Annotated in this window: 49 protein-coding genes, 1 tRNA gene and 1 pseudogene (1 of these 51 cut by a window edge); 23 read left to right on the top strand and 28 right to left on the bottom strand. The window is 72.2% G+C overall.

The window, feature by feature from the left end; all coding sequences use genetic code 11:
- On the bottom strand, nt 1-945 hold the 5' portion of the coding sequence (pdhA, locus tag ACL02U_RS21195) for a pyruvate dehydrogenase (acetyl-transferring) E1 component subunit alpha (protein ID WP_412792445.1). It extends 192 nt beyond the left edge of the window; the window shows 945 of its 1,137 coding nt (coding positions 1-945); it begins with the start codon at nt 943-945; its stop codon lies beyond the left edge, outside the window.
- A 188-nt stretch (nt 946-1,133) separates the two neighbouring features.
- On the opposite strand from pdhA, the gene ACL02U_RS21190 reads away from it, so the two are divergent.
- Nucleotides 1,134-1,619 carry an Lrp/AsnC family transcriptional regulator gene (locus ACL02U_RS21190; RefSeq protein ID WP_412792457.1) on the top strand — a complete coding sequence of 162 codons (486 nt, stop codon included), beginning with the start codon at nt 1,134-1,136 and terminating at the stop codon, nt 1,617-1,619.
- Nucleotides 1,620-1,645: 26 nt separating this feature from the next.
- Here ACL02U_RS21190 and ACL02U_RS21185 read toward each other — a convergent pair whose 3' ends face one another.
- Both ACL02U_RS21185 and ACL02U_RS21180 read right to left on the bottom strand, forming a co-directional pair.
- Nucleotides 1,646-2,233, bottom strand: a complete 588-nt coding sequence (locus tag ACL02U_RS21185) for a TetR/AcrR family transcriptional regulator (RefSeq protein WP_412792444.1) — start codon at nt 2,231-2,233, stop codon at nt 1,646-1,648.
- Entirely contained in the window at nt 2,230-3,756 is a 1,527-nt protein-coding gene (locus ACL02U_RS21180; RefSeq protein WP_412792443.1) for a 3-hydroxyacyl-CoA dehydrogenase, read from the bottom strand. The genes ACL02U_RS21185 and ACL02U_RS21180 overlap by 4 nt, the downstream gene beginning before the upstream one ends.
- 213 nt (nt 3,757-3,969) lie before the next feature.
- On the opposite strand from ACL02U_RS21180, the gene paaN reads away from it, so the two are divergent.
- Nucleotides 3,970-5,661, top strand: coding sequence for a phenylacetic acid degradation protein PaaN (gene paaN / locus ACL02U_RS21175; RefSeq protein WP_412792442.1), 1,692 nt, complete (start codon nt 3,970-3,972; stop codon nt 5,659-5,661).
- Nucleotides 5,662-5,677: 16 nt separating this feature from the next.
- On the opposite strand, the gene ACL02U_RS21170 is transcribed toward paaN, so the two are convergent.
- The 3 genes from ACL02U_RS21170 to ACL02U_RS21160 are packed head-to-tail and all read right to left on the bottom strand — an operon-like array spanning nt 5,678 to nt 8,261.
- Nucleotides 5,678-6,421 carry a TrmH family RNA methyltransferase gene (locus ACL02U_RS21170; protein ID WP_412792441.1) on the bottom strand — a complete coding sequence of 248 codons (744 nt, stop codon included), beginning with the start codon at nt 6,419-6,421 and terminating at the stop codon, nt 5,678-5,680.
- Nucleotides 6,418-7,635 (bottom strand): HTTM domain-containing protein, encoded by a 1,218-nt coding sequence (locus ACL02U_RS21165; RefSeq protein ID WP_412792440.1) that lies wholly within the window; start codon nt 7,633-7,635, stop codon nt 6,418-6,420. Before ACL02U_RS21165 ends, ACL02U_RS21170 begins: the two co-directional genes overlap by 4 nt.
- Nucleotides 7,632-8,261: a DUF5819 family protein gene (locus ACL02U_RS21160; RefSeq protein WP_412792439.1), complete on the bottom strand. Its 630-nt coding sequence runs from the start codon at nt 8,259-8,261 to the stop codon at nt 7,632-7,634. Before ACL02U_RS21160 ends, ACL02U_RS21165 begins: the two co-directional genes overlap by 4 nt.
- Nucleotides 8,262-9,081: 820 nt before the next feature.
- On the opposite strand from ACL02U_RS21160, the gene paaA reads away from it, so the two are divergent.
- From paaA to ACL02U_RS21135, 5 genes are read left to right on the top strand one after another with little or no spacing between them, the layout of a single operon-like run.
- Nucleotides 9,082-10,131, top strand: coding sequence for a 1,2-phenylacetyl-CoA epoxidase subunit PaaA (gene paaA / locus ACL02U_RS21155; RefSeq protein ID WP_412792438.1), 1,050 nt, complete (start codon nt 9,082-9,084; stop codon nt 10,129-10,131).
- On the top strand, nt 10,128-10,415 hold the full coding sequence (paaB, locus tag ACL02U_RS21150; protein WP_412792437.1) for a 1,2-phenylacetyl-CoA epoxidase subunit PaaB: 288 nt from the start codon (nt 10,128-10,130) through the stop codon (nt 10,413-10,415). Before paaA ends, paaB begins: the two co-directional genes overlap by 4 nt.
- Entirely contained in the window at nt 10,412-11,143 is a 732-nt protein-coding gene (gene paaC / locus ACL02U_RS21145; protein WP_412792436.1) for a 1,2-phenylacetyl-CoA epoxidase subunit PaaC, read from the top strand. Before paaB ends, paaC begins: the two co-directional genes overlap by 4 nt.
- Nucleotides 11,137-11,679: a 1,2-phenylacetyl-CoA epoxidase subunit PaaD gene (gene paaD / locus ACL02U_RS21140; protein ID WP_412792435.1), complete on the top strand. Its 543-nt coding sequence runs from the start codon at nt 11,137-11,139 to the stop codon at nt 11,677-11,679. Before paaC ends, paaD begins: the two co-directional genes overlap by 7 nt.
- Nucleotides 11,679-12,740 (top strand): 2Fe-2S iron-sulfur cluster-binding protein, encoded by a 1,062-nt coding sequence (locus ACL02U_RS21135; RefSeq protein WP_412792434.1) that lies wholly within the window; start codon nt 11,679-11,681, stop codon nt 12,738-12,740. Before paaD ends, ACL02U_RS21135 begins: the two co-directional genes overlap by 1 nt.
- A gap of 146 nt (nt 12,741-12,886) precedes the next feature.
- Here ACL02U_RS21135 and ACL02U_RS21130 read toward each other — a convergent pair whose 3' ends face one another.
- The 6 genes and pseudogenes from ACL02U_RS21130 to ACL02U_RS21105 form a co-directional block, all read right to left on the bottom strand.
- Nucleotides 12,887-13,216: a rhodanese-like domain-containing protein gene (locus ACL02U_RS21130; RefSeq protein ID WP_412792456.1), complete on the bottom strand. Its 330-nt coding sequence runs from the start codon at nt 13,214-13,216 to the stop codon at nt 12,887-12,889.
- A 148-nt stretch (nt 13,217-13,364) separates the two neighbouring features.
- Nucleotides 13,365-14,168, bottom strand: coding sequence for a hypothetical protein (locus ACL02U_RS21125; protein ID WP_412792433.1), 804 nt, complete (start codon nt 14,166-14,168; stop codon nt 13,365-13,367).
- Nucleotides 14,169-14,455: 287 nt separating this feature from the next.
- Entirely contained in the window at nt 14,456-16,087 is a 1,632-nt protein-coding gene (locus ACL02U_RS21120; protein WP_412792432.1) for a DUF2252 domain-containing protein, read from the bottom strand.
- Between the two features lie 166 nt (nt 16,088-16,253).
- Nucleotides 16,254-16,466 (bottom strand): annotated as a pseudogene (locus tag ACL02U_RS21115) (LLM class flavin-dependent oxidoreductase); the annotation flags it as partial.
- 141 nt (nt 16,467-16,607) lie between these two features.
- Nucleotides 16,608-18,206 (bottom strand): MFS transporter, encoded by a 1,599-nt coding sequence (locus ACL02U_RS21110; RefSeq protein ID WP_412792431.1) that lies wholly within the window; start codon nt 18,204-18,206, stop codon nt 16,608-16,610.
- 199 nt (nt 18,207-18,405) lie between these two features.
- Nucleotides 18,406-18,780 (bottom strand): cupin domain-containing protein, encoded by a 375-nt coding sequence (locus ACL02U_RS21105; protein ID WP_412792430.1) that lies wholly within the window; start codon nt 18,778-18,780, stop codon nt 18,406-18,408.
- 74 nt (nt 18,781-18,854) lie between these two features.
- Between ACL02U_RS21105 and ACL02U_RS21100 the strand changes: the two genes are divergently transcribed.
- Together ACL02U_RS21100 and ACL02U_RS21095 are read left to right on the top strand one after the other, a co-directional pair.
- Nucleotides 18,855-19,331 carry a MarR family winged helix-turn-helix transcriptional regulator gene (locus ACL02U_RS21100; protein ID WP_412792429.1) on the top strand — a complete coding sequence of 159 codons (477 nt, stop codon included), beginning with the start codon at nt 18,855-18,857 and terminating at the stop codon, nt 19,329-19,331.
- A 161-nt stretch (nt 19,332-19,492) separates the two neighbouring features.
- Nucleotides 19,493-20,335 carry a hypothetical protein gene (locus ACL02U_RS21095; RefSeq protein ID WP_412792428.1) on the top strand — a complete coding sequence of 281 codons (843 nt, stop codon included), beginning with the start codon at nt 19,493-19,495 and terminating at the stop codon, nt 20,333-20,335.
- Between the two features lie 88 nt (nt 20,336-20,423).
- Here the strand turns inward: ACL02U_RS21095 and ACL02U_RS21090 are convergent, their stop codons facing one another.
- Nucleotides 20,424-20,636, bottom strand: coding sequence for a hypothetical protein (locus ACL02U_RS21090; RefSeq protein WP_412792427.1), 213 nt, complete (start codon nt 20,634-20,636; stop codon nt 20,424-20,426).
- Between the two features lie 518 nt (nt 20,637-21,154).
- On the opposite strand from ACL02U_RS21090, the gene ACL02U_RS21085 reads away from it, so the two are divergent.
- On the top strand, nt 21,155-21,418 hold the full coding sequence (locus ACL02U_RS21085; RefSeq protein ID WP_412792426.1) for a GntR family transcriptional regulator: 264 nt from the start codon (nt 21,155-21,157) through the stop codon (nt 21,416-21,418).
- A gap of 399 nt (nt 21,419-21,817) precedes the next feature.
- A complete protein-coding gene (locus ACL02U_RS21080; protein ID WP_412792425.1) occupies nt 21,818-22,165 on the top strand; it encodes a hypothetical protein in 348 nt (115 codons plus the stop codon).
- A 300-nt stretch (nt 22,166-22,465) separates the two neighbouring features.
- On the opposite strand, the gene ACL02U_RS21075 is transcribed toward ACL02U_RS21080, so the two are convergent.
- A tRNA-Leu gene (locus ACL02U_RS21075) sits at nt 22,466-22,549 on the bottom strand.
- A 919-nt stretch (nt 22,550-23,468) separates the two neighbouring features.
- On the opposite strand from ACL02U_RS21075, the gene ACL02U_RS21070 reads away from it, so the two are divergent.
- From ACL02U_RS21070 to pknB, 6 genes are all read left to right on the top strand, one after another.
- Nucleotides 23,469-24,356, top strand: coding sequence for an FhaA domain-containing protein (locus tag ACL02U_RS21070; RefSeq protein ID WP_412792424.1), 888 nt, complete (start codon nt 23,469-23,471; stop codon nt 24,354-24,356).
- Between the two features lie 10 nt (nt 24,357-24,366).
- Nucleotides 24,367-24,876: an FHA domain-containing protein gene (locus ACL02U_RS21065; RefSeq protein WP_412792423.1), complete on the top strand. Its 510-nt coding sequence runs from the start codon at nt 24,367-24,369 to the stop codon at nt 24,874-24,876.
- Nucleotides 24,877-24,974: 98 nt separating this feature from the next.
- Nucleotides 24,975-26,540, top strand: coding sequence for a Stp1/IreP family PP2C-type Ser/Thr phosphatase (locus tag ACL02U_RS21060; protein ID WP_412792455.1), 1,566 nt, complete (start codon nt 24,975-24,977; stop codon nt 26,538-26,540).
- 27 nt (nt 26,541-26,567) lie between these two features.
- Entirely contained in the window at nt 26,568-28,004 is a 1,437-nt protein-coding gene (locus ACL02U_RS21055) for an FtsW/RodA/SpoVE family cell cycle protein (protein ID WP_412792422.1), read from the top strand.
- Complete coding sequence (locus tag ACL02U_RS21050; protein WP_412792421.1) at nt 28,001-29,485, top strand: peptidoglycan D,D-transpeptidase FtsI family protein; 1,485 nt, start codon at nt 28,001-28,003, stop codon at nt 29,483-29,485. The genes ACL02U_RS21055 and ACL02U_RS21050 overlap by 4 nt, the downstream gene beginning before the upstream one ends.
- A gap of 169 nt (nt 29,486-29,654) precedes the next feature.
- Nucleotides 29,655-31,637, top strand: coding sequence for a Stk1 family PASTA domain-containing Ser/Thr kinase (gene pknB, locus ACL02U_RS21045; RefSeq protein ID WP_412792420.1), 1,983 nt, complete (start codon nt 29,655-29,657; stop codon nt 31,635-31,637).
- A gap of 242 nt (nt 31,638-31,879) precedes the next feature.
- On the opposite strand, the gene ACL02U_RS21040 is transcribed toward pknB, so the two are convergent.
- The 5 genes from ACL02U_RS21040 to ACL02U_RS21020 all read right to left on the bottom strand — a co-directional run bounded on the left by ACL02U_RS21040 (nt 31,880) and on the right by ACL02U_RS21020 (nt 36,085).
- On the bottom strand, nt 31,880-32,683 hold the full coding sequence (locus ACL02U_RS21040) for a class E sortase (protein ID WP_412792419.1): 804 nt from the start codon (nt 32,681-32,683) through the stop codon (nt 31,880-31,882).
- A gap of 21 nt (nt 32,684-32,704) precedes the next feature.
- On the bottom strand, nt 32,705-33,961 hold the full coding sequence (locus ACL02U_RS21035; protein ID WP_412792418.1) for a class E sortase: 1,257 nt from the start codon (nt 33,959-33,961) through the stop codon (nt 32,705-32,707).
- Complete coding sequence (locus ACL02U_RS21030) at nt 33,958-34,596, bottom strand: aminodeoxychorismate/anthranilate synthase component II (protein WP_412792417.1); 639 nt, start codon at nt 34,594-34,596, stop codon at nt 33,958-33,960. The genes ACL02U_RS21035 and ACL02U_RS21030 overlap by 4 nt, the downstream gene beginning before the upstream one ends.
- Entirely contained in the window at nt 34,593-34,775 is a 183-nt protein-coding gene (locus ACL02U_RS21025) for a hypothetical protein (protein WP_412792458.1), read from the bottom strand. The genes ACL02U_RS21030 and ACL02U_RS21025 overlap by 4 nt, the downstream gene beginning before the upstream one ends.
- Nucleotides 34,776-35,293: 518 nt before the next feature.
- Entirely contained in the window at nt 35,294-36,085 is a 792-nt protein-coding gene (locus ACL02U_RS21020; protein ID WP_412792416.1) for a DUF881 domain-containing protein, read from the bottom strand.
- Nucleotides 36,086-36,237: 152 nt separating this feature from the next.
- On the opposite strand from ACL02U_RS21020, the gene crgA reads away from it, so the two are divergent.
- Complete coding sequence (gene crgA / locus ACL02U_RS21015; protein WP_412792415.1) at nt 36,238-36,492, top strand: cell division protein CrgA; 255 nt, start codon at nt 36,238-36,240, stop codon at nt 36,490-36,492.
- A 269-nt stretch (nt 36,493-36,761) separates the two neighbouring features.
- Here the strand turns inward: crgA and ACL02U_RS21010 are convergent, their stop codons facing one another.
- Both ACL02U_RS21010 and ACL02U_RS21005 read right to left on the bottom strand, forming a co-directional pair.
- Entirely contained in the window at nt 36,762-37,649 is an 888-nt protein-coding gene (locus ACL02U_RS21010; protein ID WP_412792414.1) for a rhomboid family intramembrane serine protease, read from the bottom strand.
- A gap of 141 nt (nt 37,650-37,790) precedes the next feature.
- Nucleotides 37,791-38,321, bottom strand: a complete 531-nt coding sequence (locus ACL02U_RS21005) for a peptidylprolyl isomerase (protein WP_412792413.1) — start codon at nt 38,319-38,321, stop codon at nt 37,791-37,793.
- 333 nt (nt 38,322-38,654) lie between these two features.
- Between ACL02U_RS21005 and ACL02U_RS21000 the strand changes: the two genes are divergently transcribed.
- Nucleotides 38,655-39,377, top strand: a complete 723-nt coding sequence (locus ACL02U_RS21000; RefSeq protein ID WP_412792412.1) for a DUF5324 family protein — start codon at nt 38,655-38,657, stop codon at nt 39,375-39,377.
- A 160-nt stretch (nt 39,378-39,537) separates the two neighbouring features.
- On the opposite strand, the gene ACL02U_RS20995 is transcribed toward ACL02U_RS21000, so the two are convergent.
- From ACL02U_RS20995 to ACL02U_RS20975, 5 genes are all read right to left on the bottom strand, one after another.
- Nucleotides 39,538-40,380, bottom strand: a complete 843-nt coding sequence (locus ACL02U_RS20995) for an SDR family NAD(P)-dependent oxidoreductase (RefSeq protein WP_412792411.1) — start codon at nt 40,378-40,380, stop codon at nt 39,538-39,540.
- Between the two features lie 166 nt (nt 40,381-40,546).
- Nucleotides 40,547-41,107, bottom strand: a complete 561-nt coding sequence (locus tag ACL02U_RS20990) for a flavin reductase family protein (RefSeq protein WP_412792410.1) — start codon at nt 41,105-41,107, stop codon at nt 40,547-40,549.
- A gap of 6 nt (nt 41,108-41,113) precedes the next feature.
- A complete protein-coding gene (locus tag ACL02U_RS20985) occupies nt 41,114-41,626 on the bottom strand; it encodes an acyl-CoA thioesterase (RefSeq protein WP_412792409.1) in 513 nt (170 codons plus the stop codon).
- Entirely contained in the window at nt 41,623-47,475 is a 5,853-nt protein-coding gene (locus tag ACL02U_RS20980; RefSeq protein ID WP_412792408.1) for an SDR family NAD(P)-dependent oxidoreductase, read from the bottom strand. The genes ACL02U_RS20985 and ACL02U_RS20980 overlap by 4 nt, the downstream gene beginning before the upstream one ends.
- 188 nt (nt 47,476-47,663) lie before the next feature.
- Nucleotides 47,664-49,553, bottom strand: a complete 1,890-nt coding sequence (locus tag ACL02U_RS20975) for an NAD(P)/FAD-dependent oxidoreductase (protein WP_412792407.1) — start codon at nt 49,551-49,553, stop codon at nt 47,664-47,666.
- A 294-nt stretch (nt 49,554-49,847) separates the two neighbouring features.
- On the opposite strand from ACL02U_RS20975, the gene ACL02U_RS20970 reads away from it, so the two are divergent.
- Together ACL02U_RS20970 and ACL02U_RS20965 are read left to right on the top strand one after the other, a co-directional pair.
- Nucleotides 49,848-51,467 carry an MFS transporter gene (locus ACL02U_RS20970; RefSeq protein ID WP_412792406.1) on the top strand — a complete coding sequence of 540 codons (1,620 nt, stop codon included), beginning with the start codon at nt 49,848-49,850 and terminating at the stop codon, nt 51,465-51,467.
- Nucleotides 51,468-51,723: 256 nt separating this feature from the next.
- A complete protein-coding gene (locus tag ACL02U_RS20965) occupies nt 51,724-52,425 on the top strand; it encodes a maleylpyruvate isomerase family mycothiol-dependent enzyme (RefSeq protein ID WP_412792405.1) in 702 nt (233 codons plus the stop codon).
- A 69-nt stretch (nt 52,426-52,494) separates the two neighbouring features.
- Here the strand turns inward: ACL02U_RS20965 and ACL02U_RS20960 are convergent, their stop codons facing one another.
- Entirely contained in the window at nt 52,495-53,214 is a 720-nt protein-coding gene (locus ACL02U_RS20960) for a helix-turn-helix transcriptional regulator (protein ID WP_412792404.1), read from the bottom strand.
- 560 nt (nt 53,215-53,774) lie between these two features.
- Between ACL02U_RS20960 and ACL02U_RS20955 the strand changes: the two genes are divergently transcribed.
- Nucleotides 53,775-54,182: an SgcJ/EcaC family oxidoreductase gene (locus ACL02U_RS20955; RefSeq protein WP_412792403.1), complete on the top strand. Its 408-nt coding sequence runs from the start codon at nt 53,775-53,777 to the stop codon at nt 54,180-54,182.
- A 234-nt stretch (nt 54,183-54,416) separates the two neighbouring features.
- Here ACL02U_RS20955 and ACL02U_RS20950 read toward each other — a convergent pair whose 3' ends face one another.
- Nucleotides 54,417-55,952 (bottom strand): GMC family oxidoreductase, encoded by a 1,536-nt coding sequence (locus ACL02U_RS20950; protein ID WP_412792402.1) that lies wholly within the window; start codon nt 55,950-55,952, stop codon nt 54,417-54,419.
- Between the two features lie 148 nt (nt 55,953-56,100).
- On the opposite strand from ACL02U_RS20950, the gene ACL02U_RS20945 reads away from it, so the two are divergent.
- The gene (locus ACL02U_RS20945; protein WP_412792401.1) at nt 56,101-57,156 is read left to right on the top strand and encodes an LLM class flavin-dependent oxidoreductase; all 1,056 of its coding nucleotides are present in this window, start codon (nt 56,101-56,103) and stop codon (nt 57,154-57,156) included.
- Nucleotides 57,157-57,160 lie beyond the last annotated feature (4 nt).

The following is a 57,160-nucleotide window of genomic DNA, read 5'->3' as shown; positions in this document are numbered from 1 at the left end:
GTCCTCGTCGATCAGTCCGCGCTCGGTCAGCTCCCGCTCCAGCAGCACGACCGGATCGTGGTCCCGCCAGGCCTCCACCTCGGCCTCGCCCCGGTAGCGGGTGGCGTCGTCGGCGTTGGTGTGCGCGTCGACGCGGTAGGTGATCGCCTCCACCAGGGTGGGACCGCCGCCCTCGCGTGCGTGCCGTACCGCGTCGGAGAGGACCTCGTGCACCGCGGCGGCGTCGTTTCCGTCGACCAGCCGGCCGGGCATGCCGTATCCGACGGCCTTGTGGGCCAGGGAGGGGGCTGCGGTCTGCTTGGCGAGCGGAACCGAGATGGCGAAGCCGTTGTTCTGGACCAGGAAGACGACCGGGGCCTGCCAGACGGCGGCGAAGTTGAGCGCTTCGTGGAAGTCGCCCTCGCTGGTGCCGCCGTCGCCGACCATGGCGAGCGCGACCACGTCGTCGCCCTTCAGCCGGGCGGCGTGGGCGAGGCCCACGGCGTGCGGCAACTGGGTGGCGAGCGGGGTGCTGAGGGGGGCGACGCGGTGCGCCCGGGGGTCGTAGCCGGTGTGCCAGTCGCCGCGCAGCAGGGTGAGCGCGTCGACGGGGTCCACTCCGCGGGCCACGGCGGCCAGGGTGTCGCGGTAGCTGGGGAAGAGCCAGTCCTGCTCCCGGAGTGCGAGCGCGGCCGCGACCTCGCAGGCCTCCTGGCCGGTGCTGGAGGGGTAGACGGCGAGGCGGCCCTGCTTGGTGAGCGCGGTGGCCTGCACGTTGTACCGGCGACCTCGCACCAGCTCGGCGTAGAGGCTGCGCAGCAGCGCGGGGTCGGCCTTGGCGGCCGCCTCGGTGCCGAGGACGCGGTAGGGCTCGGCGTCCGGCAGCAGGGGTGCGGGATCCGTGCGGGGCTGCCAGGCGGGCGGCGGGGAGGGCTGATAAGCGCCCCGCTGCTCCATGACCGTCATGACGGCACCTCCTGTGGGAGCGGCTGTGCAGGCGCGGCGTCTGTGACGCGCCTCACCTACCGATTGTTCGGTCGCCGGCACATTTTGGCTACAGGTGGCCCCAGGCTGTGGACAAACGGTTCTCCACAACCTGAGATGAATGCAGGACGTCCACGGCGGAGAGGCGGGGGGACATGGCTTCTGAACAAATGGCCGACGGTCCGGACGGCGGGCCCCTCCTGCCTCCCCCGCGGCCGCTCGACGCCATCGACCAGGACATCCTGAGAATGCTGCAGGTGGACGGCCGGGCCTCGATACGGTCGGTGGCCGAACGGGTGCACGTCTCCCGCGCCAACGCCTACGCGCGCATCAACCGCCTCGTCGAGGACGGCGTCATCCGCGGTTTCGGGGCCCGCGTCGACCATGAGCGGGCCGGCCACGGGACTTCCGCGTACATCACGCTGAGGATCGTGCAGAACTCCTGGCGCACGGTGCGCGAGCAGTTGCGGCGGCTGCCCGGCGCCGCGCACATCGCGCTGGTGGGAGGGGACTTCGACGTGCTGCTGCTCGTCCACACCCCCGACAACAGGGCGCTGCGCGAGGTGGTGCTGACCCGGCTCCAGGCCATCCCCGAGGTGCTCGGCACCCGCACGCTGCTGGTGTTCGAGGAGGAGGACCTGGAACCGCAGGGCTGACCCCGCGGGCCGGCCGCCCCGGAGGTTCAGCCGCCGCGCAGCCCGGTGAACACCAGACGCACCACGGCGTCCCCCACTTCCCGCTCGCCGGCGCCCCTGCCGTCCGGCCGGTACCACTCGACCACCGAGTTGATCATCCCGAAGACCAGCCTGGTGGCGAGCCGCACCTCGACGTCCGCGCGGACGTCGCCGTCGTCGGCGGCCGCCCGCAGCAGCCCGGCGACCCGGTGGTCGAACTCCCGGCGCCGCTCCAGCGCCCACCGCTCGGTCGCGGTGTTGCCCCGCACCCGCAGCAGCAGCGTCACGTAGGGGAGCTCGCGGATCAGCACCTCGACCATGCGCCGCACCACGTACTCCAGCCGTTCGGCGGCGCGCCCGGCAAGCGCGGGCTCCTCCTCCAGAATTCCGAAGAGCCCGTCCAGGGCGCGGCTGACGGCGCGGCGCAGCAGCTCCTCCTTGCCGGAGACGTGATGGTAGATCGACGACTTGGAGATGCCGGCGGCCTTGGACAGGTGCTCCATGGAGGTGCCGTCGTAGCCGCGCTCGTTGAAGACCCGCACGGCGACCGAGAGCAGCGACTGCGGGGTGTACGTGTCACGCTTGGCGGTGGTCATGGGGTGGTGCCCTCCCGCTTGTCCGAGGCGTGCGCGTGCCGGTAGAGCGCGAGGGAGGGCGCGTAGCGCCCCGACGGGTCACGCAGGTGGAGGTCGTCCAGGAGGGCGTAGGCCCACTCGCGGCCCAGTCGCCGACTCCACTCGAAGGGTCCCAGCGGGTAGTTGACGCCCAGGCGCATCGCGGTGTCGATGTCGCCCTCGGTGGCCACGCCCTTGGCGACGGCGTCGTACGCCAGGTCGATGATCCGCGCGACCGTACGGGCCACGATCATGCCGGGTACGTCGCCGATCACGCTGACGTCCTTGCCCAGCGCCTGGAAGAGGCCGACGGCCTCGGCGAGGGTCCGCGGGGAGGTGTCCTGGGAGGCGGACAGGGCGATGCGGGTGGCCGCGCGGTAGTCGAGCGCCAGGTCGAAATAGACCACATCGCGGAACTCCACCGAGGTCTGCCCGTCGGCGAGCGCGAGCTGCCCGCCCCCGGGCAGCACCAGGCGGGTGCCGTTGTCCTCGTCCTCCTCGCGGACCTCGATGCCCGCCTCGCGGATCAGCGCGAGCAGCGCCGCCGCAGGGCCGAGGTCCCCCTCGGCGACCACGTGGGCGGGCGGCTGCCGCCGCTCCGCAGTGTGCGGCTCGGGCACCTCGGCGCCCTGTTCCCCCTCGCGGTAGTCGTACCAGCCCTGTCCGCTCTTGCGGCCCAGCCGCCCGGCCTCGACCAGGCGCCGCTGCGCGAGCGAGGGGGTGAAGCGGACGTCCTGGAAGAAGGACTGCCACACCGAGTGGGTGACCGACTCGTTGACGTCCTGCCCGATCAGGTCGGTCAGTTCGAAGGCGCCCATCCGGAAGCCCCCGCACTCGCGCAGCACCGCGTCCACGGTGGCCGGGTCGGCGCCCTGCGCCTCGTGGACGGCGAAGGCCTCGGCGTAGAAGGGTCGGGCGATGCGGTTGACGATGAATCCGGGCGTGTCGGCGCAGGCGACCGGGGTCTTGCCCCAGGCGCGGGCGGTCTCGTACGCGCGGGTGGCCGAAGTGACGTCGGTGGCGGACCCGGAGACGACCTCCACCAGCGGCAGCAGCGGCGCCGGGTTGAAGAAGTGCAGTCCGACGAAGCGGCCCGGTGCGCGCAGGGCACCGCCGATGGCCGCGATCGACAGGGAGGAGGTGTTGGTGGCGAGCAGGCAGTCCTCGGCGACGACGTCCTCCAGCGCGCGGAAGAGGTCCTGCTTGACGTCCAGCCGCTCCAGGACGGCCTCGACGACCAGTCCGCAGCCGGCGAGTTCGGCGAGGCTGTCGGCGGCCGTCAGCCGGGCGCGTGCCGCGTCCCGGTCCGCGCCGCTCAGCCGGCCCTTCTCGACGAGCCGGTCGAGACGTGCGCCGATCGCGTCGGCCGCTTCCCGGGCCCGCCCTGCCGCGGCGTCGTACAGCCGCACGGGATGGCCGGCGACCAGTGCGACCTGGGCGATGCCCTGGCCCATGGTGCCGGTGCCGACGACGGCCACGGGGCTGCTGAGGTCGAGTGCTGTCATGAGCGCGATCCTCCCGCACGGGGTTTTCCACAGATGCGGCAGGCCCCCTTGTCCCGACCGATCGTTCGGTTACTCTAACTCTGGCTGGCCCGTACGTCAGCCCGTCCGCAGCCGGGACGAGGCGCCTCGCGCCGCCCGCCCGACCGCCCTGCCCCTGTACCGCCGAGGTCATGAGCTCGACGAAGAGTTCTTGAAACGAGGAGTTGGTCCCGCATGGCCGCCGAACTCACCGCGCACGAGCTGATCGCCAAGCACCGGCCCACGCTCGACCAGGCACTCGAAGCGATCCGCACCCGCGCGTACTGGTCCCCGCACCCCGAACACCCCAAGGCCTACGGGGAGCACGGCAGCCTGGACGCGGCGGCCGGCAAGGCGGCGTTCGACGCCCTCCTGGGTACCCGCCTCGACCTCGGCCAGCCCGGTACCGACGACTGGGTGGGCGGCGAGGTCTCGCCCTACGGCGTGGAGCTCGGCGTCACCTACCCGCACGCCGACCTCGACGTCCTGCTGCCCGCCATGGACGCGGCCCGGCGCTCCTGGCGCGACGCGGGCGCGGAGGTCCGCGCCCTGGTGTGCGTGGAGATCCTCAAGCGGATCAGCGACCGCACGCACGAGTTCGCGCACGCGGTCATGCACACCTCCGGACAGGCCTTCATGATGGCCCTCCAGGCCGGCGGCCCCCATGCCCAGGACCGCGGCCTGGAGGCCGTGGCGTACGCGTACGCGGAGCAGGTCCGCACCCCCGACACCGCGGAGTGGACCAAGCCGCAGGGCAAGCGGGAGCCGCTCGCGCTGACCAAGCAGTTCACCCCGGTCGCGCGCGGCATCGGCCTGGTGATCGGCTGCAACACCTTCCCCACCTGGAACGGCTACCCGGGCCTGTTCGCCTCCCTGGCCACCGGCAACGCGGTCCTGGTCAAGCCGCACCCGCGCGCGGTGCTGCCGCTGGCGCTCACCGTGCAGATCGCGCGGCAGGTGCTCGCCGAGGCGGGCTTCGACGCCGACCTCGTCGCCCTGGCCGCCGAGCGGCCCGGCGAGGGCATCGCCAAGACCCTCGCCACCCGGCCCGAGATCCGCATCATCGACTACACCGGCTCGACCGCCTTCGGCGACTGGCTGGAGGCCAACGCCCGCCAGGCCCAGGTCTACACCGAGAAGGCCGGCGTCAACACCGTCGTGGTGGAGTCGACGGACGACTACCGGGGCATGCTGTCCAACCTGGCGTTCTCGCTGTCGCTGTACAGCGGCCAGATGTGCACCACCCCGCAGAACCTGCTGATCCCCCGGGACGGCATCCGCACCGACGCGGGACCGAAGAGCTTCGACGAGGTCGTGGCCGATCTGGCGAAGGCCGTCGACGGTCTGCTCGGCGACGACGCACGCGCCAACGCCCTGCTCGGCGCCCTCGTCAACCCGGACGTGAAGACCCGCCTGGAGGCAGCCTCCGGCCTGGGCGAGGTCGCCCTCGCCTCCCGCAGCGTCACCCACCCCGAATTCCCCGACGCGGTCGTGCGCACGCCCGTGATCGTCAAGCTGGACGGCGCCAAACCGGACACCGAGGCCGCCTACCTGAGCGAGTGCTTCGGACCGGTCTCCTTCGCCGTCGCCATGGACTCCACCGCCGACGCGCTGGACCTGCTGCGGCGCACGATCCGCGAGAAGGGCGCCATGACCGTCGGCGCCTACACCACCGACGGAGAGGTCGAGCAGGCAATCCAGGAGGTCTGCCTGGACGAGGCCGCCCAGCTCTCCCTCAACCTCACCGGCGGGGTGTACGTCAACCAGACCGCCGCCTTCTCCGACTTCCACGGCTCCGGCGGCAACCCGGCGGCCAACGCGGCCCTGTGCGACGGCGCGTTCGTGGCGAACCGCTTCCGCGTCGTCGAGGTCCGCCGGGAGCAGTAGAGCGGGGGCAGCCGGCTCAGGCGCCCCCGCCGGCGCTCCAGTGGTACAGCGTCATGGCCACGCTGGTGGCCAGGTTGTAGCTGGAGACCTGGGGGCGCATGGGCAGCGCCAGCAGGTGGTCGGCCCGTGCGCGCACGCCGTCCGAGAGCCCGCTGCGCTCCGAGCCGAACGCGAGGACGGCGCCGTCCGGCAGCTTCACCCCGCGGATGTCCTCGCCCCCCGGGTCCAGCGCGTACAGCGGCCCGGGCGGCAGCTCGCCGATGTCCAGCCGCTCCACGGCGGTCGCGAAGTGCAGCCCCGCACCGCCGCGCACCACGGTGGGATGCCACGGGTCGAGCGTGCCGGTGGTGACCACCCCGGTCGCACCGAAGCCGGCCGCCAGCCGGATCACGGCACCGGCGTTGCCGAGATTGCGCGGCTGGTCCAGGAGCACGACGGGAGCGCTGCGCGGGGTCTGCCCGAGCCGTGCCAGATTCGCCTCGCGCGGCGGCCGCACCGCCAGTGCGGCCACCCCGGTCGGATGAGGCCGCGACACCAGTGAGGCGTACACCGCCTCGGGGACCTCGGTCAGCAGCGCCGCCAGCTCGTCCCGTACGTCGGGCGCCAGTTCGTCGGCGAGGGCGAGCGCCGCCGCCCGGTCGACGGCGACCGCCACCGGCACCTCGGCGCGGAACCGCACGGCGTGCTTGAGTGCGTGGAAGCCGTCGAGCAGGACGGCCGCACCGGCGAGCGAGCGCCAGCCGGCTACGGGGTCGGTCATGCGGTGAAGCCTACGCGCGCCTCCTCGGCGCTCTCGGGAGCGCGCTGCTCGGGCGGCGCCGCACCGGCGCCGCGGGGGAGCATCCGTGCTCGCCCGCGTGCCGTCCAGCGCCCGAGCCTCCTCAGGAACGACGTCGGCAGGAAGACCGCATCCGCGGCGATCATGGCCAGGGAGAAGAACGGCAGCCCGAGGACGACGGCGATCACCGCGTGCTCGGTCATCATGGCCACCAGCAGCACGTTCTTGACCCGTCGGTTGAACAGCGTGAACGGGAAGGCCACCTGCACGATGACCGTCCCGTAGGTCACCAGCATCACCATCACCCCGCTGTCGCTCAGCAGATGCGCGAGCGCCGGCCAGGGCGTGAAGTAGTCCAGGTGGAGCGGGTAGTAGACGGCGGTGCCGTCCTGCCACCGCGAGCCCTGGATCTTGTACCAGCCGGCCGTCGCGTAGATGAGGCAGGCCTCGGCCATGATCACCAGCAGTGCCGCGTTGTGCACGATGGTGGCGACCACGTCGAGCAGGGCCCGGGGCTCCCCACCGCCGTCCGCGCGCCGGCCGACCGACCACCACAGGGCCTGCGCCGCCCAGGCGCCCCAGAGCAGTGCCGGCACGAACACCTCCGTACCGGCGAAGCGGCCGGTCGCTGTCACCGCGACCAGAGCCAGCCCGCACACCGTCCAGAGCAGCGGCCCCACCCGGTCGCCCACCCGCACGCCGGTCGCCTCCGCCACCCGCTCCCGCCGCTCCCGCCGTGCGTCCAGGGACCACACCCGGCCGCAGCGGGTGAACACCAGGTACACCGACATCAGGTGCAGGACGTTGTCGCCGCCGTCGCCCACGAAGACGCTGCGGTTCTGCAGCGACAGCACCCCCACCATGAACAGCACCGACGCGGTACGGGTGCGCCAGCCCACCAGGAGCAGCACGCTCGACAGCACGGCGAGCCCGTACACCGCCTCGAACCAGCCCCGTCCGTCCGACCACATCAGGGCGGTGAAGGCGTGGTTGGTGGCGACGAGCTGCCGGGCCAGATCCCAGCTCCAGGGGCCGTCCGGACCGTACAGCTCGGCGCGGTGGGGGAACTCGCGCAGCAGGAACAGCAGCCAGGTCGCCGAGAACCCGATACGGATCACCGCCGACTGGTACGGGCCGAGGGGCGCTCCGGTGGCGCGGGCGATCGCCTTGGACAAGGCCAGGGAGAAGCGGTTCACCGGATCCCTCCCGCGGCCTCGTCCGCCGGCACGGTCCACCAGGACAGCGTGCGGTAGACGGGATCCTGCGACACCTGCTCCCCGCTCCAGGGCGGCGGTGCCACGTTGACGGTGCGGGACCGGAACTGGACCATCTGCAGGGCACCGTCCCGGTCGGCGACGCCGGTGCGCTCCAGCCGAAGTACCCCGATCCGGCGCAGATACGTCTCGGCAAGTGTGCCGCGCAGCCCCTTCGCCCGGTTGTCCTCGGTGTGCGTGGCGGAGTAGAGGTCCCAGGCCCGGCGGAGCTCGTTCTGCCGGGTGTGGCTCGGCAGCGGGTTGCCGTCGATGGCCCGGCCGTCCTGTGCGGACAGGTCGAGCCAGTCCGTCGTCCGCAGGGCACCGCCCTCCGTCTCCACTTGGGCGCGCACCTCGACGGAGATGTTCTGCTGAAGCGGATTCGGCGCGAACAGCTTCCAGTTCTGCTCGAACTCCGGGTAGACCCATTCGTCGACGGCGTCGCCGTGCTGCCGGGTGACCGTGTTGGACGGCGCGATGTGCAGGAACACCATGCCGAGATGCACGCAGACGGCGACCGCGACGACGGCCAGCGCCACGGCCGCACCGACCTGGTAGCGCGGAGACAAGGAGTCGACGCCGGCAGGGGGCGGGTCCTCCCGCACGGCGGGGGGCGGGCCGTCCCCGGCGGGGGACGGGGCCTCCCCGGCGGGGCGCGGGACTGGTGCGACGGAGGCGGAGTCGTGGCCGCCGGGGGACGCGCGCCCGGCTGCGACGGGCGGGCTGCCGCCGTCCCCGGCGGCCTCCGGGGCCGCGCCGGCCGGCCCCGAGGCTCCCCGGTCGGCGCGCCGCGCACCGGCGCCGTCGCGGACCGGGGTTCCACCGGGGCGGGCCCCCGGGACGGCACCGGACGGTCCGCCGCGGGCTCCGTCCGCTCCGGAGGCGCCGCCGGGGGCCCCGGTGTCCTCCCGGCCGTCCGCGCGATCCGCGGACGTCGGGGCGTCCGCGGCACGGCGCCGGGGCGGCCCCGCGCCGTCCTCGTGCGCGGGCCGACCCGCACCGTCGCCGTGCGGAGCGTCCGCGGCCCCGTCGTACGCCCTCATCCCGCCCCGTCCCACGCTCGGTCATGGCTCCGCGCCCCCGGCTCCCGGGGCCGTCGTTGCACCGCGCCGGGCCCGGCCGGGCGGGCGCTCGGACGGAACGGTACTCATGGCCGCCCGCCCGGCACAGCCCCCGTTCGCGACTCGTCCGCCCGGGTGTCCCGCACAGCCTCGGCGGGCGCGGCCCCGGCAGTCGTCCACAGGGGTCTCCCGTGTTGTCCACAGCGGTTGACACCTCAGGGCGCCCACCGCACCATGGAATCCCACGAACCGAACGAACGGTCGGTAGACGATCCGGCCGAGTCCACGGTCGGATCCGGGCACAGCCCACGGTCGAGGAGACAGCCTCATGGCGACAGCAGCCGCCCACGGGACGGGCCGCACACAGACGGACAGCACATCGGCGCCGCCGGAGCCCGAGGTGGCCGAGACGTACCAGCGCGCCTTCGACGCAGCCGTAGCAGCCGACGAGCGCATCGAGCCACGCGACTGGATGCCGGAGGCCTACCGCGCGACGCTGGTCCGGCAGATCGCCCAGCACGCCCACTCCGAGATCATCGGCATGCAGCCGGAGGCCAACTGGATCACCCGCGCCCCCTCTCTGCGCCGCAAGGCCATCCTGATGGCCAAGGTCCAGGACGAGGCGGGCCACGGCCTGTACCTCTACAGCGCCGCCGAAACCCTCGGCGCCAGCCGCGAAGAGCTGCTCGACAAGCTGCACTCGGGCCGCCAGAAGTACTCCTCGATCTTCAACTACCCCACCCTGACCTGGGCCGACGTGGGCGCGATTGGCTGGCTGGTGGACGGCGCCGCGATCACCAACCAGGTCCCCCTGTGCCGCTGCTCCTACGGCCCGTACGCGCGCGCCATGGTCCGCGTGTGCAAGGAGGAGTCCTTCCACCAGCGCCAGGGCTACGAGCTGCTGCTCGCCCTCAGCCGCGGCACCGCGGAGCAGCACGCGATGGCGCAGGACGCGGTGGACCGCTGGTGGTGGCCGTCCCTGATGATGTTCGGCCCGCCGGACGACGAGTCGGCGCACTCCGCACAGTCGATGGACTGGAAGATCAAGCGCCACTCCAACGACGAGCTGCGCCAGCGCTTCGTCGACATCTGCGTCCCCCAGGCGGAATCCCTCGGCCTGACGCTCCCGGACCCGGAGCTGAAGTGGAACGAGGAGCGGGGACACCACGACTTCGGCCCGATCGACTGGACCGAGTTCCGCGAGGTCCTCAAGGGCAACGGCCCCTGCAACGAGCAGCGGATCACCCAGCGCCGGCGCGCGCACGACGAGGGCGCCTGGGTCAGAGAGGCAGCCGCGGTGTACGCGGCCAAGCACGACGGCCGGGAGACCGGCACCGGCGCCGGTCTGACCGGCAGGACGGGAGCGACACGAGCATGACGACCACCGACTGGCCTCTGTGGGAGGTCTTCGTCCGCTCCCGCCGCGGACTCGCCCACACCCACGCCGGCAGCCTGCACGCCCCGGACGCCGAGATCGCCCTGCGCAACGCGCGCGACCTGTACACCCGCCGCGGCGAAGGCGTCTCCCTGTGGGTCGTCCCCTCCTCCGCGATCACCGCTTCCTCCCCGGACGAGAAGGACCCGTTCTTCGAGCCGGCCGCCGACAAGCCGTACCGGCACCCCACCTTCTACGAGATCCCGGAAGGGGTGAAGCACCTGTGACCGCCACCGTTCCGCCTGCCGCCGCCACGGCGGCCGCACTCGCCCTCGGCGACGACGCCCTGGTGCTCTCCCACCGGCTGGGCGAGTGGATGGGCCATGCTCCGGTGCTGGAGGAGGAGGTCGCCCTCGCCAACATCGCGCTGGACCTGCTGGGCCAGGCCCGCATACTGCTGTCGCTGGCCGGCGACGAGGACGAGCTGGCGTACCTGCGCGAGGAGCGCGCCTTCACCAACCTCCAGCTCGTCGAGCAGCCGAACGGCGACTTCGCCCACACCATCGCCCGCCAGCTGTACTTCTCGACGTACCAGCACCTGCTCTACGCCGAACTGGCCACCGGCGACGGTCCGTTCGCGGCGCTCGCCGCGAAGGCCGTCAACGAGGTGGCGTACCACCGCGACCACGCCGAGCAGTGGACCCTCCGCCTCGGCGACGGCACCGACACCAGCCACGAGCGGATGCAGCACGCCTGTACGGCGCTGTGGCGGTTCACCGGCGAGATGTTCCGGCCCGTCGCGGGTCTGGACGTCGACTGGGCGGCCCTGGAGGCCCGCTGGCTGGAGTCCGTCGGGCAGGTGCTGGACCGGGCCGCCCTCGCCCTTCCCGACGGGCCGCGCACCGGTGCGTGGACGGCCGGTGCGGGACGGGAAGGGCTGCACACCGAGCCCTTCGGGCGGATGATCGCCGAGATGCAGCACCTGCACCGCAGCCACCCGGGGGCCTCATGGTGACGACCACACCGCTGGAGGCGGAGCTGCTGGCGATCGCCGGCTCGGTGCCCGACCCCGAGCTGCCGGTGCTAACTCTCCAGGAGCTGGGCGTCGTGCGCGCCGTCCACGCCCACGGCAGAGACGCGGTCGAGGTCGAACTCACCCCGACCTACACCGCCTGCCCTGCCCTGGAGGCGATGAGCAGCGACATCGAGCGGGCGCTGCGCGAGCACGGCGTACGCGAGGTCACCGTCCGCACCGTGCTCACCCCGCCCTGGTCGACCGACGACATCAGCGCGGAAGGCCGCCGGAAACTCCGGGAGTTCGGCATCGCGCCGCCGCGGACGCGCAGCGCGGCGGGCCCGGTGGCGCTGAGCCTGGGCCCCACGCGCACGCACGCAGGCTCCCCGGCCGCCGCCGAGCACGCCCCGGTCCCCTGCCCGCACTGCGGCTCCGACGACACCGAGTTGCTCAGCCGTTTCTCCTCCACGGCCTGCAAGGCACTGCGCCGCTGCCGGTCCTGCCGTGAACCGTTCGACCACTTCAAGGAGGTGTGATGGCCCGCTTCCACCGGCTTCCCGTGGCCGCTGTCGACCGGCTCACCGAGGATTCCGTCGCGCTCACCCTCGCCGTCCCGGAAGAACTGCGCGCGGACTACCGGCACGCACCCGGGCAGCATCTCGCGCTGCGGCGGGTCGCGGACGGCGCGGAGATACGGCGCACCTACTCGATCTGCTCCCCGGCGCCGGAAGCGGGTTCCGACGGCCCGAGCACACTGCGGGTCGGCGTGCGGCTGGTCGACGGCGGAAGCTTCTCCACGTACGCGCTCAAGGAACTGGCCGCCGGTGACGAGCTGGAGGTGATGACTCCGGCGGGGCGCTTCACCCTCGAGCCGGCGCCCGGACTGTTCGCGGCGGTAGTCGGCGGCAGCGGCATCACCCCCGTGCTGTCGATCATCGCCACACTGCTGGCGCGCGAGCCGAAAGCGCGCTTCTGCCTGATCCGCAGCGACCGGACGGCCGCGTCCACGATGTTTCTGGAGGAGGTCGCCGATCTGAAGGACCGCTACCCGGAACGTCTCCAGCTGGTGACGGTCCTCTCGCGGGAGGAGCAGCAGGCGGGGCTGCCGTCCGGGCGGCTCGACGAGGAGCGGCTGACCGGTCTGCTGCCGGCGCTGCTTCCGGTGGGCGAGGTCACCGGATGGTTCCTGTGCGGGCCGTTCGGGCTGGTGCAGCAGGCCGAACAGGCCCTGAGAGGTCTGGGAGTGGCCCGGTCCCGGATCCACGAGGAGGTCTTCCACGTCGACGCGGCTCCACCCGCGCCCGCGCCCGCCGCGGTGGCGCACAGTGCCGTCACCGCCCGTCTCGACGGCCGCGGCGGCACCTGGCCCGTGCAGGACGGCGAGACGCTTCTGGAGACGGTGCTGCGCAACCGGCCCGACGCGCCCTACGCGTGCAAGGGAGGGGTGTGCGGGACCTGCCGGGCCTTCCTGGTGTCGGGCGAGGTGCGCATGGACCGCAACTTCGCGCTGGAACCGGAGGAGACGGAGGCGGGGTACGTGCTCGCCTGCCAGTCGCATCCGGCGACGGAGACGGTGGAACTGGACTTCGACCGCTAAGCCCCGGCGGGCACCCGCCGGGCATCGACCGGGTGCCCGGCGAAGTCGAGCCCGGCGCCGCCGGAGGCCTGCCGAGATCACGACAGGGCCGTGGTCCGGTCGTGCTCCGCGCGTCCCGCCCGGGTGCGCGCGGAGCCCCGGACAGGTCAGACCACGGTGCCCGGCTGCCCGTCGTCGGTCACCACGGGACGGCCCGAGGCCTGCCATGTCTGCATGCCGCCGTCGACGTTCACCGCGTCGACCCCCTGCTGCACCAGGTACATCGTGACCTGGGCCGAACGACCGCCGGAGCGGCAGATCACATGGACCCGCCCGTCCTGCGGCGCGGCCTCGGTCAGCTCCCCGTACCGGGCCGCGAAGTCGCTCATGGGAATGTGCAGCGCGCCGTCGGCGTGACCCGCCTGCCACTCCTCGTTCTCACGGACGTCCAGCAGGAAGTCGTCGTCCTTGAGGTCGCCGACTCCGACGGTGGGCACACCAGCTCCGAAAACCATGCCCCCGACGCTACCCGACGCCCCGCCGCATCTCCCGCTCCGCCCGCCCCGCGGTCACCCCGGCCCGCACCACCGGAGCCCCTGCTGTCGCGTCGCCCCTACTGCCGTGTCGCCCCTACAGCTGTGTGCCCTACTGCTGCGCGAGCAGGTCGGCGAGCTCCCTCTCGCGTTCGGCGACGTCGGCCAGCAGCTTCTCCGCGATCTCCTCCAGCAGAGCGTCGGGGTCGTCCGGGGCCAGCAGCAGCATGGCGCCGATCGCCCCCTCCTCCAGCTCCCGCTGCAGCGACGTGATCAGGCCTTTGCGCTGGTCCAGCCACTCCAGCCGGGCGTACAGCTCCTCGCCGCGGCTGGGACCCGCCGCCGCCGGCGCCGGCCCGGCGGCCCACTCCTCGGCCAGCGTGCGCAGCTCGTCCTCGTCGCCGCGGGCGTAGGCGGTGTTGACGCGTGTCATGAACTCCGCGCGCCGCTTGCACTCGTCCTCTTCCTGCACGAGGTCGGGGTGGGCCTTGCGGACGAGTTCCCGGTAGAGCCGGCGGGCCTCCTCGCTGGGGCGGACCCGCTGCGGCGGGCGCACCGGCTGATCGGTGAGCATCGCGGAGGCCTCCGGGAACAGGCCGCCTCCGTCCATCCAGCCGTGGAAGAGTTCCTCGACCTCCGGCATCGGCAGCAGCCGGGCCCGCAGCTCCCGAGCCCGTTCCAGATCCTCGGGGTCACCGCTGCGGGCTGCCCTCGCCTCGGCGATCTCCGCGTCCAGCTCCTCGAGCCGGGCGTACATCGGGCCCAGTTTCTGGTGGTGCAGCCGGGAGAAGTTCTCGACCTCGACGCGGAAGGTCTCCACCGCGATCTCGTACTCGATCAGCGCCTGCTCGGCAGCGCGCACGGCCCGTTCGAGCCGCTCCTCGGGTCTGGGCTGCTCAGTCTCCGGGGTCGTCACCCGTCCAGCCTAGGCCACGGCAGGAAGCCCGCCGAGTCCAACCACTCCGCCCGCCGCCCGCCGCCCGCCGCCCGCCGTACCGACCGAAGCGCCGTCCACGGCATCACCCGGGGCACCCCACCCGCCGCACCGTATGCGCCACGCCGCAAGCACCACGCCGCAAGCCCGCGCCGCAAGCGCCGCGCCGCAAGCGCCGCGCCGTAGCCCGCCCCGCCCGGTGCGGGCCCGCGCGGGGCCCGCACCGCGATCCCGCGCGCACCGGGCTCGGAGCACGCGCGGGCCCGGGCTCACACCCCCGTTTCGGCAGGGATCCTCCCCGCGCGCACCGCCGCCAGCAGGTCGGCGTGGTCGGCTTCGGTGCGGTCTGCGTAGGCCACGGCGAAGGACGCCACCGCCTCGTCCAGTTCCTCGTTCTTTCCGCAGTAGCCGGCGATGAGCCGCGGATCGGCACTGTGGGCGTGGGCGCGCGCCAGCAGCGCGCCGGTCATTCGGCCGTAGTCGTCGAGCTGGTCCGCGGCGAGAGCGGCCGGGTCGACACTGCCCTTGCGGTTGCGGAACTGCCGGACCTGGTAGGGGCGGCCGTCGACCGTCGTCCAGCCGAGCAGTATGTCGCTGACGACCTGGATGCGCCGCTGACCCAGCACCACCCGGCGCCCCTCGTGGACGATCTGCGGGATGTCGAAGCCCGCGGTCGCCAGATGCGGCACCAGCGCCGACTTCCGTGCCTCCTTCACCTGGAGCACCAGCGGCTCACCCCGGTGGTCCAGCAGCAGCACGACATAGGACCGGGTGCCCACGCTGCCGGTACCGACGACGCGGAAGGCGACATCGTGCACCGCGTGCCTGGCGAGCAGCGGCAGCATGTCCTCGGAGAGCGTGTCGGCGTAGTCGCCCAGTGCGGCTGCGACGGCCGCGGCCTCCTCGTCGGCCACCCTGCGCAGCACGGGCGGCGCGTCGACGAAGTGCCGCCCGCCGTCCTCGGACGACTCGGTCGACTTGGCCGCGAAACGACCGCTGGTGTTGGCCCGGGCCTTCTCCGACACCCGCTCCAGAGTGCCCAGCAGGTCGTGGGCGTCGGTGTGCGAGACGAGTTCCTCGTCCGCGATCGCGTTCCAGGCGTCCAGCACCGGAAGCCTGGCCAGCAGGCGCATGGTGCGCCGGTACGCTCCGGCGGCGTCCTGCGCGGCCTCCCGGCAGGTGTCCTCGTCGGCGCCGATCTCGCGCCCCGCGAGTACCAGCGAGGCGGCCAGCCGCTTCAGGTCCCATTCCCACGGGCCTGGGACCGTCTCGTCGAAGTCGTTCAGGTCGATGACCAGACCGCCGCGGGCATCGCCGTACAGGCCGAAGTTCGCGGCATGCGCGTCCCCGCAGAGCTGCGCCCGGATCCGGGTCATGGGCGTGCGCGCCAGGTCGAACGCCATCAGTCCGGCCGAGCCGCGCAGGAACGCGAAGGGCGAGGCGGCCATCCGGCCCACCCGTATCGGGGTGAGCGCGGCTATCCGGCCCTGGTTGGACTCCTCCACCGCCGCGGCCGCGTCCGGCCGGGAAGGGTCCGTCTCCAGCTCTGCGTGGGCGCTGCGCGGCACCTGGTGGCGCAGTGCCTTCCCCTCGGCCTTGGGCGAGCCGTCGGCGGGCCACGCGGCGAACCCGCGCACCTGGGGCACGCGAGGCACTCGGGGCATCGCGGGCACGTCACCCGAGCCGTCCCGCACCGCGCTTCCGGACGCGTCGCCACCCACCCGGGACCGTGGTTTCGGCACCGCGGCCCCCGCAGCCCCCACGGCGCCCGAGTCCGCCACGGCCCCCGCGGCCCCCGCTTCCTCCACGGTCTCCCGCCCCGCCGCTTCCGCACCGGCCTCGGTCACACCGACCGCCTCCCCCTCGCCGCTGTACGCGGACTCGCCCGAACTTCCGAACATCAACTCGTGCCGACCGTACAACCGGTCGCGACCCGCCGTCAGACCCTGTGGACAAGTCGCGCCGCGCCCGCAGCGAGCTCCTGCCGTCGGTTGATCGGCCGCGCCGAAACCCCTGTCCGTGGCCGGCTCGCCGGCCACAGACAGGCAGGGTGTGCTCGCCGACCGGGATGCGGCGGGTCCGTTCGGCCGCGGCGGCCGGGAAGACCTCCGGCGAGCTGACGGTGGACCAGCCGCAGGAGTGGTGCTCGCCCACCCACGCCTCGTCCGTGCCGAGAACGTCCGGCCATTCGACGAGGTCCGGGTCGCGCCGGAAAGCGGTGGTCGGGTCCTCGTCGGGGGAGGGGGGAAGCGGGATGAACGCGCCGAAGTGAAGAGGCATCGCCGGCTTCCCGAACGGTTCCACCAGCGACCGTCCGGTGGGCCGGGCGAGCTCCCGGTCGCTCGCAGGCAAGCCGATGCCCGCCGGGAGGTGTCCCGGCGGGCATCGGGTGTTCGGGATCGGGATGGGGACGCGAACCGGTCAGGCGCGCGCTCCGGACGCCCCGGCGGCTGCCCCGCCCTCGGAAGCCCCACCCTCGGCAGCGGGCTTCGGGGCGGGCGGGGCCGGCGGCCTCGGCGCCGTCTTCGGCAGCCACCGCAGCGCCACCGCGGCCGACAGCAGCGCGACGCCGGCGGCGACCAGCATGGTGACCTCCATGCCGGACAGGTAGGCGTCGACGGCCTTGTCGACCAGCGCGGGGGCCTGGTCGCCGAGGTTCGCGGCGTTCACCGCGCGCAGGGTGCCGCCGATCGAGCCGGCGGCCTCTTCACGCAGCTCCGCGGGGAGCACACCGACGGAGCCCTCCATGTCCGAGCGGTACACGACGCCGAGGATGCTGCCGATGACCGCGACGCCCAACGCGCCGGCCAGCTGGCGGACGGTCTGGGACACGGCCTGGCCCGCACCGGCCTTGACCGGCGGCACCACGGACATCAGGGAGGCCGTGGCCGGCGCCATAATGCATCCCCAGCCCAGACCGAAGATCAGCTGCGCGACGACCAGCAGCCGGACGGGCGGGTCCGCGGAGAGCCGGCTGGAGATGACGAAGGACACCGCCATGCCGAGCGAACCGGCGGCGACCACGGCGCGCGGCCCGAACCGGATCATCAGCTCGGGGCTCCGCGCCGACATGACCACCGAGCCGATGCCCATGGGCAGCATCAGCAGACCGGCCCTCAACGGGGAGTAGCCCAGCACCGCCTGGAAATAGAACTGAAGGATGAAGATCGCCCCGATGAGGGCGAAGAAGCAGAGCGCAATGGAACCGGAACCGGCGGCGAAGCGGGCGCTGCGCAGCAGGCTGACGTCCAGCGACGGCGCCGCCATCCGCGCCTCCATCACCACCAGCAGCACCATCAGCACGACACCGCCGACGAGCGGGCCGAGGGTGGCTGCGCTCAGCCACTCGTTCTCCTCGCCGCCCTTCACGATGCCGTAGACCAGCAGACCGACCGCGACGACGGACAGCAGCACGCCGAGCGGATCGAACCTGGCCGGCGCGGGGTTCTTCGACTCGGGGACGAGCCATCCCATCAGCACCAGGCCGACGACCACCAGCGGGGCGTTGATCAGGAAGATCGACCCCCACCAGAACCTGTCCAGGAGCAGTCCGCCGAGCACCGGGCCCACGGCGAAGGCGACACCGGCCGCCGCCGCCCACGCGGCGATGGCCTTCGGACGTTCCATGGGTGGGAAGGCGTTCACGATGACGGCCAGCGTCACGGTCGGCACGACCGCGGCGCCCACGCCCATGATGCTGCGCCAGACGATGAGTTCGGTGATGCTGCCCGCGTACGCCCCGAGCACCGAAGTGACACCGAACACCAGCAGCCCGAGCATCAGGGTCTTCTTCCGCCCGAACCGGTCCGCGCACACGCCGCCGGTGAACAGGAAGGCCGCGAAGGTGATCAGGTAGGAGTCGAGGGACCACTGGAGCTCGGCGTTGGAGGCGTCCAGGCTCTGCTGGATCGGGTTGAGCGCCACGTTGATGATCGTCAGGTCCATGACCACGATCAGTACGGTGATGGCGAGCAGGGCCAGAATCGCCCGGCGGCGCCCGCTGCCCAATTCGGGATTCATACCTGTTCCTCAATCGGGTTCGAATCGGGTTCGAATCGGGTTCGGATCGGGTTCGGGTGGGGTTCGCATCGGCCTGCGGCAGAAGTGCGACGCCCCGGCTTCGCGGTCGCGCGCGGGCACACGGAAGGCGCCGGAGAACGAACAGCCCGACCGGTTCCGTCGAGGAGTGGGACTGGTCGGGCCGTTCACTGAGGAAACGTCACTCGGCCCACGGGAGCGGGATCTTGTCCTCGCTGCCCGGCATCATGGCCTTGCCGCCCACGACCATGGCGACCAGCGCTTGGGCGGGGCCGCCGACCGTCTTCAGCCGCCGCACGGCACCGCCGGGGACGATGATCGCCTGACCGGCCTCGGCATGCCGGGTCCTGCCCTCGACCTCGACCTCGAACTCGCCCGACAGCAGCGTCCAGATCTGCTCGCGGTCGATGATGTGCACCGGCGTGGCCGAGTCTGCGCCGAGTTCCACCCGCCAGGTGCTGACCTCGGTGCTGCCCTGGCTGGGAGCCGCCAGGCCGAACATCGAACCCGCGGGGGTCACGGTCGTCCGCTGCTCGCTCTCGCTGACCACCTGCATGTCACCCTCCTATGTAAAGCATCTTTACTCGTAGCGAGTAAAGTGCCTTTATTCAGGTGTGTCAAGATGAAACGATGGAGACACCTGGCGACCCTCTCGAGCACACCGAGCTCACCTTCCTTCTCGGGATGTCCTTCCAGCTGGTCCTCTCCGAGTTCGTGCGCCGCCTCGATGCCGCCGGGTACGCCGATCTGCGCCCGATGCACGGTCTGGTCTTCCAGGTACTGCACGGCTCCGGCGCGACGAGCAGCGAACTGGCCGAGGAGCTGGGGGTCACCAAGCAGGCCGCCGGCCAGATCATCGACGACCTGGAGAAGCGCGGATACGTCGAGCGCCGGCCGCACCCCGCGGGCGGTCGGCGCAAGCTCGTCGTCCTCACCGACAAGGCGCTCAGGCACCTCTCGGTGGCCGGGCGGATCCTGCACGAACTGGAGGCGCAGCTCGCCAAGCAGCTTCACGAACTCGGGCTGCAACTGCCGCGCGCCGAACTCGCCGCGGTCATCCGCACCCTGGCCGGCGACACGGTCCCTCCGCTGCGCCCCGTCTGGTGACGCTCCCGCCGGCGGTCGCGGGGGAACGGCCGACCGACGCCCCTCCCGGCGCGGCCTCGGCCGGTGCAAGAATGCGGCCCTCGGGCGGAGAAAGTGCAGCGGCTCGGTGTGCCCGGCGTGCTCCGGTGTGCGCACCGACGCTGCGGAGACAGGGGGTAGCCGTGGCCTTGGCCATGTGTCCGTTCTGCTGCGGCGACGAGGACATCGAGGAGGTCCGCACCCTCGACGACGGGCGCCGGCTCATGCGGCACCGGTGCGGCGAGGAGTGGCAGACCGCCGCGCCCCCGGCCCCGGCCCCCGAGCGGCCCCGCACCCGCACCCGCGCCCACGTCGTCCGCACGACCCGGCTGCCGACGGCCGACGACGTCACGCCCGAGTGGCGCAAGCACGCGGACCGGCTGAAGGAGCGCTACCTGGCCCGCCATCCCGGCCTCGCCCCCGGCGTGGCGGAGTACTGGGCGGAGTACCAGCAGGTCTTCTCCCCGGAGGGGCTGCGCACCTGCGACCCCGCGCTCCTCAAGGACTTCGCCAACTCCGTCATCGGAGCACACCCGGGCAACCAGGCCGTGTTCAACTCCGAGTGGAACCGCATGGGCGAGGCCGCGGCAGCGGAGGCAACCCGCAGGACCGTCGGCTACCTCCTGGACGACTCGACCGGCCTGCCTCTCGAGGACCGGCTCCATCATCTGCTGGAAGGCGAAAAGCCGTTCGCCATGAAGGGCTACAAGGAAGCCCTCCTCACCAGGACGCTCTGCATCGTGTACCCCGACCGTTTCCTGGCGATCCTCAAGTACACGACCCCGGCGTACGGCAAGCGCGAGATCGCGCGAGCGGTCTACGGACTGGAACTCCCGGCCCCCGAGTCGGTCGACCGGACCCGCGGTCGGCTCGCCGTCTGGAGCAACGACCTGCTGCGCACCCTCGTCGGCGACGGCTTCGTCGACATGCGGCACGCCGCCGCGTTCCTGTGGTGGGCCAAGGACCTGGCCGGCGCGGACCGGTAGGAGACAGGTCCGGCCCGCACCCCCCGCCCGCGCGGACGCGGGCGCCCGGCCCCGCGGCCGGGCGCCCCCACTCCCTCACCTCACCCGCTCACTCCCCTCTCGCTCCCTCTTCCCCCTCCGCCGCCAGGATGCCGACGCACTCGGCGAGCGCCCGGTGCAACGGGCTGACGAGAGCGGCGAGTTCGGCGTCCGACGCCTTCCCCGCCTCCAGCACGGCACCGACGACCGACAGCAGCACGGCGGCCGACCCCAGGGCGTGCGCGTCGGCGAGCGCCTCCAGCAGACCTCCGGAACGTGCCACCACGAAGGCCTCCTTGCCGGTGGCCGGGTCGACACCGATGCTGCGGGGGACGGCGCGCGCTCATACGGCGGCCCGCCACGGGACGTGGTCCCGGCCCGAAGTGGCCGGCGCCGCCGCCCGGCGCCGCACGCACCGGAGGCGCCGGCGCTCCCGCTCCCGCTCCCGCTCCCACAGGACGACGTACGGCCGGACCACGGGATGACCGTCCGCGGCTGCGATGACGTCCCCCGCGAACGAGCGGGCCGGAGGTGCGGAGGCGGGACCGCACACGGGGACGGGCGCGGGTGGACGAGGAGTGCGAGACGGCGCTGCAGCGGCGCGGTGCACTCCTCGGGAGGGCAGGAAGAGGCTCAGGATCGCGGCCAGTAGGCTGCGCACAGGTCGACTCCCACACAGTCGGCTGAGGCCCCGATGAGGAAGTTGCCGCTTCCTGCCGGGGCCGTTCTGTTGTCGTGGCCCTGCATACCGTGGATAACCCCACGGATGCACGAAAACCCGCGGTCACCCACGCTGAAGCCATGGACCTTGATCGCACGCGTCCGCTGTGGAAGCAGATCGCGGCGGAGATCATCCGACGCATCCAGGCCGGCGTGTACCCGCCGGGCAGCCGGGTGCCGTCCACGCTGGAGATCGCCCAGGAGTTCGGCGTCGTGAACGCGACGGCGGCCAAGGCCATGCGGTACGTGCGGGAAGAGGGTTGGACGCGCGGCGAGGTCGGGCTCGGGACCTTCGTCTCCGATCCCCTGCCACCGTCCGCCGGGGCTCCCGCCCCTCCCGCGTAACCACCGACGGAGGTCTCCCCTCCGGCTCACTCCTGCCGCGTGCGCGGCACTCCGCGGCCCGACCGACGCGCCGGCCCGGTGCGGGCACCGCCCCGGACGCGGGTCCGCCGGACCGCGCCAGGCCGAGCATCTCGGCGCGCAGCCCCGGGACCGTGCCACCACCACCTGAGAGAGTCACCACCACCTGAGAGAGTCATCACACTCCCCCCGCGGGCCCGGACTCCCGCCCCGGCCCTTCGGCAAGGGACCGGTGCTCACTTCCGGCATCGCCCGCTGGATCGCTCGCAGAGCTGCCCGGAGCCCCGGTTGGACCGCGGGCCGGAAACCGAGTACCCGAGCGGATGCGGCCTGAGTATCCCCACGGGTGCGGTGCCCGGCCCGACCGCCTATTTTCCGGCCATGACAGACCGCCCGTCGCCCCCTGCCCGCCGACGACGCGCAACCTCGATCACCCTCCGGGTGCTCGGCGGGATCGCCGTCACGCTGCTGGCTGTCGCAGCGGCGTTCAGCGGGCTCGTCATGCGCCTCGACGGCACCCACTGCGAGATCGTCCTGATGTTCACCTCCCGGTGCGACGCCCTCACGCACCGGACGATTCAACTCCAGTTCGTGGTGACCCTCATCGCCTGGGCCGCGGCCGTCAGCGGGCTCCACCTGCCGCCCGCGCGCGCCACACGCCGCTGCGGGTACGCCACGGCGGCACTGCTCGCGGGCTGGCTGACGGCCCACCTGATCGCCTACCGCTGACACGCGGGCCCTCGCCGACACGGGTGTGGCCCGCCGGCGCGGAACTCCGCACCCGGCTGCGGCCGGCGGAGGAGTTCCGCATCCATGAACTGCGTCACACACGTCCATGAGCTGCGTCACAGTCGAACGGCCCGCGCCCCCGCCCCGGGAGGCGGTACGGAGCCCCGTCGAAGTGTCCGCGCCGGTCCGCCACCACTTGCCCGGACCCCGGCATGTGCGGACGCCGACACGTGGTCGCGCGCGGACGCGACCGACTCGGAAAAACAGAAGACCCCTGTTCAACAGGGGTCTCTGTGAGAGTGCGCGAGGGGGGAGTTGAACCCCCACGCCCTTGCGGGCACTGGAACCTGAATCCAGCGCGTCTGCCTATTCCGCCACCCGCGCATTGGGTGCGTCCTCCGGCTCCGCCCCTTGGGCGCGGCGCCTTCCGACATCCAGAACATTAGCACGCCGGACGGGGTGGGTTCACATCACTTCTTCCCGGCCCGCACCGCCAGACCCGGACCGGCGGACGGTCGGCGCACCACCCGCCCGCCACCGCCCCGCGACGGGTATCCGGCCTGGTCCGCGCCCCGCCACCGCACCCGCCACCGCACCCGCCGCCGCACCCGCCACCGCACCCGCCACCCCCCGGGCCGAGGCTCCCGGCCCTCACGGCGGCACCCCGGCCCGCGCCCCCGGCCTGGCCGCCGCGACAGCCCCGGCCCGGACCCGCGGCACCCTCGCCCGGCCGTTCCCGCCGGGACAGGGCACCCCCGCACGACGCCCCGCCCGAACAGGCCGCGCGCCGGCCCCGCAGCGGCCCCGCACAGGCGCCGCACAGACCGCGACCGGACGGCCCGACCACCACCCCACCACCGCCCCGGCGCCCGCCCCGGCGCCCGCCCCGGCCGCTCCGCGAGCGGGCCCCCGCCGCCCCACCCGCCCCGGCTGTCACACCGTGACAGCACCGCCCCTTCCGCGTATCAACCTCGTACCGGTCCGGCCCCTCCGACCAGCGCGGGGCCCGGTACCCGGGTCAGGTGCGGGACACTGGTCGACAGCCGCCTCTACGATCCATGGCGGAACCGTGTCCCACCGGAACACGGAGGGGAGAATCCGAGGATGCCTCCGCAGGAGAAGCGGGCAGGGGTATCCGAGGAAGACCCGGCAGGTGGCGGCCCGCGTCGACACCGGTCGGGCGGTCCGACAGGGGGAACCAGCCGATTCACCCGCGCGTGGATACGATCAGTAAGCAGTACCAGGCAAGGCAGTGCCCGCAGAGCGGGAAGCAGGGCGGCAGCAACGACGGAGGAGGTGCCCCATGGGAGTCCTGAAGAAGTTCGAGCAGCGTCTCGAAGGCCTGGTCAACGGCACCTTCGCCAAGGTCTTCAAGTCCGAGGTCCAGCCCGTGGAGATCGCCGGAGCGCTCCAGCGGGAGTGCGACAACAACGCCACCATCTGGAACCGCGACCGCACCGTCGTGCCCAACGACTTCATCGTCGAGCTGAGCGCGCCGGACTTCGAGCGCCTCAGCCCGTACTCGGGACAGCTCGGCGACGAACTGGCCGCCATGGTGCGCGACTACGCCAAGCAGCAGCGCTACACCTTCATGGGCTCGATCAAGGTCAACCTGGAGAAGGCGGACGACCTCGACACCGGCCTGTACCGCGTACGCAGCCGCACCCTGGCCTCCTCCAGCAGCCAGCAGGGCCCCGGCGCCCCCGCCGCCCCCGCCGCCGGTCCTCCCCCCGCAGCCGGCGGCCAGCGGCCCGGAGGCTACGGCTACCCGCAGTCCGCGGCGCCCTCCGGAGCGCCCCCCATGCCGTCCGCGCCGCCGCCCGGCTCCCGCCCCGGCGGATACGGCTACCCGCAGCCCACCGCCGGGGGGCGCCCCGCGCCCGCTCCGTCCGCCCCCACCGCGGGCGGGCACACCCGCCACTGGATCGAGATCAACGGCACCCGCCACCAGATCTCCCGCGCGACGCTCGTGCTGGGCCGCAGCACCGAGGCCGACGTGCGGATCGACGACCCCGGCGTCTCCCGCCGGCACTGCGAGATCCGGACCGGAACGCCCTCGACGATCCAGGATCTCGGCTCCACCAACGGCATCGTGGTGGACGGACAGCACACCACCCGCGCTACGCTCCGCGACGGCTCGCGGATCGTCGTGGGCAGCACCACCGTTATCTATAGGCAAGCCGAAGGGTGAAGCGGGGGCAATGTCAGAGCTGACCCTCACGGTCATGCGGCTGGGTTTCCTGGCCGTACTGTGGCTGTTCGTGATCGTGGCCGTGCAGGTCATCCGCAGCGACCTGTTCGGCACGCGGGTCACGCAGCGCGGGGCGCGGCGGGAGGCCGGACGGCAGCAGCAGGCCGGACGCCAGGCGCCACCGCAGCAGCGCCAGCAGTCCGGCGGCGGCCGGCAGCGCCGCAACGCGCCCACCAAGCTCGTCGTGACCGAGGGCACACTGACCGGCACCACCGTCGCCCTCCAGGGGCAGACCATCACCCTGGGCCGGGCGCACGACAGCACGATCGTGCTGGACGACGACTACGCGTCCAGCCGGCACGCCAGGATCTACCCTGACCGGGACGGTCAGTGGATCGTCGAGGACCTCGGCTCCACCAACGGCACCTACCTCGACCGATCGCGCCTGACGGCCCCGCTGCCGATTCCGCCGGGTGCGCCGATCCGCATCGGCAAGACCGTCATCGAGCTGCGGAAGTAGTGCTGCATCATGTGTAGGAGCGAGCGGAGCGAGCACGCAGCGGCGGTCCCCACCGCGGGCCCCGGCGCGCTCCCGACCGGAGGGTGGGCACCGTGCGGATGTACCCGGAGCCGACGGGCGAGGTGCGCATGAGTCTGTCACTGCGCTTCGCCGCCGGATCGCACAAGGGCATGATCCGGGAGGGCAACGAGGACTCCGGGTACGCCGGTCCGCGGCTCCTCGCGATCGCCGACGGCATGGGCGGGCAGGCGGCCGGCGAGGTCGCCTCCTCCGAGGTGATCTCCACCATCGTCGCCCTCGACGACGACGTACCCGGCTCGGACATCCTCACCGCGCTCGGCACGGCCGTGCAGCGCGCCAACGACCAGTTGCGGCAGATGGTCGAGGAGGACCCCTCGCTGGAGGGCATGGGCACCACGCTCACCGCCCTGCTGTGGACCGGTCAGCGGCTCGGCATGGTCCACGTCGGCGACTCCCGCGCCTACCTGCTGCGCGACGGCGTGCTCACCCAGATCACCCAGGACCACACCTGGGTGCAGCGGCTCGTCGACGAGGGCCGCATCACCGAGGAAGAGGCCACCACCCACCCGCAGCGCTCCCTGCTGATGCGCGCCCTCGGCAGCAGCGAACACGTCGAACCCGACCTGTCGATCCGCGAGGTCAGGGCCGGCGACCGCTACCTGATCTGCTCCGACGGCCTGTCCGGCGTCGTCTCCCACCAGACCATGGAGGAGACCCTCGCCAGCTACCAGGGCCCCCAGGAGACCGTGCAGGAGCTGATCCAGCTCGCGCTGCGCGGCGGCGGCCCGGACAACATCACCGTCATCGTCGCCGACGTCCTCGACCTCGACGCCGGGGACACCCTGGCCGCGCAGCTCTCCGACACCCCCGTGGTGGTCGGCGCGGTCGCCGAGAGCCAGCACCAGCCGCACGACCACGGCATCATGCAGACCCCGGCCGGCCGCGCCGCCGGGCTCGGCCGCCAGGTGCCCGGACAGGGCGGCGGGGGCGAGTTCGGCCCGCCCGGTTCCGGCGACACCACCGGCTACGTCCCGGGCGGAAGCTTCGGGGACTACACGGACGAGGACTTCGTCAAGCCCCGCAAGGGCCGCAAGTGGTTCAAGAGAGCGCTCTACACCGCGCTCGCGCTGGCCGTCCTCGGCGGCGGACTGTACGGCGGCTACCGCTGGACGCAGACCCAGTACTACGTCGGCGCCAACGACGACCACGTCGCGCTCTACCGCGGCATCAGCCAGGACCTGGCGTGGCTGTCGCTGTCGAAGGTGCAGAAGGACCACCCCGAGATCGAACTCAAGTACCTGCCGCCCTACCAGCAGACGCAGGTGAAGAACACGATCCCGGCGAACGACCTCGCGGGCGCCCGGAAGAAGGTCGAGGCGCTGTCCGTGCAGGCGTCCGCCTGCCGCAAGGAGGACGAGCGCCTCAAGGCCGAGAACGAGCAGAACGCCCAGACGGGCCAGGACCAGTCCACGAGCGCCGCGGGAACCTCTTCCGCCGCTGTGACGTCCAAGGCATCACCGAGCCCTTCCGCCACAGCGCAGACCCCGACCGCGACACCGTCCCCGACTGCCACCCCCCAGGCCGGCCCCACCCTCTCCGAGGAGGAGCAGAAGGTGGTCTCGCTGTGCGGTAAGCAGCAGTAGGCAAGCCGTGAGAGGCCCTGTCACACGATGAGCAGCACTACGAACCCGCCGACGCACCACACGTCCACGATCGGTGCCATCGGCGCGCCGAGCCGCCGCAACACCGAGCTGGCACTGCTGGTGTTCGCCGTCGCCATCCCGGTCTTCGCCTACGCCAACGTCGGGCTCGCCATCAACGACGAGGTGCCTCCCGGGCTGCTCGGCTACGGACTCGGCCTCGGTCTCCTGGCCGGCGTCGCCCACCTGGTCGTCCGCAAGTTCGCGCCGTACGCCGACCCGCTGCTGCTGCCGCTGGCCACCCTCCTCAACGGCCTCGGCCTGGTCGTCATCTGGCGCCTCGACCAGTCGAAGCTGCTCCAGGCCATCAAGCAGGCCGGCACCGCAGCACCGCGCCAGCTGATGTACACCGCGATGGGCATCGCCCTGTTCATCGTCGTGCTGATCTTCCTCAAGGACCACCGCGTCCTGCAGCGCTACACCTACATCTCCATGCTCGGCGCGCTGTTCCTGCTACTGCTGCCGCTCGTCCCGGGCCTGGGCCAGAACATCTACGGCGCCAAGATCTGGATCTCCGTCGCCGGTTTCTCCATCCAGCCGGGCGAGTTCGCCAAGATCGTGCTCGCGGTGTTCTTCGCCGGCTACCTGATGGTCAAGCGGGACGCGCTCGCGCTCGCCAGCCGCCGTTTCATGGGCCTGTACCTGCCGCGCGGCCGGGACCTGGGACCGATCCTGGTCGTCTGGTTCATGTCGATCCTCATCCTCGTCTTCGAGACCGACCTCGGCACCTCCCTGCTGTTCTTCGGCATGTTCGTGATCATGCTGTACGTGGCGACCGAGCGGACCAGCTGGATCGTCTTCGGCCTGCTGATGTCGGCGGCCGGCGCGGTCGGCGTCGCCAGCTTCGAACCGCACGTCCAGCAGCGCGTCCAGGCCTGGCTCGACCCCATGCACGAGTACCTGCTCAGCCGGAAGGGCGTGGGGGGCCACTCCGAGCAGGCCATGCAGGCGCTGTGGGCGTTCGGCTCCGGCGGCACCCTCGGCTCCGGCCTCGGCCAGGGCCACTCCGACCTCATCCGGTTCGCCGCCAACTCCGACTTCATCCTCGCCACCTTCGGCGAGGAGCTCGGCCTGGCCGGCATCATGGCGCTGCTGCTGATCTACGGGCTGATCGTGGAACGCGGCGTGCGCACCGCCCTCGCCGCCCGCGACCCGTTCGGCAAGCTGCTCGCCGCCGGCCTCTCCGGCGCGTTCGCCCTCCAGGTCTTCGTCGTCGCCGGCGGTGTGATGGGACTCATCCCGCTCACCGGCATGACGATGCCGTTCCTCGCCTACGGCGGCTCCTCCGTGATCGCGAACTGGGCCCTGATCGGCATCCTGATCCGGATCAGCGACACCGCGCGCCGCCCGGCCCCCGCCCCCGCATCCAACCCCGACGCCGAGATGACCCAGGTGGTCCGCCCGTGAACAAGCCCCTGCGCCGGATCGCGATCTTCTGCGGGCTCCTCGTCCTGACCCTGCTGCTGCGCGACAACTGGCTCCAGTACGCCAAGGCCGACTCGCTGGCCACCGACGACCACAACCGCCGCGTCACCATCGCCCGCTACTCCACCCCGCGCGGCAACATCATCGTGGACGGCAAGCCGATCACCGGGTCCACCAAGACCAGTGACAGCGGGCTCAACGACCTCGAGTACAAGCGCACCTACGCCAACGGCCCCATGTGGGCGCCGGTCACCGGCTTCGCCTCGCAGGCCTTCGGCGCCAACCAGCTCGAGAAGATCGACGACGGCATCCTCACCGGCAACGACGACCGGCTGTTCTTCCGCAACACCCTCAACATGGTCACCGGCAAGGAGAAGCAGGGCGGCAACGTCGTCACCACGCTCAGCTCCGCCGCCCAGAAGGCCGCCTACGACGGACTGAAGAAGCAGGGCGGCAAGGGCGCCGTCGTCGCCCTCGACCCGTCCACCGGAAAGATCCTCGCGCTGGCGTCGTACCCGTCGTACGACCCGTCCTCGTTCGCCGGCACCTCCAACGCCGACTCCAAGGCCTGGAACAGCCTCCTGAAGGAGAACAACCCCAAGGACCCGATGCTGAACCGGGCCCTGCGCGAGACGTACCCGCCCGGCTCCACCTTCAAGGTGGTCACCGCCGCGGCGGCGCTGGAGAACGACCTCTACCCGGACGCCGACACCAAGACCGACTCGCCCCAGCCGTGGATCATGCCCGGAACCACCACCGAGCTGAAGAACGAGGGCAGCATCCGCTGCAAGAACGTCGACATGCGCGAGGCGCTGCGGATCTCCTGCAACACCGTCTTCGGCAAGATGGGCGCCCAGCTCGGCCAGGACAAGATGCGCGCGGAGGCGGAGAAGTTCGGCTTCAACGCCGAGCAGTTCACCCCGGTCCGCTCCAGCGCCTCGGTGTTCTCCAAGGACCTCAACCCCTCGCAGACCGCGCTGTCCTCCATCGGCCAGTACAACACCGCCGCCACCCCGCTGCAGATGGCCATGGTCGCCTCGGCGGTCGCCAACGACGGCAAGCTGATGAAGCCGTACATGGTCGACACGCTGCAGTCCCCCGGTCTCGACCCGGTCGCCAAGACCGAGCCGGAGGAGCTGAGCCGGCCGATGTCGCCGAGGAACGCGCAGATCCTCCAGTCGATGATGGAGACCGTCGTCAAGGAGGGCACCGGAACCAACGCGCAGATCCCCGGCGTCAAGGTGGGTGGCAAGACGGGCACCGCCCAGCACGGCATCAAGAACAGCGAGAACCCCTACGCCTGGTTCATCTCCTACGCGAAGCTCCCCGACGGCAGCTCGCCGGTCGCGGTCGCGGTGGTCATCGAGGACGAGAACGCCAACCGCGACGACATCTCCGGCGGCGGCCTCGCGGCGCCGATCGCCAAGAGCGTGATGGAGGCGGTCATCAAGACCAAGAAGTGACCATCGTCACGTCACCTACACATCACCGCACGTTGCGGTACCGGTCCTGTATCGGGTGACGGGCTCGGCCAGGTCACAACAGCGGAGCCGGGTACGGTATGCCCGGACAGCAGCCTCCGGCCGCACCAGCGTGCCGGTCGGGACCGATGGAGAGGGCTGGTAGGTAGCTATGGAGGAGCCGCGTCGCCTCGGCGGCCGGTACGAGCTGGGCCAGGTGCTCGGCCGTGGTGGCATGGCCGAGGTGTACCTCGCCCACGACACCCGGCTCGGCCGCACCGTGGCGGTGAAGACGCTGCGCGCGGATCTCGCACGCGACCCCACCTTCCAGGCCCGGTTCCGCCGGGAGGCCCAGTCGGCCGCCTCGCTCAACCACCCCGCGATCGTCGCGGTCTACGACACGGGCGAGGACTACATCGACGGGGTCTCGATCCCGTACATCGTCATGGAGTACGTCGACGGCTCCACGCTGCGCGAGCTGCTGCACTCGGGCCGCAAGCTGCTGCCCGAGCGCGCCATGGAGATGACCGTCGGCATCCTCCAGGGCCTGGAGTACGCGCACCGCAACGGCATCGTGCACCGCGACATCAAGCCGGCCAACGTCATGCTCACCCGCAACGGCCAGGTCAAGGTGATGGACTTCGGCATCGCCCGCGCCATGGGCGACTCCGGTATGACGATGACGCAGACCGCGGCCGTCATCGGCACCGCCCAGTACCTCTCCCCCGAGCAGGCCAAGGGCGAGCAGGTGGACGCCCGCTCGGACCTGTACTCCACGGGCTGCCTGCTCTACGAGCTGCTGACGGTCCGCCCGCCGTTCGTCGGCGACTCCCCGGTCGCGGTCGCCTACCAGCACGTCCGCGAGGACCCGCAGCCGCCGAGCGTCTTCGACCCGGAGATCACGCCCGGGATGGACGCGATCGTGCTGCGGGCGCTGGTGAAGGACCCGAACTACCGCTACCAGTCGGCCGACGAGATGCGCGCCGACATCGAGGCCTGCCTCGACGGCCAGCCGGTCGGCGCCACCGCGGCGATGGGCTCGGTCGGCTACGGCGGCGGCTACCCCGACGACCAGCCGACCACCGCGCTGCGCTCCGAGCCCGGAGCGGGCGCCACCACCATGCTGCCGCCGATGAACCCGGACGACGGCGGCTACGGCTACGACGACCGCCCCGACCGGCGCCGCCAGCGGAAGAACAACACCTCGACGATCCTGCTGGCCGTCGCGGCCGTGCTGGTCCTGATCGGCGCGATCCTGATCGGGAAGTGGGCGGTCGGCGGCAACGGAGGCGTCGGCAACGGCACCGTTGCGGTGCCGCAGTTCGTGGGCAAGAGCGAGGCCGACGCGCAGAAGCAGGCCGCCAACTCCGACCTGAAGCTGAACGTCACCCGCAAGCCGTGCGAGGACCAGGCCAAGGGCGACGTCTGCTCGCAGGACCCCGCGTTCAAGAAGGAAGTCGACAAGGGCACCACGGTCAACGTGGTCGTGTCCACCGGAGCCCCCCAGGTCGACGTGCTGGACGTCAAGGGCCTGGACTTCGACAAGGCGAGGTCCGACCTGGAGGCGAAGGGCTTCAAGGTCGAGAGGAAGACCGAGGAGTCCGACCGGACCCCGAACGTCGTCATCGACCAGGACCCCAAGGGCGGCACCGAACGCGACAAGGGCTCGACGGTCACCCTGACGGTGGCCGTGGCTCCGGCCCAGGTCCCCGTCCCCGACCTGTCGGGCAAGACCCCGCAGCAGGCGCAGGACCTCCTGGAGCAGGCGGGCCTGAAGCTCGGCAGCACGCAGGAGGAGGAGTCCGACGCCCAGCCCGACGGCACCGTCTTCTGGCAGAGCTTCCAGCCGGACCAGAAGGTCGACCCCGGCACCACCGTCAACGTGAAGGTCGCCAAGGCCGCGCAGAAGGCGAGGATGCCGAAGGTCAAGGGCGGCACGCTGGCGGTCGCCCGGCAGAAGCTGGCACAGCGCGGCTTCACCAACGTCCAGGTGGCGCCGGGCAACCCCGGCGACGACAACGCCATCGTCACCGGCCAGAACCCCCAGCCCGGGGACGAGTTCGACGACCCGGCGAACACCCCGGTCGTGCTGAACACGATCAGCTTCGGCGGGAACAACAACGGCGGCGGCATCTTCGGCGGCGCCTCGGGCTGACCGGCGGCGCCGGTCCCGGTCCCGGACGACGAGAGGGCCCCGCAGGGTGCGACTCCCTGCGGGGCCCTCTCGCGTCGCTCCCGGTTCCCGGGGGTGTCGTTCGTTCCGCCGCTACCGGCGTCGCCCCCCGGGGTGGTCCGCGTCGCCCCCCCCGGGGTGGTCCGCGTCGCCCCCCGGGGTTTCTCAGCGGTGCTCCCCGGGCGGCGGTTTCCCGGGGCCCGCGGTCGCGGATCGCCGGGGGGTCAGCGCAGTTCCTTCGGCGGTGTCCGGGCGCCGTCCACCTTCTCCACCCGGTCCAGCTCCCCCCACACCACGTACCGGTAGCGGCTCGTGTAGACGGGGGTGCAGGTGGTCAGGGTGATGTAGTGGCCGGCCTCGCTGCGGCCGGACTCCCGGGGGATCCGGTCGATGACGTCGACGTTGTACTTCGAGGTCTCCGGCAGGATCGCGTAGACCTTGTAGACGTACCACCGGTCCTTCGTCTCGAAGACGATCGGGTCGCCCTTCTCCAGCCTGTCGATGTTGTGGAACTTCGCGCCGTGGCCGTCGCGGTGGGCGGCGAGGGTGAAGTTGCCCTTCTTGCCCGAGGTGGGCAGCACCGCCTTGACCGGCTCGGTGTAGTACCCGGCGACACCGTCGTTGAGGACCGCCGCCGAGGTGCCCTTCTCGACCAGGACCTCGCCGCCGCCCATCGCGGGGACGTGCAGGAAGCCGATGCCCTTGCCGGTGTCCAGCGCCCCGGGACCGGTGGCCTTGCCGCTGCCGTCCGAGCCGGCTCCCCCGCCGGTGCCGCCGCCCTGGGCCCACTGCCGTCGCACCTTGTCCGCCTGCCGGTCGGCGGCGCGGTCGGCGATGACGTTCGTCCACCACAGCGAGTAGACGACGAACAGGCCGAGCACCAGGCCGACGGTGATGAGGAGTTCCCCGAGGAGGCTCACCGCCGCCGCGATCCCGCCCCCGGAGCCGCCGCGCCCGCGCCGGTGCGGGCGGGTGGCGGCGCGGGCGGGGTCGGAGTGCTCTGCGGTGTCGTCGGCGGTCGCTGCCACTGTGTCCTCTGCCTCTAGCCCTTAACTGACGAGCGCATCCGGCTTGCCCTTGCTGCGCGGCCGTTCCTCGACCATCTTGCCCCAGACGATCAAGCGGTACTTGCTGGTGAACTCCGGCGTACAGGTGGTGAGGGTGATGTAGCGGCCGGGAGCGGTGAATCCGGACCCCTTGGGGATCGGGTTCAGCACCGCCGTGTTGCTGGGCGGCGTCATCGGGAGCGTCGACGTCACCTTGTAGACGTAGTACGTGTCCTGCGTCTCGACGACGACCGGGTCGCCGGGCTTGAGCCGGTTGATGTAGCGGAACGGTTCGCCGTGGGTGTTGCGGTGGCCCGCGAGCCCGAAGTTGCCCGTCTTCGCGTCGGGCATCGCCGTCTTGATCGAGCCCTCGCCGTAGTGGCCGACCATGCCCTTGTCGAGGACCCGGTGCTTGCTGGTGCCCTCGGCGATCGGCACCACCACGTCCAGCTTCGGTATGTGCAGGATGGCGAAGCCCTGACCGGGCTGGAAGGTGCCCGGGTTGCGCTTGCCGTCCGCCCAGTCCTGCTGGAGGTTGCTGGCCTCCTTGCCGGCCTGCGCGTGCGCCCGCACGTTGGTCCACCAGAGCTGGTAGGTGACGAACAGGAGCATCAGCACACCGATGGTGATGAACACCTCGCCGATGGCCCGGCTGGCCACGACGGCCGGACCGGGCTTGCGCGCCCGGGCCAGCCGGCGGGCCTCCACCCGGGACAGCGGGGCCCGCGGCGCCTGCTGCTCCGCACCCGCGTCCCGCGCGGCCCCGGCCGGCAGGCCCCCGGTCCGCCGGCTCCCGGCCTGCGCGGCAGCGCCGCCGCGACGCCCGCGACGGCGCTTGGCGGCCTTTCTGCGGGCCGCGCGACCGCCGGGCGCGGGCGAGGTGCCTCCAGAGGCTGCGGAGGCCTCTGAGGCGTAGCTACGGCTTCCGACGTACCCGGGGATGCGCAGGGCGACCGTCGCGTCGTCGCCCGGCACGTACCCGCCGGAGCCTCCCGTGTCGCGGTCGTCCCCCGGCACGGCCCGTCCGTCGTCACCCTCCCGGTGGTGCCCCTCGCCTCCCCGCGCGTCCGTGCCGGAGGGCCGCTCCTCGAACGTGCCGGACTCCCCGTACCCGCCGGACCCCTCGTACGTGCCCCCGTGCCCGCCCCCGTACGCACCGGCGCCGCCGCGCGTGCCGGGCCCCCCGTACCCGCCGGACTCCCCGTACGCCTGCTGCCCGTACGAGGAGTCCGACTCGCGCTCGGGGCGCAGCGCGGTCACGCCGTGGCCCTGCCCACCACCGGGGCGAGCCCCGCCGACCTCGCCACGGCGCCGCGGTCGCCGCACTCCTCCAGCCAGTTGGCCAGCATGCGGTGCCCGTGCTCGGTCAGCACCGACTCGGGGTGGAACTGGACGCCCTCCACCGGCAGCTCGCGGTGGCGCAGCCCCATGATGATCCCGTCCTGGGTGCGTGCCGTGACCTCCAGCTCGGCCGGGACGGTCAGCGGCTCCGCGGCCAGCGAGTGGTAGCGGGTCGCGGTGAAGGGGGAGGGCAGGCCGGCGAAGACGCCCCGCCCGCCGTGCTCGACCAGGGAGGTCTTGCCGTGCAGCAGCTCGGGCGCACGGTCCACGACGCCGCCGTAGGCCACCTGCATCGACTGCATGCCGAGGCACACGCCGAAGACCGGGACCCCGCTGGCCGCGCAGTGGCGGACCATGTCGACACAGACGCCCGCCTGCTCCGGCTTGCCCGGGCCCGGGGAGAGCAGGACGCCGTCGAAGCCGTCGTTCGCGTGCGCCGTCGACACCTCGTCGTTGCGCAGCACCTCGCACTCGGCGCCGAGCTGGTAGAGGTACTGGACCAGGTTGAAGACGAAGCTGTCGTAGTTGTCGACGACGAGGATGCGCGCGCTCACTGGTTGTCCACCGTCACATCGTTGAAGGGAAGCAGCGGTTCGGCCCACGGGAAGACGTACTGGAAGAGGACGTAGACCACGGCCAGGACCAGCACGATCGAGATCAGCACCCGCAGCCACGCGTTTCCCGGCAGATGCCGCCAGATCCAGCCGTACATGCCGTCCCTTCCGTCGCTCACGGCACCGGACTCACGCCGTACCGCCACCAGACTAACGGCGCGGCACCTCCGGTTCGCCTGCGTCCAGCAGGCTGGGTGGAGGCCGCGTGCGCCCGGTCGGCCGACGTCCGCGGCCCCGTTCCGGGGCGCGGGTGGTCAGCACGGAGCAGCGGCCCGGAGCCCCGCACCCCGGTGTACGTGCCACAGCCTCGATCACCTCAATGTCCGCGGGCACGGTCTTGAACGGGCTTTTGTCGAGCCGATACGTGAACCGGGCGGTCCCGGAGCCTGCACCGGGCGATCCGCGGATGAGCACCGGGCGGTCCCGCAAGTGAGGAGCATCGCGTCGGCGCACCGAGTCGGCGCACCGTGTCGCCGCGCCGCGGCCCCGGGATCCTCCGCACCGGCATGTTCCACGTGAAACCGGGGCGCGGCAGTCCGTCCTCCGGTCGGCGTTTCGCACCCGCCCGGAACGGCCCCCGGGCTCTCGGAGCGTCATCACCGGAGCCGAGGGCGCGGCGGCCTGCCTGCGGGTGCGCTCAGCCGGCCGGTTTCGCGTAGTGCAGGTCGACCGTGCCCGAGTAGCCCGGCATGGTCACCGTTCCGTCGTCGGCGACCTTCCAGCCCAGTCCGTACACGTTCACGTACACCATGTAGTTCTGGATCGCCGCGGAGTCCGCGAGGGCCTGCTTCAGCTTCTTCGGGTCGCCGACGGCCTGGATCCGGTACGGCGGCGAGTAGACGCGGCCCTGGAGGATCAGCGTGTTGCCGACGCAGCGCACGGCGCTGGTGGAGATCAACCGCTGGTCCATGACCTTGATCCCTCGGGCACCGCCCTGCCAGAGGGCGTTCACCACGGCCTGCAGGTCCTGCTGGTGGATGACCAGGTAGTCGGGCTGGGGCTCGGGGTATCCGGGCAGTTTGGCGGTGGCGTCCGGGGGAGCGTCGTCCAGCGTGACGGTGATCGCCTTGCCGCTGATCTCCTGGGTGCCGGCACGGTTCGCCAGGTCGGCGAGCTTCTCGCGGGTGGCCTTGGTGCCGTCGTCCGTGCTGCTGTCGCCCTCCTCGGCCAGGCCCTCGATCTCGTTGCGCAGGACGGAGTTGGAGTCGTCGAGCTCCTTGTTCTTGCGGCTGCGCTCCTGGATCAGGTCGGACAGCTTGAGCATGGACGAGTCGGTGCGGATGTTGGTGCCCTTGGCCGTGTTGAAGCTGGTGAAGAAGATCAGCCCCGCCAGTGCGAAGACGGCCACGGTGAGGATGCGCACAGGACGGAAACGGTTCCGGTGCCCGGCACTGGATTCGGTCCCGGGGGAGTCGGCAGAATTGCTCAACGTACCCTTATCTCCTTCGGCGCCTCGGAAGCACTACGCTAACGGACGCCCGGGGGAGCGCTCAGAGTCACCTTGCAGTCCACTTGTACGCTGCTCCGAGCCCGACCCAGTTCCCTGCGCGGCCACGCAGCGCATCGACAGGAGAGACCCTCGTGCCGAAGTCACGTATCCGCAAGAAGGCCGACTACACGCCGCCGCCGTCGAAGCAGGCGGCAGCCGTCAAGCTCAGCAACCGCGGCTGGGTCGCGCCCGTCATGCTGGCCCTGTTCCTCCTCGGCCTGGCCTGGATCGTCGTCTTCTATGTGACGGACGGCTCACTGCCCGTCGACGCCCTGGACAACTGGAACATCGTGGTCGGGTTCGGCTTCATCGCCGCCGGATTCGGCGTCTCCACGCAGTGGAAGTAGCGGCGAACCGGCGGTGAACCGAGCCCTGCCCAGGGCTATCCGCTGAGTTATCCACAGGCTGAGGAAATATCCACAGGCCACCTGGGGAAAAGAAACGACGATCTGTGGATAACCCGTCGGGTGTTGACGCCGGTACGACTGGCACACCGGCCCCCGCAAGACTGTTCGCCCCCTGCCCGACCTGCGAAAACTCGGTTCGGCGACAGGGGGCACAGTTGTTCCCGCACCCTGTGCACAAGATCCGGTACCCACTGTGGAAAAGCTGCGACTCAGGTGAGCTGAGCCGTCCTCACCAGGATCATCACCAGCACCACGGCGAGAACGAGCGCGCTGGTGCCGTACTGCACCAGCGCGCGGCGCTCCCGCGGGGCGTGCACCATCGCGTACCCCATGACCACACCCGCCACCAGGCCGCCGATGTGGGCCTGCCAGGCGATGTTGCCCCAGCTGAAGGTGAAGATGAGGTTGATCACCAGCAGAGCGACGATCGGCCGCATGTCGTAGCGCAGCCGGCGCACCAGCACCGCAGTGGCTCCGAACAGCCCGAAGATCGCGCCCGAGGCCCCCAGTGAGGCCGAGCCGGGGCCGGCCAGCAGGTAGGTCAGGGCGCCGCCGGCAAGGCCCGAGACGAAGTACAGCACGAGGTAGCGGACCCGGCCGAGGGCCGCTTCCAGGGGGCCGCCGAGCCACCACAGGGCGAGCATGTTGAAGGCGATGTGCCAGACGGCCTGGTGGGCGAACATCGAGGTCAGCAGGCGATACCACTCGCCCTCCGCGACACCCTCGGTGGCCCTGAACGGGGCCGGCGGCCACTGGCCGATCAGCACCAGCCGGTCCACCAGTGACGGCCGGATCTGGAGGGCGATGAAGACCGCCACGTTGATCCCGATCAGGATCTTGGTGACCAGGCGGGGATCGTCGCTGACCACGCCGCCGGCGATGGTGCGGGGCCGGCTCGCCGAGGGGGCCGGACCGCCCCCGTCGGCACCGCGCGCGCAGTCGGGGCACTGGAAGCCCACGGAGGCGTTGACCATGCACTCGGGGCAGATCGGACGGTCGCAGCGGGTGCAGCGGATCCCCGTCTCGCGGTCGGGATGGCGGTAGCAGCCGGGCAGGCCGTCCCGGGCTTCCTGCCGGCTGCCTGGTGCCTGGTCCATCGGGTCCCCTCGATCGTCGTGGGCACGGCCTTCGCCCCGCTCTTCCTTACGGACGAGCGGGGCGAAAGGTTCCCGGCCCGAGGTACGTGCGCGGTGGCGCCGGAGCCGGCACGGCCGGTGGCCGACGCCGCCGCCGGTACCTCAGGCCCTGCGCTCCACCTCGACCGACTCGATGACGACTTCGTCGTGCGGCCGGTCGGTACGGGGGTTGGTCGGGAGGGCCGCGATGGCGTCGACGACCTTCTGACCGGCCGCGCCGGTGACCTCGCCGAAGATCGTGTGCTTGCGGTTCAGCCAGGTCGTCGGGGAGAGGGTGATGAAGAACTGGGAACCGTTGGTACCGGGGCCGGCGTTGGCCATGGCCAGCAGGTACGGCTTGTTGAAGGACAGGTCCGGGTGGAACTCGTCCTTGAACTGGTAGCCCGGACCGCCCGTGCCGTTGCCCAGCGGATCGCCGCCCTGGATCATGAACCCGCTGATCACCCGGTGGAAGACCGTGCCGTCGTACAGCCTGACGGTGGTCCGCTCACCCGTGCTGGGATCGGTCCATTCCCGCTCGCCCCGGGCGAGCTCCACGAAGTTGCTGACCGTCTGCGGGGCGTGGTTCTCGAAGAGCCGGACCTCGATGTCACCGCGGTTGGTCTTCAGGGTGGCGTAGAGCTGCTCGGCCACGATCTGCCTTCCGTCGTCCTGTCGTGCCCCCAGATCCTCCCACGCCTCGTGCCCCGGAGAAGGGAAGCGGGACACGGAGCAGGAAGCGCGAGGCGAAGCCGGGGGAATCCGCCCGTGTCGGGGGCGCGCGGCGGCGTTCGGTGGCATTGTCGACGGCAGGGCCCGGTGCCCCGCCCCCGTCCGGAGCCGAACGGGGGACCGGCGGCGTTCCACCGGGGGTACCCGGGCACCCGGATGCCCGTTCCCGCGTGCCCGGGAGCAGGCGGCGGGGCATGATCCGCAGAAGGGTGGAAAGTCGAAAAAACACCGTACGCCACCGAGGAGGAGGAACCCGTGACCCGCATCGACAGCGTGCGCGCCGCGACCGGCTCGGCGAGGGACAGCGTGCTGCACGCCGCGGAAGTGGTGGCGCCCTACGCCGACACGGCCAAGGAAAGGGCCGCACACTACGCACACGAGGCACGCGTACGGCTCGCGCCCCGCGTGACGCAGGCCGCCGACCAGGCCCGCGTCCAGTACGGCGCCTACGTCGCCCCGCGGCTGGACCAGGCCCGGACGCATGTACCGCCGAAAGTCGACCTGGCCGCGCACGAGGCGGCCGTCCGCACCCGCGTCGCGGCCCGACAGGCCGCCGAGTACTCCCGGCAGGCCGCCGAGTACTCCCGGCCGGTGATCGAGCAGGCGGTGGCCGCGGCCGGCCCCGTCAAGGAGGAGGCGACCGCGCGCAGTGCCGCCGCACTGGCCGCGCTGCGCAGCCAGGTGACCGCCGCGGAGATCCAGAAGCTGGCCCGCAAGCACGAGCGGCGGGCGCGAGCCGGCCACGCCGTGAAGGTCGCGGGCATGCTGGGTCTGGTCGCCGGATGTGCCTTCGCCGCGTGGAAGTGGTGGGACAGGCAGGCCAATCCCGACTGGCTGGTCGAACCGCCCGCCGCCACCGAGGTGTCCGAGTCCGCCCGGCTGACCTCGGTGGACGGCAGTGGCAGGGCCGACCTCGACCCCGAGGTCGAGGCGAAGCAGGCCGAGGACGAGGCCGCGAAGCGCGACGAGCAGGGCTGAGTGGACCGGCTCCGCCCGCGGGGGCGGGAGACCTTCGGGTCTCCCGCCCCCGCGGCCGGTCCGGGCGCTCCCTCCCCCGGACCGCCCGGATCCGGACCCGCCCTTCGGGACGCCGGCCCGCGCGGCCCGACCGGCCACCGGCCCGGCGCCCCTCGCGCGGTCAGGGCGAGGGGAACTGCGCCGCCACGAATCTGTCGAAGAGCCGGTCGGGCAGCAGCCGGCGCGCGCCCAGGGCCCCGTGCGCCAGAGTGCCGACCGGGAACCGCGCCCGGGGCCTGCGCGACGCCACCGCCCGCTCGATCACCGCGGCCACCGCCTCCGCGGAGACGGCGAACCGGCCGGCGGCCGTGCGGCCCTCGTGGACGTCGACGGCCCAGTTCGCCAGCGTCTCGTAGAACTCCCGGTAGGCGGAGTCGGGACGGCCGGCGAACTGCCCCATCGCCGTGGCGAAGAACCGCGTGCGGACGGTGGCCGGCTCGATCAGGCTGACCCGGACGCCGAACGGCGCCACCTCCGCGCGCAGGGAGTCGCTGAACGCCTCGAGCGCGTGCTTGGTCGCCTGGTAGAGGCCGCCACCGGGCGGCGAGAACCGTCCGAGTACGGACGAGATGTTGACGATCCGCCCGGAGCGCTGCTCCCGCATGCGCGGCAGCACCAGTTGCGTGAGTCGCATCGGCCCGAAGACATTGGTCTCGAAGGACGCTCGGGCGGAACTCAGCGGAATGTCCTCGACGGCACCGTGTACGCCGCTGCCGGCGTTGTTGACGAGGATGCCGACGGCACCGTGTTCGGCGTTGACCTGCTCGACCGCGGCGGTCATCGACTCCTCGTCGGTGACGTCCAGGCGCATGGTCCTGATCCCGTTCGCGGCCAGTTCCCCGAGGGTGCCGGCGTCTCGGGCGGTCGCGTAGACCGGCAGGCCGCTGCGGTGCAGCCGCAGGGCGGTGGCCCGGCCGATCCCGCTCGAACACCCGGTGACGAGAGCGGCTCGTGACGACGCCATCAGCAACTTCCCTTCTCCCTGACGGAGTTCGTAGGACGCGAGGTGCGCCGGAGGGCGGGCGGTGCGCCGGAGGGCGGGCGGTGGGCTCGGCGGATACCGGCTCCCGCAGGGCCGGTCCGTCCCGGCCGTCCCTCCCGGGGTGCCCCGGGAGGGACCGGATTCCCGTTCACCGGGCCGGACGGGCCGGGTCCCGGTGGAGGAGGCGGTACGCGCCGGCGTAGTAGAGCAGCGCGTCGTCGTCACCGCCACAGCCGAGGTCCCGGACCTCTCCGACGAAGATGGAGTGGTCGCCGCCGTCGTGCACGGCCGCCAGCGAACACTCGAACCAGGCCAGGGCGCCTCGGATGACCGGGGCGCCGGTGTTCGGCCCGGCGACCGCGTCGACCGCCGCGAACTCCTTCTCGCCCCGGGGACGCGTCCGGTCCGCGAAGTGCCGGGCCACCGCCTCCTGATCCGCCGACAGCACGGAGACGGCGAAAGCGCCGTGCTCCTCGATGACCCGGTGCATCGACGCACTCCGCATCACACACACCAGGATCAGCGGCGGGGAGAGGGAGACCGAGGTGAAGGAGTTCGCGGTCATACCGCGTGGATCCTCGCGCCCCGCCGTGAGCACGGTGATCCCGGTCGCGAAACGGCCGAAGATCTTGCGGAGCTCGTCCGGGCCCGGGCGGTCCCCGTGCGCGGCCGGAGCCGGCACACGGCGCACCACATCGCTCGCCGTCATCCGCGCTCAGCCCTTGCCGGCCAGAGCCGGTGCCGTGCCCGCGTACCCGGCCGCGCCCACCGGTGAGCGCGGGGAGCCCCCGGGGCCGCCGGCCCGGACCGAGTAGCGGCTCAGCGCCCTGCGCAGCGGCTCCGGCACCTGGGTGGGCACCGTCGAGGCGTTCGGACCGCGCATGCACGCCACCCGCTGCCGTCCCCTCGCGACGAGATCCTCCAGGCCCTCCCGCACCCGCACGTAGTCGAAGGCGAACTCGATCTGCGTCTGGGTGAGGTCGACCAGCCGCATGCGGATCGACAGCTCGTCGAAGGCCGTGATCTCCGACAGGAACTCGCAGTCCACCTTGAGGGTGAACAGCTTCAGGTCGCCCTGGAGGTCCACGATCACGTCCGGGGCGTGCTGCTGGAGGAACATCTCCCGGCAGCGGCCCTGCCATCGCAGGTAGTTGACGTAGTACACGTTGCCGACCAGGTTGGTCTCCTCGAAACCGACCACATGCCGGTATTCGTAGTACTCCTTCACTTCAGCCCCTCACTCTCACTCGTTTCCATGGAAACCGTGAACACCACCGGTCGCCCGACCCCGTCCAAGGTCGTCGCGAAGGAGGCGATCCGGGAGAAGCCGGCCCGCAGCACCGCCCAGGTGCCGTCCTGCCCGGGCACCGGCGCGTCGGCCGTGACGGCGACCCGGGCCTGCCCGGCCTTGCGCAGGCACTCGATCGCGCCCCAGACCCGGGTGGCCGCCAGGGAGAGGTCCTCACCCCGCTCGGTGGCGAGCAGATCCGCCAGTGCCACCCCCTCGGCGCCCAGCAGGTCGCGCCATTCGCGGTCCGAGCGCGGCTCGACCACCTCCACGTCGCAGCCGACGGGACGGTCCCCGGCCACGGCGAAGGTGACGCCGGCTCCGTGGGCCGCCGAGACATGGCCGCCGGCAGCGATCGGTTTCCCGTCCGGGCGGTAGGCCACCTCGGTCTCGGCGCCCAGCGCCCAGCTCAGCGCCTTGGCCGTACGGGCCCGCCGGGCCCCCCGGCCGGCGGGCGCGGCTCCGTCGTCCGGGAACACGGCCGCACGCAGTCCCGCCCCCAGCGCCGGTTCGACGTTCCGTTCCAGGTACGTGGTGAGCAGTGCCGGACGCCACGGCCCCTTGAGGTTCCGCTTCCGCACGGCGTGCAGCGTCAGCCCCTCCCAGCGCTCGACGAGCGCCCCGCCGGGGTCGCGGACGTCGAGGTCGTAGAGGTAGGTGTCGCCGTCCCGCGACACCTCGCGCGCGTGCAGGGTCACCTCCTCCAGCGACCGCGCCCGTCCCGGGTCGGCCAGCCAGAGGCGCCGGACCGAGACCGGCAGCAGCGTCGCGTCGGGCACGCAGCTCTGGATCGAGTGCATCAGCGCATCACGTGTTCCCGGATCCGCCAGGACGAGCCCGGCCGGATGGAACGCGCCGAACCAGTCACCGCGCGCCCGGTTCGAGATCCGTGCCGTGCAGCTGCGGGCGGCGAGCTGCCGGTACTCCAGCAGTCGCCGGAACCGGTCGCCCTGGAACAGAACCGAGCCGTAGAGGGCCTCGGCCGGATCCAGCGGGACCTCCGGCCGCTCCGCGTCCGGACCCGCCGCGGCCTCCGCGGGCCTGCTCAGGTCGTACCGGAGGGTGGCGCGGAAGTGATCGGCCTGGAATCCCGTCTCGCTCGAGCGGAGAGCCGCGCGGACGGTGTCCGGGCCGTCCGCGAGGACGGCCACGCGCACGGTGGTGTGACCGTCGACCGGGACCACGACAGGACGCAGGAACTCCACGTCGGTCAGCACGGGTGCGCCGGTCCGCCCGGTGAGCGCCGAGGCGGTCTGGGCCATCGCCTCCATGCCGAGGACCGCCGGGAACAGCAGGTCGCCGTTGAGTTCGTGGTCGGCGAGATACGGATCGTCACCGGCGGAGAGGTCCGCGTCGACGACGAGTTCGATGCCCGGGTAGTGGATCCGGGGCCGTTCGAGGAAACGCAGCAGCGGCAGTTCCCGGTGGTCGGGCGTGATCGTCGGCAGGCCGGCCGCGCGCCCCATCACCACCACCGCGCCCGGGGTCCGCTCGTCGGCGACGAGCGCCTTGAGCACGGCCACGCCGTCGGCCACCGGGATCGGCGATATGCCGTCCCGCATGAGCGCCTCGAGCACGCCGAGCCGTTCGCCCATCCCGGAACCGGCCCACACCGACCACTCCATGGCGATGCACCGGCAGTCCGGGTGGCCGTCCGCGTAGCGGAGGGTCAGGTCGGTCAGCCAGTCGTTGGCGGTCGCGTAGTCGGCCTCGCCGCGCAGGCCGGCCCGGCCGATGATGCTTCCGAAGGTCACCAGCAACTTCAGCGGGGTGTCCTCCACGGCCGCCAGCACCGCCCGCAGCCCGTCCACCTTGGGCGCCAGGGTCCGGCGGAACGTCTCGTCGTCGAGACCGGCGAGCGACTGCGGCTCGTTGCGGCCGGCGCCGTGCAGGACCGCGGTGACCGGACCCAGTGTGCGCCGGGTCTCCTGGACCGCGGCCTTCACCTCGTCGGCGGCCGTCACGTCGGCCCGGATGTACCGATGGCGCACACCGGCTGCCCGGAAGCGCTCCAGATTGCGCGCCAGTTCCGGGTCGGCGTCCGGATCGGAGCGCCCGAGCAGTGCGAGCCCGGTGCCCGTGTCCCGGGCCAGGGCCAGAGCGGCCTCGGCCGTGATGCCCTTGCCGCCACCGGTCACCAGCAGGACGTCGCCGTCCCCCAGTGCGGCCGCTGCCGACGCGGAGGCGGAGACCTCGGTCGCCAGGGGGCGCAGCACGGGGACCGCACGCCGGCCGGCGCCGTCGTACCAGACCTCGGCGAAGCCGTCCGTCGCCGCGACGTCCGCGACCACCCGGTCGGCGATGCTCGCGGCGCGGTCCTCCGACACGAGGTCCGAGGTGGGCAGCACCACGACCGTCGACGTGATCCGGGGCGCCTCCAGGTGCAGGGTCTTCACCAGGCCGGCGGCACCGCGCCGCCCGCCGACCGCGACCATGCGGACCGGCTCGCCGCCCGCCCGGGCCAGCGCGGCCTGCGCCGAGGCCAACAGCAGCGGCACGTGCTCCTCGTCGGCCTCCGGCGGAAGGCAGAGCAGGACGCCGTCGCCGAGCCCGGCCCCGGACAGCCGGGAGGCGAGCAGCTCGGCCAGGGGGTGGCCGCCCGGCGCGAACACCTCCCAACCGGCCGGCTCGTGCTCCGACGCCACGGCCTTCGGGAGGGCCGTGGGCACCAGGTCCACGGCGAAGGGCCGGACCCACGGCGCGATGCCCGCGACCTCCTCCCGCTCCCCGTCACCCGGGAGCGAGGTCGCCGCGAGTTCGTCGAGCATCGCCGCCAGCTCGGCGAGCGTGGAGGTGGCGTAGGCCGAGGTGGCGAGCACCGCGGTGACGCCCTGTTCCTGGGCCGCCTGGGTGACGATCTGGCCGACGGTGATCGAGCTCAGGTGGAGTTCGTCGATGGGGTTGCTGTCGGCGCCCACCGTGTCCAGCGGCAACTCCGCCCGCTCGGCGGCCAGGCGCCGCAGGACGGTCAGCGTGTCGGCACCCGGCGCGCCCTCGGCCTGGGGCGCCACCTGCGCCGCGGGTTCCGCGGCGGCGTGCGCGGGTACCTCGAAGCCGCCCTCCGGGGCGGACTCGCAGGGGCTGGCGAGGAAGGAGAACTCCTTGTCCAGGGGCAGCGGCTTCACATAGCGGTCGGCGAAGAGCTCCGCGTGCCGTACGGGAGCGCCCAGCACGAACGCCGCCGCGACCGCGGTGAACAGGCCGGCCAGGGACGGGCTGTCGGACTCCAGGGACACCGCGGGGACCGAGGGCGCGATCTGCTCGGCCAGCCCGCGCAGGATCCGCCCCGGCCCGACCTCGACGAAGAGATCGGCGTCGGCGGCGAGCTTCTCGACGGCCTCGCTGAACCGCACCGGGTCCAGGACCTGCCGGGTCAGCAGTGCGGGCACGTCGGTGTCCGCGGGCAGCGGGGCGCCGGTGACCGTCGACACCATGGTGCGGTCGAGCGGGCCGAACGACCGGGAGGCCAGATGGGAGCGGAACGCCTCCGCGGCGGGCGCGACGGCCGGTGAGTGGAACGCGTGCGAGACCGGGATCCGGGTCGCGCCGACACCGCGCGCCCGGGCCCTGGCCATCACCGACTCCACCGCGGCGGCGGGTCCGCTCAGCACGGTCTGGGTGGGGCTGTTCAGTCCCGCCACCACCACGGGGTCACCGCCGATGAGGGCGCGGGCCTCGTCGGCGGAGGCGGCGATACCCGCCATGGCGCCGCCGCCGGCACTGGCCCGGCCCATGATCTGCCCGCGGGCGGCCGCCACCGCCAGCAGCGCCTCCTCGTCCATGGCGCCGGCCCAGTGCAGGGCGGTCAGCTCGCCGAGGCTGTGGCCGGCGGCCCCGACCGCCTCGACGCCGAGCTGCGACAGCACCCGCAGCCCGGCGACCGAGCCCGCGACGATGCGGGGTTGGGCGACCGCCGTGGCGACCTGGTCTCCGGTCGTCGGCAGGCGCAGCTCCCGGTACAGGTCCTCGGCGGTGGTGAACCGCCGGGCCAGTGCGCCTCCGTCCGCTCTGCGCCCCGCCCCCTGTCCGGGGAAGAGGAAGGCGATCCGCGGCCGGTCGGCGGACCCGCCGAGGAACACGCCGCCGACGGGGTCGAGGACCTCGCGGGCCCCGCCGTCGAGCAGCGTGAGGAGTCGGCTGAGGCGGGCCTCCGCCTCCTGGGGGGAACGCGCGACGATCGCCGCCCGGACCGGGCGGCCGTCAAGTCCGGCGGCGAGGGTGGCGGCGAGGTCGCCGAGTTCGGCGAAGGACGTCTTCGGCACCATCGAGAGCAGGTGGCCGACGCGGTCGCGCAGCTCGGAGGTGCCCGCGGCGTCCAGGAGCAGGAGTTCGGAGTCCTGACGGGAGCGGACCAGCCGCCGGACCGTGGACCCGAGACCGCTGCGGCGCACGCCGTCCGCGTGTTCGACGACGAGGTGGGCGTTGATGCCTCCGAAACCCATCGAGGAGACACCCGCACGGACCGGGGCGCCCTCCGGCCACAGTTCGGCGGTGTCGGGAACCCGCAGCGCGGGGGCGTCGCCGGCGAGGACGGGATGCCGCTGGTGGTGGCCGGTGGCCGGCGGGATGATCTGGTGCCGCACGGAGAGGATCGCCTTGATGAGGCCGGCGACCCCGGCGGCACCCTTGGTGTGACCGATGTTGCCCTTGAGGGTGCTGATGGCGGCGGGGGGCGCGTCGGGGTCGGCGGCCCGCCGGGCCTCGCTGAACGCGCCCAGCTCGGTGGCGTCGCCGACCGCGGTCCCGGTGCCGTGGCCTTCGAAGTAGCCCACCGTTTCGATGCCGAAGCCGGCCGCCGCGTAGGCCCGGTCGAGGGCGAGCCGGTGCCCGGAGGCCTCCGGGCGGGTGATCCCGCCCTTGCCGTCGGAGCTGTGCCCCCAGCCGCTGATGGTGGCGTAGCGGAACCGGCCCTGCGCGACCGCGTCCTCGTCCCGCATCAGGACGAGCATTCCGCAGCCCTCGCCGGGCCAGAAGCCGTTGGAGTCCTTGTCGTAGACGCGCATCTCGCTGGTGGAGAGGGCTCCGGTCTTGGCGAAGCCGATGAGTTCGAACGGATCGATGCTCAGGTCGACTCCCCCAGCCACGGCGGCGTCGGCCTGCCCGCCGGCGAGCGCCGCGCATGCGGTCTCCACGGAGAGCAGCGAGGAGGAGCAGGCTCCGTCCACGGTGTAGCCGCCGCCACCGAGGTCGAAGTAGTTGCAGATGCGGCCCGCGATGGTGTTGGCCAGCCCGCCGGCGAGCGTGTCCTCGTCGACGGCCGGGAAGGGCGCCTTGTAGCGCGCCTCCAACTGCCCGAGGAAGTCCCCGAGTTCGGAGTCGTCCCAGCCTCGTTCCCGCAGCGCGGCGCCCACCGTGCGCTGGACGTACGGCCAGCGCAGGCGCATCAGGTTGGCCCGGCTGAACTCACCGGTCAGGGTGTTGCCGATGACGACGCCCGTGCTGCTGCGCGGAAGCCCCCGCCCCGACGGGAATCCGGCGTCCTGCAGGGCGCGGCTCACCGTGTCGAGTGCCAGCCAGTGGGTCATGTCCGTCGATCGGAAGGTACTGCCGCCGATCCGGTATCCCACGCGGTCGAACTCGAAGCCCTCCAGGACCGCGGCCATGCGCGTGTAGTGGCGGTCCGGTGCGGCCGGGTCGGGGGAGTAGTAGTCCTCTGCGCGCAGCCGCTCGTCGGGCAGGCGTCGGAAGGCCCGTCTGCCCGCCAGCACGTTGCGCCACAGTTCTTCGGGGGTGTCGGCGTCGGGGTACCGCAGGGCGATGCCGACGACGGCGATGCGCTGACTCTTCACGCGGCCACCTGCCCGGGGGGCGAAGCGGCGAACCGGGTGGCTGGGGTCACGGTCTTCTCTCCTTTGTGTTGCCGTTCGCGTGCAGCCGCGAGGCGGACGGCCCATGGGCCAGCGCGTGCTTCCCGCTGTCGGTACGCCGCCGCCGGTGCGGGGCCGGACGAGCGTTCCGCCGTCCGGTCCGTCCCGCCTCAGCGGGGTACGGACCGGTTCTCCGTCGGGTCGGGCAGAGACGCAGGAGCGGGAGCGGGGGCCGCAGCGGGCGCCGGGGCCGGGGCGGGCGCCGGGGCCGGGGCGGCAGGCGGGATCGGATCCCACAGCCGACCGGACGCGCTCGATGCCGCAGGCTGGTACTTCCACTCGCTGTTTCGGCTCGCGACGATGTCGCGCACCGCCGAGGAACCTCGCCGCCGGGCCCCGCGCCGCGCCTCGAGCGCGAAGCCCAGCGCATGGCGCGCGTAGGTGGTCAGCGGGAACGTGCAGTTCTCCCGCCAGGCCGCCGAGCCGTGCCGGCGGTACCAGGTGACGTGCCGCGCGCCGGCGGGAAGGGTGAACGTGGCGACGGCCCGCCGCTCGGGGTCGCCGAAACCCATGTACGGCGGCACGAAGTCGAGCGAGTCGAGCCGGGCGAAGATGCGTGCGGCCGCTTCGCCGTGCGTGATCCGGCCGGCAGCGGCGGCCGCGATGTGCTCCCGTGAGGCCCGATGGGTGGCCGCGACCTCGGGCAGGTGGCTGCCCAGCACGCCGAGACGGGACGGCTGGGTGGTCTTCTCCAGGTGGGAGCGGTCCCCGGTCCTGAGATACCTCACCAGCAGCGACAGCGGGCCGAAGGCACCGAGCATGTTGCCCAGCACCCAGTTCCGGTTCCAGGCGTTCCAGGTCTCGTAGCTCGCGAACGACTGGAAGGAGGTCGACACGATGTCGTCGAAGTAGTCGTAGGCGCGGTTGACGTTGTCCTCGATGTGCTGGAAGCGCTCGGTGGCGTAGTCGCCGTCCGCGACCGCTTTCAGCAGCTCCTCCGCGATGAGGTCGACGGCGACCACGAGCACCGACATCCCGCTGGAGAACAGCGGATCCACGAATCCCGCCGCGTGCGGGAGCTGGAGGATCCGGGAACGCAGAAGGTGCGGGGAGGAGTACTGCAGCCGGCCGGTCGCCACCCAGGGGCGCACGGCGCGCGCTCCGGCAAGATGGCGGCGCACCGTCGGGTACTCGGAGGTGATCCGGCGGAACTCCTCCTCCGGGGACCCGTCCGCGCGCGGGTGACGGTTCCGGTCGAGCACCAGGCCCACACTGGCGAGCGGGTTGGTCGACTCGCGGTGGTTGTTGAAGGGGATCACCCAGAGCCACCCGCCGTCGAAGACATGGTGCATCGTCGACTGGCCCAGCGGTGAGGGCACGTTCCTGCGGGCGGCGGGGTCCAGCAGCAGATCCGCGCTCCTGATCCCGATCATGTGCGTGAACAGCGCCCGGGTGTCGGTCCGGAAGCGCGGTGTCTCGTCACGCATGCCGAAACGGTCCGACACCGGCGAGCGCATGCCGGAGGCGTCGATCAGGTACGCGGCGCGGTACACGGTTCCGTCGGCGGCCCGGAGTTCCACCGTCTCGTCCCGGACGGCGACGTCCTCGATCCGGGTCTGCGAGACGAGGTCCGCCCCGTACCGGACCGACATCGCCGCGAGGTACGCGTCCGTGTCCTGCCGGAAGAAGTGCGAGTCCGGGCCGATCGGCGGGGTCAGCGTGGGGAGCTGGTTGACGTGGTCGCCACTGTGCTCCCGGCCCGCGCGGTGGTACATGAAGCTGAAGGACCGCTTCACTCCGCAGGCGCTGCTGATGTTGTCGCGCAGGCTGTGGAAGGAACCCAGCCAGCCGATCTCCGGAACTCCGTACTTGTGGGCGACGACGTGCAGGCGCACGCCCGTCTCCGGGATCAGGGACTCGCCGATCGCGAAGCGCGGATGTGCGGCGCCCTCCAGCACCAGTGTCCGGACACCGTGCTTCGCCAGGATGCAGGCGAGCATCGACCCGCCGATGCCCGAGCCCAGGATGGCTACGTCATAGCGTTTGCCGGTCGTGGTCACGGTTGCCCCGCCCTCCGGAGTAGTACTGCACCCGAACTGGGTTCCAGCGTCGGGGCGGTGGCATCCGGCCGCCTACTCTTCCCTTGCCTCAACCGGAGCCGGCGGGCCTGCCCGGGCGGAGGAACACGGCACGCAGGGAGAAGTGGGGAATCCGCCGCGGAGGTGACCATGGCAGCCGCTCAAGCGCGCGGTGCCGCGTTGCCCGCGACGTTCTCGCCGGGCGGGTTGGACGGCGCCGGATCTGCGTCCGCGCGTTCCTTCCGTACTCACCCGACGAGAAAGGTCGCTCCGCGCATGACCCGACGTTCCTCACCCCCCGGCAGCGCCAAGGGGTTCGAACATCCCGTCTCCTTCTGGCTCGGCACGGCGTTCTGCACGGCCGGTGTACTGCTCCACCTTCCGATGTACCTCGGCGCACGCGACACGGGCTACAGGATGAACGGCATGCCCATGGACGATTCGATGCTCGTCGGCATGGGCCTGATCGTCGCCGGTCTGGGCGCGGTGTTCTACGGCCTGCTGCCGCGGCGCAGCGGAGACGTCCGCCGCGCGAGCTCCCGTTACCTGGTGCGGGCGCTGGACGACGCGCCCATCCGCAAACCGCACGTGGCCCTGCTGCTGGCGATGTTCGTGGCGATCACCATCGACGTCATGAAGCCGGTGACCCTGGCGTTCGTCACGCCGGGGATGGCCAGGGAGTACGGTCTGCTCCCGGCGGACACGCACAGCCACGTCACCGTGGCGTGGGTGCCGCTGGTGGGGATCATCGGAACCGTGCTGGGCTCGGTGCTGTGGGGTTCGCTGGGCGACCGCATCGGCCGCCGGTCCTCGATCCTGTTCGCGGCCGCGCTCTTCCTGACGACCGCCATCTGCGGCACCATGCCGAGTTTCGGCTGGAACCTCTTCATGTGCCTGATGATGGGGCTCGGAGCCGGCGGCATGCTGCCCGTCGCCTTCACCCTGCTCGCCGAGACGATGCCGACCCGGCACCGGGGCTGGCTCATGGTCCTCATCGGAGGCAACGGTGTCGGCGCGTACCTGCTGGTCAGCTGGCTCAGTGCGACTCTCGCCCCGACGTACTCCTGGCGCATCCTCTGGCTCATCGGCCTGCCCACGGGTCTGGTGTTCCTGGCAGCCAGCCGCTGGATACCCGAGTCGCCCCGCTATCTGCTCGCCCGCGGCCGGGCCGAGGAGGCCGCGGAGATCGTCGCCCGGTACGGCGCCACGATCAGCGAGGTCCCGGAGTCCGAGCAGGCCCGCGACCTGGCGGAACCCTCGGGCCGGGCGGCCGTCTTCGGCCCCCGGATCCTCGGCACCACACTGGCCGTCCTGCTCCTCGGGGTGGGAATCGGACTGGTCACCTTCGGCTTCCAGCAGTGGGTGCCGACGAACCTCCAGCGCCTCGGCTACTCTTCGGTAAAGTCCGATTACACCGTACGCAACGCGGCGCTGCTGGGGCTCCCGCTCACCGCCCTGGCCGCATGGATGTACGGGACGCTGGGAAGCCGCCGGACACTGGTGTCGCTGACCGCGCTCACCGCATCCACGCTGGGGGTCTTCGCGCTCCTGGGCGACCAGGTGATCCATCACCGCACCCTGCTGTCGCTGCTGCTGGTGGTGCCGATCGCCGGCATCAGCTCCCTGGCGGCCGTCACCGTCGGGTACGCGGCCGAGGTCTACCCGACCGTGGTCCGGACCCGGGGCACCGCGCTCGCGGCGGCGATGACCAAAGCGGGTGGGGTCCTGATCCTCGCGATCGTGGTGGGGATGAACGCGGTGCCCACGATCGGCGCCACGGCCCTCATCGGCGCGGTCCCTCTGGTCGTCGCCGCACTGGCGGTGGCGCGGTTCGGACCGGAGACGAAGGCCCGCGGGCTGGAGACCATCACGAAGGAGCGTGTGCTGGTGGGGTAGAACGTACAACAGGGACCGGACGGGGACCGGGCCGGTGCCGCCCACCGTGCGGCACAGGTCACGTCCCTCAGAAGCCGGCTGTCGGCATATCCTCTGTCACGTCTCAAGAATGCGCATTCACAGTGACGATCAACGCCCTGGACACACCTCTTGCCGCACTTCCGGACCGAGCACCGCGTCACCCCGGCACGGTGTAGGGCCTTCCACCGACCGGAGAGGCGAGCACGAGACACCCAAGAGAACGAGGGGCCAGATCGTGAGCACTGAAGCCGGCACCGGCGCGCCGCAACCCGCGGAGGGCGAGAACACCCCCCACGACCTCGCGTACCGCCACACGCGCCGCAACTTGCTCTCCATACTCACCGATCGAACCGAGTGCGCGGACGTCCCGGTGCCCGCGTGCCCGGGATGGACGGTCTCCGACACGGTGGCGCATCTGGTCGCCAACTGCCGTCAGGCCGAACGCAACCTCCTCGGGCGCCCGGACCACGGCCGGACACCGGCGGGCCTGGCCGGCATGCTGAGCGAATGGGAGCGGAGCGCGGCCGGGGTGGAGCGGGGGATCAGACGCGCCCGGAGCAGACTGGCCGGCTCGGTGCTCGTCATGGACGCGTTCACGCACGAGTTCGACATCCGCACCGCCCTGGGCGTGTCGCTGCCGGTGTGGCACGCGGCCACCCGGTCCGCCTTCCAGATGGCCGTCGACGGATTCGGTACGGCGGTGTCCTGTCTGGGGCGGCCGCCGCTCCGCCTGGAGACCGAGGACGGAGCCTGGAACGTCGGCTCGGGCGCTCCCTCGGCGGTCGTGTTCGGGACCACCCACGACCTCTACCGCTCACTCGTGGGCCGCAGGACGGCCGAACAGATCGGGCAGCTGTCCTGGACCGCGGAGCCCGCCCCCTGGATACCCGCGTTCACCTGGGGGCCGTTCACTCCGCCGGTGGTCCGAGTGGAGTGAACGGCCCGTCCGCGCACGAGGAGGGCTTCCGGAGCGGGTGCCCGCTCCGGAAGCCCTCCTGGTGCGCTCTCAGGCCACGGTGTCCAGTTGCAGCGTGCCCCAGTTGTCCAGCTCCGGCAGGGCCAGCAGTATCGGGGTGTCGACCAGCCTCGCCGGGTTCATGCGGACCCGGTTGTCGCCGTACGTGGTGTTCGGGCGGACCGTCAGCCGTTCCGCCTTGCCCAGGAACAGCGGCTTGCGCAGCCAGGGCCGGGGGTCGACGTCCCCGACGCTGACCGCGGCCGCACGGACGTACCAGGTTCCCGGCGGCACGTTCCTCAGGGTGTAGTCGCCGGAGGCACTGAGTAAGTCGCAGGCGACCGGCAGTCCCTCGACGACGGGCGAGGCGAACGCTCCGACGTAGACCCGCAGCGGCTCCATCATCTCCGGCAGCTCGACGCTGCCCGTCACCGTCGCCATGTCGTCGCTCACCGCCGGGCGGCCGTCCAGATGGTGGCCTCCGTCCAGGGAGAGCATGCGGTAGCGTCCCGGCGAGGCCCCCACGCTGCGCGTGAACCGGCTGGTGAAGGTGCCCAAGCTGTTGTAGCCAACGGCGTACGCGATGTCGGTGACGCTCTCAGTGGTCTCCAGCAGGAGGTTCTTGGCGCGAAACAACCTGATCGCAGCCAGGAAACGGCCTGGGGACGTTCCGGTGACGCTTCCGAACACGCGCGAGAAGTAGAACTTGCTGAGAACGGCGGAGTCGGCGATGTCGTCCAACGACAACGCCTCGCCATAGCGATTCCACATCGCGGAAATAGCCTGCTCAACAGCAAGTTGAGTGACATCCAAAGCATCCCCCAGATGGCATTGTCCGACCAAATCGCGCGCTCGGCTTCCCGCGATTCCCTTGCTTCCGCTCCGTTCGCAGACCCAGCTCCTCCGACCGGGACAGTGATCAGCGACACACAGGTGCATGTTGAACCTTCAGCCACAGTGGCTGAGTCGCGACACTGAGTGTTCCGGTGCATCGCCGGGCCAACTTCTTCCGTACTGCCCTTCTTGGAGGACTTGTGGCCAGACCGTGCCCGTCCCGCGGCGAGCGGCGGGTTTTTGCGCGGCTATGTCGCGTTCCCCAGGCTTCGCGGGGCGAGGAAGGACCGCCCCGGGCCCCCGGCCGCCGCGCCGCCCGGCCCCTCCTCCGCACCGGCGTCCTCCACGGCGTCCCACGCACCGGCGTCCCGGGGGCTCCGTGCGGGGCGGCCTCCGAAAGAAGTCCCGGCCGCCGCGATGAATCCGGTACGCCTCGCCGGTATGTACATGCGAGCCCCCCAGCAGAGGGCTCGACACCATTGATCTGGGAGACAGACATGTCGGAGAACCGCGCGGCCGACGAGACCGCGATCACGGCCGTTCTGGAGAACCTCTACAAGGCGTGGGAGGCGAACGACGCGGACGCCTTCGTCGCCGAGTACACCGAGGACGCGACCGCCGTCCTGCCCGGCTCTCTCCGGCAGAGCCGCGAGGCCATCCGCAGCAACATGGCCGGCGGCTTCGCCGGCCCGCTGAAGGGTTCCAAGACCTACAACAAGCCCCTGAGCATCCGCTTCCTGGGCCAGGACGGCGCCGTCGTGGTCAGCGAGTCCGGCATCCTCTTCGCGGGCGAGACGGAACTCCCGGCCGCACGCCTCGTCCACGCGACCTGGGTCCTGGAGCGGCGCGACGGCCGCTGGCTGGTGGCGAGCTACCACAACAGCCCGGCCAATCCCGCGAGCTGACCGGAGCGCGGAACCGGCGGCCGGGGGCAGCAGGCCCGCCCCGATCAGCGGGACGGGCCCCGAGCCCACCGGTCCGCCGCGCGCCCGAGCCGTGCCCGGCCCACCCGCCGGGCCTCCCGGCGGGCTCGCCGTGCCCGCCGAAGGCGCCCCGGACCCCGCCGCCCCGTCACCGAGGCGGACCGCAGCGCAGGCCCCGGGGCGCCACGACCCGAAGGCCGGCGGCACGAACGGCGATCACCGGCCGTCCAGCAGGGCGGCCACCCTCTCGGCGATCATCACCACGCTGAGCTGCGTGTTCGCGCACACCATCGACGGCATCACCGAGGCGTCGGCCACGTAGAGCGAGCCGATCCCGTGCACGGCGCACCGCTCGTCCACCACCGAGCCCTCGTCGTCGGCGGGTCCCATGCGGGCCGTGCCCACCGGGTTGTAGGCGGAATCGACCGCGGCCTCGACGTAGGCCCTCATGTCCTCCTCGGACTCCAGGACACGTTCGTCGAGGAGCACCACGTCCTCGCCGCGGTCGCGGATGCCCGGCGACTGCGCCAGCTCCCAGCAGCCCCGCACGGCCTCGGCCAACAGGGCGTGGTCCCGCTCGTCGGACAGGTAGCCCAGATCGATGCGGGGCGGTGCCCCGGGGTCGGCCGACTCCAGCGTCACGCTTCCCCTGGAGTGCGCACGCCGGGCGACCGACATGACGCCGAACACCGAGCGCGCACCCGCGACCCTGCGCAGCTCGGGAAAGTGGTGCGTGAGGTCGAACCGGCTCACCATCGCGTAGTACATGTCGTTCGGCCGGGCGGACGCGGAGGACGACGTGGTGCGCAGCACGATCTGCCCCGTCGACCGCCCCTCGTTCTCCTCCCCGGGCCGCGGCGTCAGAAAGACCCCGATACGGGGCTGGTCGGTCAGCCCGGACCCGACGCCGGGAAGATCCGCGTGCACCGGGATGCCCAGCCGGCGCAGCTCCCCGGCCGGGCCGACGCCCGAGCGGAGCAGGAGACCGGGGGAGCCGATGGCCCCGCCTGCGAGGATCACCCGCCGTGCGCGGATCTCCTCGCCCGCCACGATGACGCCGACCGCGCGCTGTCCACGGATCACCACGCGCTCGGCGGTGGCGTTCGGGACGATGACGAGGTTGCGGCGTTCCTGCGCGGGCCACAGGTAGGACATCGCCGTGGAGACGCGCACCGCCGGGTCGCGGCGGGTGGAGGGGATGGGCCCGACACCGGTGGACGCCGGATGGTTGTGGTCCTCGGCAGCCGGGTGCCCGGCCTTCAGGCAGGCCTCCAGGAACGCGGCCTGGACCGGGGCCAGTTCCCCGGTCCGCCAACGGCGGACCGGAACCGGCCCGCCCAGCCCGTGGAACTCCCGTTCGCCGTAGTCCAGATCGTCCTCGATCGCCGTCAGCGCCGGCAGCGACCGGTCCCAGGACCAGAGCGGATTGCCGAGAGCGGCCCACTCGTCGTAGTCGGCGGGCGTTCCCCGGATGGCGACGGTGTTGCCGACCGCGCTGGAACCGCCGGTGACCCTGCCCTGCGGGAAGGGGACACGGCGATCGGAGGTGAGCCGGGCGTTCAGCCCCCACGAATGCCGGACCAGGGACATGGTGTTCCCGTCCAGCAGGTCGGCGGGGGTGCCGGCGGCGTCCCGGTAGTGCGGGCCGGCCTCGATCAGCGCCACGCGGCGGGCCGGATCCTCGCTGAGCCGCGCGGCCAGCACTGCGCCGGCCCCGCCCCCGCCGATGACGATGTCGTCGAAATCTCGCATGGATGCGCTCCTCCCGTTTCGTGCACAGCCTGGTGGCAGACGCGTGCCGGGGGCTTCTCCGGCCTTGCGCAGCGTCGGAGAAGTGGCGGCGCCGGCTCGCGCATATCGTCACGAAGGACGTCGTTGCCGGGACGAGAGAGGTGAGTCGATGCGGTCCGTTCCCGATCCGCGGCCGGGTGTCGCGGTACAGGCCGGAAGCGTGCCACTGGCGGTGGAGGTGGCCCGTGAAGCCGAACTCCGAGGACTGCCGTCTTTCTGGTCGAGCGAGTTCTACGACCGCTCGGCGGTGGTCACCCTGGCGGCGGCCGCCTCCGCGACCAGCCGGATCCGGCTCGGCTCGGCCATCGCCTGGGCCCTGGGACGCACGCCGGTGACACTGGCGACGGAGTTCCGCTCGCTGGCGGAGATCGCCCCGGGGCGGATCACCCTGGGGGTCGGAACCGGCAATCCCCAGGTGATCACCGACTGGCACGGGCTGGACGCCGCGCGTCCCGCGGACCGGCTCACCGAACTCGTCCCGCTGCTGCGGCGGATATGGGAGGTGGGAACGTCGGACGTCACCCACGAGGGCGAGTTCTACCGCTGCCGAATCGCCCGCGACCCCTCCCTGCCGGCCTGGCCGGAGCCGATCCCGGGCGCGCCCGGTCCAGGGGCGTCCCCGCCCAGGATCCTGGTGGCGGGCGGCCGCCCGGCGATGATCCGAGCGGCCGGCACGGTCGGCGACGGGCTGATCGGTCTGCCCCTGTGCAGCAGGGCCTTCTGCGAGGAGCAGGTGCGGCCGGTCCTCGCCGAGGCGGGCCGGAAGGCCGGCCGCGCCGAGCCGGTCCCCGTCACCGGCATGGTGATCTGCGCCGTGGCCGAGGACTCCGGTACTGCGCGGTCCCTCGCCGCCGCGCAGGTCGCCGTGTTCGCGGCCCGCGAATCGGCGGCACCGCTGATGGAGTTCCACGGCTTCGCACCTGAAGTGGCCGCCATCCGCGAGGCCCTGGGACGGCGTGACGTCCGTGCGCTCGCCGCGGCCGTATCGGACCGCATGCTCGACACCCTCGCCGTGTACGGGACGCCCAAGGAGGCCGGGGAGCGGTACCTGGAGTCCTTCGCCGGCGTCTACGACGATCCTCTGGTCTTCACCGCGGGCAAGGGCATGCCGCCGGGGGCGCTCCGCGACAGCCTGCTGGGCGCCTGCGAGGCGTTCGGGGACTGAGCAG

The organism is Streptomyces sp. MS06, from assembly GCF_047200655.1.
Taxonomy (GTDB): Bacteria; Actinomycetota; Actinomycetes; order Streptomycetales; family Streptomycetaceae; genus Streptomyces.
Note: the sequence above shows the minus strand (reverse complement) of the source record. Positions and strands in the feature narration are given on the sequence as shown.

Bases quoted from the DNA above. Each gene is read 5' to 3' on its own strand.
- ACL02U_RS21190 (WP_412792457.1), top strand. From the start codon at position 1,134: ATGGCCGACGGTCCGGACGGCGGGCCCCTCCTGCCTCCCCCGCGGCCG.
- ACL02U_RS21185 (WP_412792444.1), bottom strand. From the start codon at position 2,233: ATGACCACCGCCAAGCGTGACACGTACACCCCGCAGTCGCTGCTCTCG.
- ACL02U_RS21180 (WP_412792443.1), bottom strand. From the start codon at position 3,756: ATGACAGCACTCGACCTCAGCAGCCCCGTGGCCGTCGTCGGCACCGGC.
- paaN (WP_412792442.1), top strand. From the start codon at position 3,970: ATGGCCGCCGAACTCACCGCGCACGAGCTGATCGCCAAGCACCGGCCC.
- ACL02U_RS21170 (WP_412792441.1), bottom strand. From the start codon at position 6,421: ATGACCGACCCCGTAGCCGGCTGGCGCTCGCTCGCCGGTGCGGCCGTC.
- paaA (WP_412792438.1), top strand. From the start codon at position 9,082: ATGGCGACAGCAGCCGCCCACGGGACGGGCCGCACACAGACGGACAGC.
- paaB (WP_412792437.1), top strand. From the start codon at position 10,128: ATGACGACCACCGACTGGCCTCTGTGGGAGGTCTTCGTCCGCTCCCGC.
- paaD (WP_412792435.1), top strand. From the start codon at position 11,137: ATGGTGACGACCACACCGCTGGAGGCGGAGCTGCTGGCGATCGCCGGC.
- ACL02U_RS21135 (WP_412792434.1), top strand. From the start codon at position 11,679: ATGGCCCGCTTCCACCGGCTTCCCGTGGCCGCTGTCGACCGGCTCACC.
- ACL02U_RS21120 (WP_412792432.1), bottom strand. From the start codon at position 16,087: ATGTTCGGAAGTTCGGGCGAGTCCGCGTACAGCGGCGAGGGGGAGGCG.
- ACL02U_RS21110 (WP_412792431.1), bottom strand. From the start codon at position 18,206: ATGAATCCCGAATTGGGCAGCGGGCGCCGCCGGGCGATTCTGGCCCTG.
- ACL02U_RS21105 (WP_412792430.1), bottom strand. From the start codon at position 18,780: ATGCAGGTGGTCAGCGAGAGCGAGCAGCGGACGACCGTGACCCCCGCG.
- ACL02U_RS21100 (WP_412792429.1), top strand. From the start codon at position 18,855: ATGGAGACACCTGGCGACCCTCTCGAGCACACCGAGCTCACCTTCCTT.
- ACL02U_RS21085 (WP_412792426.1), top strand. From the start codon at position 21,155: ATGGACCTTGATCGCACGCGTCCGCTGTGGAAGCAGATCGCGGCGGAG.
- ACL02U_RS21080 (WP_412792425.1), top strand. From the start codon at position 21,818: ATGACAGACCGCCCGTCGCCCCCTGCCCGCCGACGACGCGCAACCTCG.
- ACL02U_RS21070 (WP_412792424.1), top strand. From the start codon at position 23,469: ATGGGAGTCCTGAAGAAGTTCGAGCAGCGTCTCGAAGGCCTGGTCAAC.
- ACL02U_RS21065 (WP_412792423.1), top strand. From the start codon at position 24,367: ATGTCAGAGCTGACCCTCACGGTCATGCGGCTGGGTTTCCTGGCCGTA.
- ACL02U_RS21060 (WP_412792455.1), top strand. From the start codon at position 24,975: ATGTACCCGGAGCCGACGGGCGAGGTGCGCATGAGTCTGTCACTGCGC.
- ACL02U_RS21055 (WP_412792422.1), top strand. From the start codon at position 26,568: ATGAGCAGCACTACGAACCCGCCGACGCACCACACGTCCACGATCGGT.
- pknB (WP_412792420.1), top strand. From the start codon at position 29,655: ATGGAGGAGCCGCGTCGCCTCGGCGGCCGGTACGAGCTGGGCCAGGTG.
- ACL02U_RS21010 (WP_412792414.1), bottom strand. From the start codon at position 37,649: ATGGACCAGGCACCAGGCAGCCGGCAGGAAGCCCGGGACGGCCTGCCC.
- ACL02U_RS20995 (WP_412792411.1), bottom strand. From the start codon at position 40,380: ATGGCGTCGTCACGAGCCGCTCTCGTCACCGGGTGTTCGAGCGGGATC.
- ACL02U_RS20990 (WP_412792410.1), bottom strand. From the start codon at position 41,107: ATGACGGCGAGCGATGTGGTGCGCCGTGTGCCGGCTCCGGCCGCGCAC.
- ACL02U_RS20970 (WP_412792406.1), top strand. From the start codon at position 49,848: ATGACCCGACGTTCCTCACCCCCCGGCAGCGCCAAGGGGTTCGAACAT.
- ACL02U_RS20960 (WP_412792404.1), bottom strand. From the start codon at position 53,214: ATGTGGAATCGCTATGGCGAGGCGTTGTCGTTGGACGACATCGCCGAC.
- ACL02U_RS20955 (WP_412792403.1), top strand. From the start codon at position 53,775: ATGTCGGAGAACCGCGCGGCCGACGAGACCGCGATCACGGCCGTTCTG.
- ACL02U_RS20950 (WP_412792402.1), bottom strand. From the start codon at position 55,952: ATGCGAGATTTCGACGACATCGTCATCGGCGGGGGCGGGGCCGGCGCA.
- ACL02U_RS20945 (WP_412792401.1), top strand. From the start codon at position 56,101: ATGCGGTCCGTTCCCGATCCGCGGCCGGGTGTCGCGGTACAGGCCGGA.